Here is a 42144-nt window from a genome sequence, read left to right on the forward strand (position 1 = left end):
CGGCCACGCGGGGTGGTGATCGCGATGAACTCTTCGGATAGGCTGTTCAAGGAAAGCGGCGTGACGGACGGCAATATTGCCATGTTCCGCCAGATTGCCGGGAAGTTGGAAGGGGCGCCAGAATGAGACCGGAACCGGACAAGCCGATCAATGTGCTGGGCGGTGAGCTGATCGAATGCGGCCGCGACCCGGTAACTGGCTATTTCCGCGATGGCCACTGCAACACCTGCGACGCGGACATGGGCAACCACACGGTCTGCGCGATCATGACGGATGAGTTCCTGGCGTTTTCGAAATATGTCGGCAACGACCTGACCACACCGCGCCCCGAGTTTGGCTTCGAGGGGCTGATGGCCGGGGATCACTGGTGCCTCTGTGCCGCACGCTTTCTGCAGGCTCATGACGAGGGCTGCGCGCCGCGCGTGGTGCTGCAGGCGACCCACGGCCGCGCGTTGGAAGTTGTCCCCCTGAAGGTGCTCAGGCTCTACGCGGCCTGAGCGGGGCGGGACCGGTTTCCGCACCCAACGCGGATGACCCGCCCGGTGCGCCGCTCCCGGCAAAATCCACCTTCCGCGCGGGGCTGGCGGAGTGGCCTTCCACCCCGCAGCCCCCGGGCGGGGGCGATCAGCCGATCGACACGACCTCGAAGTCGAAGATCAGGGTCTTGCCGGCCAGAAAGTGGTTGGCGTCCATGGTCACGGTCTCGTCAGTTACTTTTGCAACGGTGACGGGCATGGCGCGGCCATCGGGGCTGCGCATCTGCAGCTGAGTGCCGATTTCCAGCGGGATTTCGGCGGGGATCTCACCGCGCGGGACTTCCAGCAGGCCCTGGGGGTCATGGTCGCCGTAGGCGTCGGCGGCGGGGATCGAGACGTTCTTCTTCTCGCCCACGCTCATGCCGGGCAGCTCGCGGTCCAGCCCGACGATGACCATGCCGGACCCCACGGTGAATTCCAGCGGATCGCGCCCCTCGGAGCTGTCGAAGACCGATCCGTCCTCCAGGCTGCCGGTATAGTGGATGCGCACCTTGTCGCCCGATTTCACTTCGGTCATGGGATACCTCGTCTGTCTTGGGAATGGATGAACGAGGCCGATGTCACGGGTACTCGTATGGACCCGGGCAGGATAGGGGGCAGGGCAGCGATGTAAACCTGTTATTCGGGAGCCTACCTCCCGGGAGGGAAACCGCTCAGAACCACTGCCCGGGTTCCATCAACCCCAGATCCAGGAGCTGTTGCGAGGACCAGTCGAACTCGGTCGAGTTGTGCCATCTGAACGTGTGGATGTCGAAAGTCGACCCGGCGTTCGACTTCAGCGCCTTGGCGGTGCGGAAACTGACGATGGCGGTGGTGATATTGTGATGCCAGGGACAGGAATAGGTGTTGTATTCCTCGTCATTGAACGTGTGGTCGGGACGCAGGCGTAGCCCCTTTTTTGCGCGGAACAGCGAGATGCGGTCGATCTTGCGGCGATGTTTGGGGATGTGTTCCTCGAACCGCCAGCGCAGCCCGCCGAAGAAGTCGAGCTGGCGTTCCTTCGGGTGGCCTTTCTCGTCCGGTCGACCCAGCGCGTAATAACCGGATTTGTCGAGCCAGGCGTTCTCCAGCGAGACCGCATCGGGAAAGCGGCCCAGGTCGTCGGCATAGAGGTCCACCACGTAGGTCAGCACCGAATTGCGCCGTTCCTCGGCGTGGAAAGCCAGCATTTCGCGGACATTTCGGGTCTCGCAAAACGGGTGGAACAGATATTCGGCATTGTAGCAGTAGTAGAGCCAGATCCCCTCGGCGGCCTCGATCACCGCATTCACGGCCTCGGTCAAGGCGTTGCCGTCCGACAGGTCATAGCGGATACGGTGAACGGTATCCGAGAGATCCTCGGGCAGGGTCAGCTCGTCGGGGGCAAACAGCAGCACCTGGGCGAACCCTGCCATTTGGTGGTGGCGAACGGTCGTATCGACCTCGACCAGATCCTCGGCAAAGATCATCGCCACCGGCCCCTTGGCCAACGCCGATTTGCCGTCGCGCAGGAACGCTTTCAGACCGGTATGATACATGCGTACTCTCCCATCTCTGCCTATGGCAGATGCCTGGTTAAAATTCCATGAAATCCAAAGGGTTTGCAAGGGTGGGGGCGTGGGCCGGAGCCGTGAGCGCCGGGGAATGGAATGACCCGCGCCGCGGTGATATTGCACGCAAACCGGATTTCCCGTAGAACCGCCGCCTGATCCAAGCCGGGAATCCGTCACATGTCCGATCCGAAAAAGCTCTTCATCCGCACCTATGGCTGCCAGATGAACGTCTATGACAGTGAACGCATGGCCGAAGCGCTGGGCGCGGATGGCTATGAGCAGACGGACAGTCCCGATGACGCGGACATGATCCTGCTCAATACCTGCCACATCCGCGAAAAGGCCGCCGAGAAGGTCTATTCGGAACTGGGGCGCTACAAGGGGCTGAAGGCCGACAAGCCGGACCTGAAGATCGGCGTCGCCGGCTGCGTGGCCCAGGCCGAGGGCGAAGAAATCATGCGCCGTCAGCCGATGGTCGACCTGGTGGTCGGCCCGCAGACCTATCACCGCCTGCCTTCGATGATGGAACAGGTGAATCAGGGCGAAAAGGCGCTGGATACGGACTTCCCCGAAGAGGACAAGTTCGAACACCTCCCCAAACGCCCCCTGCCGCAGCGCAACCCGACCGCCTTTTTGACCGTTCAGGAGGGCTGCGACAAGTTCTGCGCCTTCTGCGTGGTGCCCTATACACGGGGTGTCGAGGTCAGCCGCCCGGTCGAGCGCATCCTGCGCGAGGCGAATGAACTGGTCGAACGCGGTGTGCGCGAGATCACCCTGCTGGGCCAGAACGTGAACGGCTACCATGGAGAGGGCCCTGATGGGGATTGGTCGCTGGCCAAACTGATCTGGGCGCTGAATGACGTCGACGGGCTGGAGCGTATCCGTTTCACCACCTCGCACCCGAACGACATGGACGACGCGCTGATCGAAGCCCATGGCGAATGCGAAAAGCTGATGCCCTACCTGCATCTGCCGGTTCAGTCGGGCTCGGATTTCATCCTGAAACGCATGAACCGCTCGCATACCGCAGACAGCTACCTGCGGCTGATCGAGCGCATCCGCGCGGCGCGGCCGGACATCCTGATTTCGGGCGATTTCATCGTCGGCTTCCCGGAAGAAAGCGATGCGGATTTCCAGGCCACGATGGATCTGATCCGCGAAGTCAAATACGGTCAGGCGTTCAGCTTCAAATATTCGACCCGCCCGGGCACCCCGGCGGCGGAACGCGCGCAGGTCGAGGACGCGGTGGCCAGCCAGCGTCTTTACCAGTTGCAGGCGCTGATCACCGAACAGCAGCGCGCGGTGCAGGATGCGATGGTCGGCCAGGAGGTCGGCGTGCTGTTCGAAAAGCCCGGCCGCCTCGACGGCCAGATGGTCGGCAAGTCGGACCACCTGCACGCGGTTTATGTGCAGGCGCCGGACGTTCAGAAGGGCGATCTGCGCCGGGTGCGCATCACCGAAAGCGGGCCGAATTCTTTGGGTGGTCAGTTGATCGACTGACCCGCAGGTCACGGCGACACCGCCAAGTTCAAGCCCGGCCGGGTCGCGCGAGCGCCCCGCTGTATCCGCTTGGTGCGATTTCCGGGGAACTGTTCCTGCTCAGGCAGGCAATGGCCGTTCGGGTCTGCTTTCGTTCATCAATCTGATACAATATATGGTAAAACATTCTTCCAAAGCCCACGAAACTTGCTAGACTTGTCTATACATCGTGACAAAACCTGCCCGAGGCATACGGCCCCGGGCACAGGATCAGATGGGGGATAGTGGTGAAGAGAATTGGCAAAGTAATGTCTGGCGTGATGGCCGTCGCGGCCCTGTCGCTGGGAGGGGTTGCTCCGGTCTTGGCGCAAAGCACGCCGCCGCCGGTCGCGGGCACTGTGGACTGGGGCCTCTGGGTGGACAATGACGGCTGCATGCACTGGTGGGCGGATGGCGGTCTGGAAGGCTATATGCTGGACCGCGTGGATCCGGAGACCGGACGCCCGGTCTGTCTGGAAAAGAATATTTGCCTGACAGAGAACACGGATACGCTGTTTCCGACCGACAGCGCGCGGCTGACCGCCTCGGGCAAGGCGCGGCTTGAGGAGTTCTTCCGCAATGCCGGTGCCTTCGGCTATGCCATCTACGGCCATACCGACAGCCGCGCCTCGGATGAATACAACATGCGCCTGTCGCAGCGCCGCGCGCGTTCGGTTGCCAAGGTGGCCCGCTCGGTCGGCGCCGTGGTCGAACGCGAGATCGGCTATGGAGAACGCCGCCCGGTCGCGCCGAATGACAGCGCCGCCAACATGCAGAAGAACCGCCGTGTCGAGGTGGTGTGCTACACGTGGGACGACAAATGATGACGCGTAACTTCTCTTTCGCCCTGATCGGGTCCGCGCTGATCCTGTCGGCATGTGCCGAGGGCCGTGGCCTGGAGCCCTATACCGGAAATCCGAATGCGGTGATCGCAACCAACGAGGATCGGGGCGACGACAATGTGAGTATCGCCGATGGCGAGGCCGCGATCGTCTATGACCCGGACGGCTGCCAGGGCTGGATGATCGACGACGGTCTCGAAGGCTATGCCGGCCGGCGGTTCGATCCGAAATCCGGGTTGCCGGTCTGCGACGACAATTACCCGCCGGGCACGGTGGTCGGCGACTACCAGTCGGGCAGCCCCGGTATCCGCGACTACGTCCCGGACAACGGCAACTGAGTGGGCCTGCACTCACATATCACCAGCTTGCGCGGCCGCCGGGTTCTCCGGCGGCCGTTCTTGTCTCATTCCCGTGAAGTTTCGTTTTGCGGGCTTGCGTCCCCTCGATGGGCTTGGCACCATCGAGGGGAAACCACACTCTTGAACGGAGAAAGATTTGGGCATTGACGCTCTGACCCCGCCGGCACCTGAACAAGTCCACGAAACCCTGATGGAGTTTCCCGACAACCGGCTTCTGATCGACCTCTGCGGCGAGTTTGACCGCAACCTTGCCCAGATCGAACACCAGCTCTCGGTCCAGATCATCCGCCGCGGCAACCAATTGGCGTTGATCGGCGAGGGCGGGGCCCGCGGTCAGGCGGCGGCGGTTCTGCAGGCGCTCTATCAGCGGCTTGAGACCGGGCGCGCGATCGAGGCGGGTGACATTGACGGCGAGATCCGCATGGGCGGCTCGGAAGCCGATACCGGCGCGCGCGAAGGCGACCAGATGGAGCTGTTCAAGGGCGGGCGGGTCGAGATCAAGACCCGCAAGAAGCTGATCGAACCGCGCACCGAGGCGCAGAAGGCCTATGTGCAGAGCCTGTTCGGGAACGAGCTTGCCTTCGGCATCGGGCCGGCGGGCACCGGCAAGACCTACCTGGCCGTGGCGGTGGGCGTGAACATGTTCATCGGCGGTCACGTGGACCGGATCATCCTGTCGCGCCCGGCCGTCGAGGCGGGCGAGAAGCTGGGCTATCTGCCCGGCGACATGAAGGACAAGGTCGATCCCTACATGCAGCCGCTTTATGATGCGCTGAACGACTTCCTGCCCGGCAAGCAGGTGGCGAAGCTGATTGAAGAAAAGCGCATCGAGATTGCGCCTCTGGCATTCATGCGCGGCCGCACCCTGTCCAACGCTTTCGTGGTGCTGGACGAAGCGCAGAATGCGACCACGATGCAGATGAAGATGTTCCTGACCCGCCTGGGCGAGGGCTCGCGCATGGTGATCACCGGCGACCGCAGTCAGGTTGATCTGCCGCGCGGGGTGCAATCGGGGTTGCGCGATGCGGAGGGGCTGCTGAAGGGCATCGACCAGATCGCCTTCAACTATTTCACCGCCAAGGACGTGGTGCGCCATGCGCTTGTGGCCAGGATCATCGAGGCCTATGACGCGGCGGATATCGCCAAGCAGGCGTGATCCGGCGGTGTGGCTGCGCCACGCTCGATTGGTTGAATGGGGGGCTGGCCCCCCAAGCCCCCCAGGATATTTCCGGAAAGATGAAAGCATGAGTGTCGATCTGGTTCAGGAAGATGCGCGCTGGGACGGGCTGGAGGCTCTGGCCGCGCGGGCCTGTGGCGCGGTGATGGCGCAACTGGGGTACGATGCGGGGTGGGGCGTGTCTCTGCTGGCGTGTGACGATGCGCGCATTGCCGGGTTGAACGGAGAGTTTCGCGACAAGGCGCGGGCAACGAATGTATTGTCCTGGCCGTCGACGGAGCGCGGGGCGGAGGCACCGGGGGAGGCACCGGAGCGGGCCGAGCCTGATTCCCCTGGGGAGCCTCTGGAGCTGGGGGATATCGCCATTGCCTATGAGACCTGTCAGCGGGAGGCCGCCGAACAGGGCAAGGAATTCGACGCCCATGTGACCCATCTGCTGGTCCATGGCACCCTGCATCTGTTGGGTTATGACCACATTAACGACAAAGATGCAGGTCTTATGGAAGGTTTGGAGGTGGAAATCCTTGGCAATCTGGGGATTTCGAACCCATATGAAAGCTGAAAGGCGCAATTCCGCGCCGTTGGAAAGGAAAGATGGGCGAAAGTAGCGAGGGATCATCTGCGGCGGCGCGGAGCGCGCCGGTCGAGGATGACGACAGTCAGGGCGGTTTTTTCAGCCGGATCATCGGGGCGCTCAGCCCCCTGGACGCGGGCGAGGAGGTGCCGGAGGCGCCGGAGCCCGCCCATGTGACGCCCGTACCGGGCATGGTGAACCTGCGCCGCATGCGGGTCGAGGATGTCGCGGTGCCCAAGGCCGAGATCGTCTCGGCCCCGGTGGATATCGAAAAGGACGAGCTGGTCGAGTTGTTTCGCGACAGCGGCCTGACCCGGCTGCCCGTGTTCGAGGGCACCCTGGACAGCCCCTGCGGATTTGTGCATCTGAAGGATTTCGCGCTGGGGCATGGGTTCAACGGCTCGGGGGCCGAATACGAGCTGCGCGGGCTGTTGCGCCCCCTGCAATACGTGCCTCCGTCGATGCCCATCGGCGTGCTTTTGCAGAAGATGCAGGCGGAGCGCATTCACATGGCCCTGGTGATCGATGAATATGGTGGTGTGGACGGGCTGGTCACGATCGAGGACCTGATCGAACAGGTCATTGGCGAAATCGAAGATGAACATGACCTTGAGGAGGGCGCGCTGTGGGTGGCCGAGAAACCGGGGTGTTACCTGGTCGAGGCCAGGGCCCCGCTGGAGGAGTTCGAGGCCGAGATCGGCATGCGCCTGCACGGGCTGGCAGAGGATGACGAGGAGGTCGAAACGCTTGGTGGCCTGGTCTTTCTTCTGTCCGGACACGTGCCCGCGCGGGGCGAGATGATTCCCCATCCCGAGGGCGTGGAATTCGAGGTGGTCGATGCCGACCCCCGGCGGATCAAACGGTTGCGCGTGAGGTTGCACGGTGGCTCGGTGGCCTAAGCCTGAGCGCGGCGCGCTCTGGTCCGGTCTGGCCGGGGCCGGGGCTGCGCTTGGGCAGGCCCCCTTCGGTCTCTGGCCGGCGACCGTGTTGGGGCTGGCGCTGGGGGCCTGGCTGGTACGCCGGGCCGGAACCTGGCCCGTGGCGGCCGGGCGCGGCTGGGCGCTGGGCGCGGGCTTTTTCGCCGTGACCCTGATCTGGATTGTGCAACCCTTCCTGGTTGACCCCTGGCGTCATGGCTGGATGGCGCCCTTTGCCATCCTGTTGATGGCAGGGGGGTTGGCCCTGTTCTGGGGCGCTGCCTCCGGCCTCGCGTGGCGGGTCGACCGTCAGGCATTGCCCCTGGCCTGGCCGATCTTCATGGGCCTGGCCGAGCTCCTGCGCGGCAGGCTTTTCACCGGCTTTCCCTGGGGGGAGCCGGGAGGGATCTGGATCGATACGCCGCTGGCGCAGGGGGCGGCTTACGTGGGTGCGGCCGGATTGACCTTCCTGACTTTTGTCCTGGTGGCGGCCCTGACGACCGGGCGCCTTGCCGCCGGACTGGCGCTGTCGGGGCTTGCTCTGGCCTGGTTGGCCGGTGGGATGCGCGCGGGACCGGTGGGGGAGACGGATGTGCGCCTTCGTCTGGTCCAGCCCAACGCGGCGCAGCACCTGAAATGGGATCCGGAATACGCGCCGCGTTTCGTCGCGCGGCAGTTAGAGCTTTCCGCCGCGCCAGCCGACCGCCCCCCCGACCTTGTGATCTGGCCGGAAACCGCGCTGCCCTATCTTCTGCGCAACGCGGAACCGGTTTTGCGTCAGGCCGCAGCGGCGGCACAGGCGCCCGTCGTGCTGGGCATCCAGCGGGCCGAGGCCGGGCGATACTACAACTCCATGGCGGTGATCGACGCGGGGGGCAATCTGAAAGATGTCTACGACAAGGCGCATCTGGTGCCCTTCGGCGAATATATTCCCGGTGGCAACCTGCTTGCGCAGATCGGCATCACCGCCTTTGCCTCGCAGCGCGGCTATGGCTATTCGCCGGGTCCGGGTGCCCGGGTGCTGGATCTGGGCGCGGCAGGCAAGGCTCTGCCGCTGATCTGTTACGAGGCAATCTTTGCGCGCGACCTGCGCGCCGCGCCCGAACGGGCGGGCTGGGTGTTGCAGATTACCAATGATGCCTGGTTCGGCACCTTCTCAGGGCCGCAGCAGCACCTGGCCCAGGCCCGGATGCGCGCGATCGAGATGGGGCTGCCGGTGGTCCGGGCCGCCAATACGGGAATATCCGCGGTGATCGACCCGCTGGGCCGCGTCACTTCGTCGCTGGGTCTGGGGCAGCAGGGATATCTTGATGCCACCCTGCCCAGGGCCTTGCCGGAAACGGTATTCGCCCGGTTTGGCAACCTTGCATTGGTCGTGATGCTTGCCGGCGGCGGCCTCGGGCTCCTTGCCCGGCGCAGGCGAATTGCCGTTGACGCAGGCTCGCGGCGGATGTAACGCGGATAGACACACCCGTCACAACGGCTTCCTGGCGTGGCGGGACATGGTTAATGGAGCACTTCACATGACACGACAGAACTATGTTTTCACTTCCGAGAGCGTCTCGGAAGGGCACCCGGACAAAGTCTGCGACCGCATTTCCGATGCGGTCCTGGACGCATTCCTGTCCGAGGAGCCGCTCGCGCGGGTTGCCTGCGAGACCTTCGCCACCAGCGGTATGGTGGTCATCGGTGGCGAGGTCGGTCTGTCGGACCGGGAGCGCCTGAAGGCAATGATGGGCTCGATCAGCCAGATCGCCCGCGACTGCATCAAGGACATCGGGTATGAGCAGGAGCAGTTCCACTGGAACACCTGCCGGGTGCTGAACTTCCTGCACGAGCAATCCGCCCATATCGCGCAGGGTGTGGACCGCGACGGGGCCGGAGATCAGGGGATCATGTTCGGCTATGCCGTGAATGAAACCCCCGAGCTGATGCCCGCGCCGATCCAGTATTCGCACGCGATCCTGCGCCGGCTTGCCGAGGTGCGCAAGTCCGGCGCGGAACCGAAGCTGGGCCCGGATGCCAAGAGCCAGCTGAGCCTGCGCTACGAGGACGGCAAACCGGTCGAAGTGACCTCGATCGTGCTGTCGACCCAGCACCTGGACGAGGACATGAGCAGCGACGACGTGCGCGCGATCGTCGAGCCCTATATCCGCGAATGCATGCCGGCCGAATGGATCAACGGCGGGACCGAATGGCACGTCAACCCGACCGGCAAATTCGTCATCGGCGGCCCGGACGGGGATGCGGGCCTGACAGGCCGCAAGATCATCGTCGACACCTATGGCGGCGCGGCGCCGCACGGCGGCGGGGCGTTCTCCGGCAAGGATCCGACCAAGGTGGACCGCTCGGCCGCCTATGCCGCGCGCTACCTGGCCAAGAACATCGTTGCCGCCGGCATGGCCGAACGCTGCACCCTGCAGCTGTCCTACGCCATCGGTGTGGCCAAGCCGCTGTCGATCTATGCCGACACGCACGGCACCGGCCAGGTGCATGAGGCCGAAATCGAGAAGGCTGTCGCGAGTGTCATGGACCTGACCCCGCGCGGCATTCGCGAGCACCTTGGCCTGAACCGGCCGATCTTCCAGCGCACCGCGGCCTATGGCCACTTCGGCCGCGCCCCCGAAGCCGATGGCGGCTTCTCCTGGGAGCGCACCGATCTGGTGGAGGCGCTGAAGAAAGCGGTCTGATCCGGTCGGGTGCCGTTGAAATGAGAGGGGCGGCCCATCGGCCGCCCCTTGTCTGTTGTCTCGCCCCCGTCTGTGCAGGGGGTCGGTTCAGGCCGTTGCCGTGATGCCCTGCCGCCGGTTGTCCAGGGCGAAGGCGCCGCTGCCCAGTGACACCAGCATCAGCATGCCACCCGCGATGCTGACGTTCTTCATGAAGCTGATCATCTCGCCCTGGGCCTGCATCGCTTCCATGCCAAAAGAGGGGACGAGGTGAAAGACAATGCCCGAGAGCAGGCTGAAACCGGCCAGTGCAAGGGCCACAAGGCGGGTCTGCCAGCCAAGCGCCAGCACAATGCCGCCGCCCAGTTCGGTCAGGATGACCAGCGGCAGGAGCGCGCCGGGCACGCCCATCATTTCCATATAGCCCTGGGTGCCGGCGTAGCCGGTGATTTTCTGTGCGCCGGCGACAATATAGATGATTGCCAGCAGGAGGCGCCCGGTCGGGGCGGCGAAGTTTTGCAGTCTGTCCATGTCTGTGTTCCTGAGATGTGGTGTTTCCGGCACCCTCGCATGAGGGGGTCGAGCGCAAGATAGTTATGTGTGCTGAGTTGATAATCCGGAATATTTGGACAGTGACAGTGCGTAAATGCACAATAAGCCCGGCGGCCTGCGCCGAGGGCCGGCCGGCTATTGACCCGCGCGCGCCCGCGTTGCATAGGCGCGGGCATGACTGACGAACACCCCAAGACCCATCCCTCCGGCGCGCCCTGGCGCAATTTCTATGGTCGCTTCAAGGCCAAGGGGCTGCGTGACAGCCAGCAGGCCTATCTGGACGAGGACCTGGCGGCGCTCTCTCCCGGCAAGGTAAGCTGGGAAGACAACCCGGAGCGCACCCCGATCGACCTGCCCGGCCTGTTCGGTGACAGGCCCGTATGGCTTGAGGTCGGCTTCGGCGGCGGCGAGCATATGGTGCATCAGGCGGCGGCGAACCCGGAGGTGGGCATCATCGGCTGCGAACCCTTCATCAACGGGGTCGCAATGTTGCTGGGCAAGTTGCGCAAGGCCGAGGCGAACAATGTCGCGGTGCATCCGGGCGATGTGCGCGACATGTTCGACGTGTTGCCGGATGAGAGCATTTCGAAGGCTTTCCTGCTCTACCCCGATCCCTGGCCGAAGAAGCGTCATCACCGGCGCCGTTTCGTTACCCCTGAACACTTGGAGCCGCTGCACCGTGTATTGAAACCGGGCGCGGAATTTCGCGTGGCCACCGACATTCCCGACTATGTGCGCCAGACCCTGGAAGAGGTGCCGAAGGCCGGGTTTGAATGGATGGCCGAGGGGCCACAGGACTGGCGCAAGCCCTGGGGCGACTGGATTTCGACCCGCTATGAGCAGAAGGCATTGCGCGAAGGGCGCAGGCCCCATTATCTGACCTTCCGCCGGGTGTGAGCGGGGGAGCCGCTGCGCGGCACGTTTTGCCCTCTCGCACATTCTGCGAATGTGCTGCCGGGCCGACGCGCTCGCATGCGAGCGCTTGGCCTCCGGCGGGGATATTTTTGGAAAGATGAAAGCGCAGGGCTGGCTTGGCGCGAATGCGTGCGCTATCAGCCGTGTAACTACAGGAGGAACCCCATGTCCGGACACGGCCCCGCCATTCCCATGACCTCGCGCCCTTGCGGCCCCCTGAAAGGCGAGGCCCATGTGCCCGGCGACAAGTCGATTTCCCACCGCAGTCTGATCCTGGGCGCGCTGTCCGTGGGCGAGACGCGGATCGAGGGGCTCCTGGAAGGCGAGGACGTGCTGGCCACCGCCGAGGCCATGCGCGCCTTTGGCGCCAGGGTTGAACACCTCGGTCCGGGCGAGTGGCGTGTGAGCGGCGTGGGCGTGGGCGGCTTTGCCGAGCCCGGGGACGTGATCGACTGCGGCAATGCGGGAACCGGCGTGCGCCTGATCATGGGGACCATGGCGACCACCGGCATTAGCGCGACTTTTACCGGCGACGCCTCTCTGCGCTCGCGCCCGATGGGCCGGGTGACTGACCCAATGGCGCTGTTCGGCGCGCAATCCGTCGGTCGCGAAGGCGGGCGCCTGCCGATGACTATCGTGGGGGCCGCCGATCCGGTGCCGGTGCGTTATGTCGTGCCGATGCCGTCTGCGCAGGTCAAATCCGCCGTGCTGCTGGCCGGGCTGAATGCCCCCGGCCAGACCGTGGTGATCGAGAAGGAAGCGACCCGCGACCATACCGAACGGATGCTGGCGGGCTTCGGTGCCGAAATCACCGTCGAGGACACGGACGAGGGCCGCGTCATTACCCTGACCGGACAGCCCGAGTTGACGCCGCAAAACATCGTTGTTCCCCGCGACCCGTCCTCGGCCGCCTTCCCGGTCTGCGCGGCGCTGATCGTGCCCGGCTCGGACGTTCTGGTGCCGAATATCGGGCTAAACCCGACCCGCGCCGGCCTGTTCGACACGCTGCGCGAGATGGGAGCGGATCTGACATATGAGAACATGCGCGAGGAGGGCGGTGAACCGGTCGCCGACCTGCGCGCCAAATACAGCCCCGACATGAAGGGCATCGAGGTGCCGCCGGAGCGCGCCGCCAGCATGATCGACGAATACCCGGTGCTGTCGGTGGTGGCGGCCAATGCCTCTGGTCAGACCGTGATGCGCGGCGTGAAGGAGTTGCGGGTGAAGGAAAGCGACCGGATCGAGGCGATGGCCTCGGGCCTGCGCGCCAATGGTGTGACCGTCGAAGATGGTGCGGATTGGTGGATCGTTACCGGGCTGGGTGCAGGCAACGTGCCCGGCGGCGGGACCGCCGCGAGCCATCTGGACCACCGCATCGCCATGAGCTTCATGTGCCTTGGCATGGCGTCGCAGAAGCCGGTCAGTGTGGATGACGGCGGGCCGATCGCCACCTCCTTCCCGATTTTCGAGCCGCTGATGCAGGGGCTTGGCGCGCAGCTGGTACGGTCGACCGCATGAGCCTGAAACGCGCCTTTTGGGTGGTCTTTGCCCTGACGGTGGCGAACTACCTGGCCATGCTGTTCTGGTCCCTGCCGCGCCTGGCGGTGAATGGCATGTTCCCTTTCGACCTGCGCTCGGCGGGCTATTCGGGTGATGAGGCACGCGCCTACCTGTCGGCCCTGGGAACAGATCAACGTGCCTTCTATTCCGGGGTGCAGCACAAGCTTGACACGCTCTATCCCGGTCTCATGGCGGCCAGCCTGGTGCTGGCCTATCACCTGCTCTTCCCGCGTCGGGCTGCCTGGGGTCTCGGCCTGGTGGCCGTGGCGGCTGCGACATTCGACTGGCTTGAAAACGCGTCGGTTTCCGCGATGCTGCGGGTCGAGCCGCAGGCGCTGACCGATGCGATGATTGCGACCGCCAGCGGCTGGACGGTTTGGAAATCCTCGACCGTGCCGGTGGCGCTGGGGATCCTGATCGTGGGGCTGGTGCGGCGCTGGTGGCTGAAACGGAGGGCAGCATGACATTTCAGGCGGGCTTTACGGTGGCCATCGACGGGCCGGCCGCGGCGGGCAAGGGCACGGTTTCAAAGGCGGTAGCGGCGCATTTCGGGTTTGCTCATCTGGATACGGGGCTGCTCTATCGCGCGGTCGGGGCCAGGGTGCTGCGCGGCGCCGACCCGGTCGAGGCCGCGCGCGGGCTGACCCCTGACGATCTGGGTGGCAAGCTGCGCACCCCCGAAGTTGCCCAGGCCGCCAGCCGGGTGGCCGTCATCCCCGAGGTGCGCGCGGCGCTGGTGGATTTCCAACGCAGTTTCGCCGCCCGCGATGGCGGCGCGGTGCTGGACGGGCGCGACATCGGCACGGTGATTTGCCCGAATGCGCAGGTCAAGCTCTTCGTCACCGCCTCTGCCGAGGTGCGCGCGGAACGGCGCTTTCTGGAGCTGACCGGCCAGGGGCACGACACCACGCGCGCGCAGGTTCTGGAAGATGTGGTGGCGCGCGACCGGCGTGATCGGGAACGCGAAGAGGCCCCGCTGAAACCCGCCGAAGACGCGGTGACAATCGACACCTCCGGGATGTCGATCGACGAGGCCGTCGCGGCGGCGGTGGCCGCGGTCGAGGCGCGGCGGGGCTAACCCGCCACCGCGCCCGCGTTCATCTCGCGCAGCTTGCGGCCCAGATCACGGCTCAGCGCCGCTTCGACCGGGGCCCAGAGCTCCGGCTCCTCGCGTTTCAGGTCGCGCAGCTTGATCGCCGGGACCATCCAGTAGCGCGCTTCGCCGGTCAGGGTAACTGTTGCCGTGGCCGGGCCAGCTTCGAGAAGCGACAGTTCCCCGATGAAATTGCCGCTGTCCAGGAGGCCGACCTGCTGGCCGTCAAGGACCACGTCGGCCCCGCCACTGGCCAGCCAATAGAGGTAGAGCACCGGTTTGCCCTGTTCGGTCAGCGTGGCACCCGCTGTGCCGGTTGCCCAATTACCCAAGGCCAGCAACCGCCGCATATTCTGCGGCGGCAGGTCCGGCAGGGCGTTCTGGCGAAAGGCGTGTTCCTCCGGGGAGAAACCGCCTTCGCGCCGGGCACGCAGCGTGCGCGAGATCATGTAGAGCGACACCACCAACAGGGCCACCTGCCACAACAGGTCGGTCGGATCCTGGACCCAGATCAGCGCGTGCAGTATCGCAAGGGCCGCCGAAGCCGCCACCATGCCGCGGACCCGCCACACCGACCGCTGCAGCATTGCCAGAACCAGAAAAAGGTAGGACAGGTTGCCAACAATGCTGGCGAGGCTCAAATCTACGCCCATGGGTTCCCCTTTGCTTTGCCTCGCCGACTATAGGCGGCACCGGCGCGAGGGGGAAGCGGGGCCTTGCCGTCCCGTGTGCCGGAAGCCGAATCCCCTTGTCTTGTTGGGCAAAACCGTCTACACGCCCCCTGTCGACAAGGCGAAAATGCCGCGATGCAGGGAAAATCGAGCAGGGTCGGAACCATCCGGCCCTCTTTGTTTTGCGTCTGGCTTGTCGGCCAAATGAAACCTGAAAGACCTGCGGAGACAACCGCATGGCCCGAAAAGCGACTATGAAGGATACTGAACTGTATGTGCGCTAAAGCAACCATGGAGGAATTCGAAGCCCTCCTGAACGAAAGCTTCGAAATGGACACCCCGACCGAAGGGTCGGTTGTCAAAGGCAAGATCATCGCCATCGAGGCCGGTCAAGCCATCATCGACGTCGGCTACAAGATGGAAGGCCGCGTTGATATCAAAGAATTCGCGAACCCCGGTGAAGCGCCCGAGATCGCCGTTGGCGACGAGGTCGAAGTCTACCTGCGCGCCGCCGAGAACGCTCGTGGCGAAGCCGTCATCTCGCGTGAGATGGCCCGCCGCGAAGAAGCCTGGGATCGCCTGGAAAAAGCCTATGCAGACGAAGAGCGCGTCGAAGGCGCCATCTTCGGCCGCGTCAAGGGCGGCTTCACCGTCGACCTGGGCGGTGCCGTGGCCTTCCTGCCCGGTTCGCAGGTTGACGTGCGCCCCGTGCGTGACGCCGGCCCGCTGATGGGTCTGAAGCAGCCGTTCCAGATCCTGAAAATGGACCGCCGTCGTGGCAACATCGTTGTCTCGCGCCGCGCCATCCTGGAAGAATCGCGTGCCGAACAGCGCGCCGAGGTTATCGGCAAACTGGCCGAAGGCCAGGCCGTGGACGGTGTCGTCAAGAACATCACCGAATACGGGGCCTTCGTGGACCTGGGCGGTGTCGACGGCCTGCTGCACGTCACCGACATGGCATGGCGCCGTGTGAACCACCCGTCGGAAATCCTGTCGATCGGTGAGACCATCAAGGTTCAGGTCATCAAGATCAACAAGGAAACCCACCGCATCAGCCTTGGCATGAAACAGCTGCAGGACGATCCGTGGGATCTGGTTGCTGCCAAGTACCCGCTCGAAACGACCCACACCGGTCGCGTCACGAACATCACCGACTACGGTGCGTTCGTCGAGCTGGAGCCGGGTGTCGAGGGTCTGGTCCACGTGTCCGAAATGTCCTGGACCAAGAAGAACGTGCACCCCGGCAAGATCGTGTCGACCTCGCAGGAAGTCGAAGTCATGGTGCTGGAAATCGACAGCGCCAAGCGCCGCGTTTCGCTGGGTCTCAAGCAGACCATGCGCAACCCGTGGGAAGTCTTTGCCGAAACCCACCCCGAGGGCACGGAGGTCGAAGGCGAGGTCAAGAACATCACCGAATTCGGTCTGTTCATCGGCCTCGACGGCGAGATCGACGGCATGGTTCACCTGTCCGACATCTCCTGGGACCAGCGTGGCGAGGAAGCCATCCAGGAATACAAGAAGGGCGACGTGGTTCAGGCCGTGGTCTCCGAAGTGGACACCGACAAGGAGCGTATCTCGCTGTCGATCAAAGCCCTGGGCGGTGACAAGTTCGCCGAAGCCGTGGGCGGCGTGAAGCGTGGTTCGATCATCACCGTCGAAGTGACCGCGATCGAAGATGGCGGCATCGAGGTGGAATACGAAGGCATGAAGTCCTTCATCCGCCGTTCGGACTTGTCGCGCGACCGTGCCGAACAGCGCCCCGAGCGCTTCGGCGTGGGCGACAAGGTCGATGTGCGCGTGACCAACGTGGACTCGAAGTCGCGTCGTCTGGGCCTGTCGATCAAGGCCCGCGAGATCGCCGAAGAGAAAGAGGCCGTGGAACAGTACGGCTCCTCGGACTCGGGCGCTTCGCTCGGCGACATTCTGGGTGCGGCTCTGAAGGGCGACAACTAAAACGGTTCGGGGGCCTGCTCGCAGGCCTGCCGAAGCGCCCTGACACGTGTGACGGGCGCAACGTTTTCAGTCCCCAGCGCCGCTCAGGTGACATGATGAACGGCCCCGTGCGTCGCGCGGGGCCGTTTTTACGTGCCGAATCAATGGGTGTTCCGGTCCGGCATCGCCTGCCTGCAGAGGCGGTCAAAAGGTCGACCCCCGGCAGCATCCCGCCCATTTGCGCAGAAAAAACAGCACTTTGGGCGAAAAAAAACGGAACTTTCCCATCCGCCACAGTTTCACGGTCGAAATTATGCCCCTATAGTTGAGCGGAACGGCGTGTTGTCCAGAAGGCGCCGAAACAGGTCGAATGGGGGGAATGGGATGATCCGGTCGGAACTGATTCAGAAGATCGCGGACGAGAACCCGCATCTCTACCAGCGGGACGTCGAGCGTATCGTGAATACGATTTTCGACGAAGTCATCGAAGCGATGGCCCGCGGTGATCGGGTCGAGCTGCGCGGATTTGGCGCCTTTTCAGTCAAGAAGCGCGATGCTCGTATCGGGCGCAACCCGCGCACCGGCGAGTCGGTCCAGGTCGAAGAGAAACACGTGCCCTTCTTCAAGACCGGCAAGCTTCTGCGGGATCGTCTGAACGGCAAGTCGTAAGAGGCATTCCATGCGTTACATCCGTTATGCTTTCCTGGCCGCCCTGGCGGTCTGTCTGATTACGGTCGCTCTGGCCAATCGCGGGGCGGTGACGCTTCAGCTGCTGCCCGAGGGGCTGACAGGGTTCCTGGGCTTTTCCTGGACGATCACCCTGCCGCTGTTCATCATCATCTTCGGCGCGATCATTGCCGGCGTGCTGATCGGCTTTGTCTGGGAATGGCTGCGCGAACACAAGCACCGCGCGGAAGGCGCGCGGGCCAAGCGGTCCGCCGCGCAGCTGGAGCGCGAGGTCAAGGCAATCAAGACGCCCGAGAGCAAGACCGGTGACGATGTTCTGGCGCTTCTCGAGGAAGCGCGGTAAACCCCGCTCATGGCGGATGTTTCAGTCAAGATCTGCGGGTTGACCCGCCCGGACCATGTCGCGGCCGCGGCCGGGGCCGGTGCGCGCTATGTCGGTTTCGTGTTCTTTGCGAAAAGCCCGCGCCATGTGACGGTGGAACAGGCGGCGGCCCTTGCGCTCGACGTGCCGATGGGCGTGGCCAAGGTCGCGCTGACCGTCGACGCGGATGACGCCACGTTGGACGAGATCACCGCGAAGGTGCCCTTCGACATGTTGCAGCTGCACGGGCGCGAGAGCCCGGAACGCGTGGCCGAGGTCAAGGCGCGCTACGGCCTGCCGGTAATGAAGGCGGTGGGCGTTGCGGAACCTGCGGACGTGGCCGCGATCGACACCTACGCGGCGGTTGCCGACCAGGTGCTGGTCGACGCCAAGGCGCCGAAGGGCGCGGTACTGCCCGGCGGCAACGGGCTGGCCTTCGACTGGACCCTCGTGGCGCGCAAATACTGGCCCTGTCCCTGGATGCTGGCCGGCGGGCTCACCCCCGACAACGTGGCCGAGGCGATCCGGCGCACCGGCGCGCGGCAGGTCGATGTGAGTTCAGGCGTGGAAAGCGCGCCGGGTGAAAAGGACGCCGATCTGATCGCGCGGTTCGTGGCGGCGGCACAGGCTGCGCGATGACACCGCCACGCCGAGCCCGCGCCGCCCCGGCGATGCCCCTATCCGATCCGGGGTTCCCATGATGCGATTCATGCTGGTTGTCCTGGCCCTGACGCTGGCCGGCGCCTTTGTCACCAAACCTTCAGGGGCGGATGTCGACCGTATGTTGCGCGAACGAATCGCGGCCGAGATCGACCGCGGTGCGGGGCTTGATCCCAATGACCCGGCAGCGCAGATCGCGCTGGGTCTGTGTCGGGTGAACCAGGCCGCCTGTGTCGACCTCCTGCGCCAGGTCCTGCGCGTGGACTATGAGGACGAGCTGTTCTACGCCCGGATCGAGGCCGATCTGCCGGGCAGGGGCAAGCGGACCTGTATCGGCGCCTTTACCCGGGTGGTCTGCCCGGGCTTCCTGAACGACTGACCCCGAACAGTCCCGCGCGGGGCCTTTACAGGCTGGCGGAAACGGGGCAGAACCGTCCGGCCCACAGGCCCCAATGGCCCCTTGGCTGCGAGGACAAGCGATGAACGACCTTTTCAACTCCTTCATGAACGGCCCCGACGAAAAAGGCCGGTTCGGCGATTTCGGCGGGCGGTTTGTATCCGAAACCCTGATGCCGCTGATCCTGGATCTCGAGGCGGAATACGAAAAGGCCAAGACCGACGACAGTTTCTGGGCCGAGATGGATGACCTCTGGACCCATTACGTGGGCCGTCCCTCGCCGCTCTATTTCGCCGAGGGGCTGACCAGGCAACTGGGTGGGGCGAAGATATACCTCAAGCGCGACGAGCTGAACCACACCGGCGCGCACAAGATCAACAATGTGCTGGGCCAGATCCTTCTGGCGCGTCGCATGGGCAAGACCCGCATCATCGCCGAGACCGGCGCGGGCCAGCATGGCGTGGCCACCGCAACGGTCTGTGCCAAGTTCGGTTTGAAATGCATCGTCTACATGGGCGCCCATGACGGGGAACGTCAGGCGCCGAACGTGTTCCGCAAGAAGCTGCTGGGGGCCGAGGTCATTCCCGTAACCAGCGGTCGCGGCACGCTGAAGGACGCGATGAACGACGCGCTGCGCGACTGGGTAACGAACGTGCGCGACACGTTCTACTGCATCGGTACGGTTGCGGGCCCGCACCCGTACCCGGCCATTGTGCGCGATTGCCAGGAGATAATGGGCCAGGAACCGTAGGCGCAGATGCTGTCCGCCGAGGACCGGCTGCCCGACACGGTGATCGCCGCGATCGGCGGCGGGTCGAACGCCATGGGTCTGTTCTTTCCGTTCCTGGACGATGAAAGCGTGCGCATCATCGGGGTAGAGGCCGGCGGCAAGGGCGTCAACATGAAGATGGAGCACTGCGCCTCGCTGACCGGCGGTCGCCCCGGCGTGCTGCACGGCAACCGCACCTACCTGTTGCAGGACGAAGACGGGCAGATCCTCGAAGGCCACTCGATTTCAGCCGGTCTGGACTATCCCGGCATCGGGCCGGAGCATTCCTGGCTGCATGAGATCGGCCGCGCCGAATATGTCGCGATCACCGATACGGAGGCGCTTGAGGCGTTCCAGCTCTGCTGCACCACCGAGGGCATCATCCCGGCGCTCGAACCCTCCCACGCGCTGGCCCATGTCATGAAGATCGCGCCGGAACTGCCCGCCGATCACATCATCTGCATGAACATGTGCGGGCGCGGCGACAAGGACATCTTTACTGTCGCCAAACACCTCGGCGTCGACATGATCGAAAGCGACTGATCGAATGGGGCCGGGGAACCGGCCCTTTTCATTTCGGCCCGACCCGACACATGAACATCACCGCGCTCAAACACCGCGATTTCCGGCTCTATTTCCTGGGCAATGCCTTTGCCCTCAATGGGCTGTGGATGCAGCGGCTGACGGTGGGCTGGCTGGCCTGGGAGATGACCGGCGCGCCCAGTTTCGTGGGGCTGGTGGCCTTCCTCAGCTTTGCGCCTTCGATGATCACCGGACCCTTCTTCGGCGTGCTGGTGGACCGGGTGCGCGTCAAGCTGGCCGCGCTTGCCACGCAGGGTTCGATGCTTCTGCTGTCCAGCCTGCTGCTTTTGTCCTGGGTTTTCGGAGTGATCTCGCCGCCTCTGCTGGCCGTGATCTCCTTTGCCCATGGCGTCGTTGCCTCCGCCCACAACCCGGTGCGCATGTCGCTTGCGCCGCGCCTGGTCCCGCCGCCTGCGGTGCCGTCGGTGGTGGCGCTGGTGGCGATCAATTTCAACATGGCGCGGCTGACCGGCCCGGCGCTGGCGGGGTGGATTATCGCGACCTGGGGGATCGGCACGGTGATGATCCTGCAGGTGCTGTGCTACCTGCCGTTTCTAGGGGCGCTGAGCGCATTGCGACCGCGTGAAAAGACCCGCCGGGGACAGAAACCACCCTTCCTCCGGTCGCTTGCGGACGGCATCCGCCACGCCGCCCGGGAGCCACATATTCGCGACGCGATCCTGGCCACCGGCATTTTCGCCTTCGTCATTCGTGGCGCGCTGGAAATCCTGCCGGTGGTGGCCGATGGCATCTTCTCGAAAGGCCCCGCCGGGCTGGGCGTTCTGACCGCCTGTGCCGGGGCAGGAGCGCTGGCAGCGGGCTTCATCAAGGCGCTGACCCCGGCCCAGACCGAGGGGCAACTGCCGCGTTGGGCCCTGACGCTCACGCTCATTGGCATGGGCGCGGTCATGCTGATGGGGCAGTCCGGCAGCTGGGCGCTGACCCTGGCCATCGTCACCGGGCTTGGGTTCGCCAGTTCGGTGTCGGGCATTTCGATGCAGACCACGGTGCAGATGGGGCTGGACGACGACCTGCGCGGCCGGGTGATGAGCCTCTGGGCCATGGTCGGCATCGGCGCGGCCGCGGCCGGGGCAGGGGCCCTTGGTGTGCTGGTCGAACTGATCGGTTTCCCGGCCACCCTGGGTCTGGCCGGTGGCGCAGGTGTCATGGCCTTGGGCAGCCTGATGCTGCGCCTGCGTTGACGCCCGGCTATTTCAAGGCGTCGAGCAGCGCCAGGGTCGGCACCCCGGTTTCGCGCAGGCCCCGGCTCGCCTCATAGGCGCGGATCGCCGCGCGGCCCTTCTCGCCGATCACCCCGTCCGGATTGCCCGCGTTGAAACCGGCCGCGTTCAGGTGGCGTTGCAGCTCCATGCGCTGGTCGGTGGTCATGCCCCAGGGCCTGTCGGGAAAGCCGGACCGGATCGGCCCGCCCCCGGCAATGCGGTCCGACAGGTGCCCGGCCCCGATCACGTAGCTGTCGGCATAGTTGTATCCCTTCAGAACCTGGAAATTCTCCCAGATCAGGAAGGCCGGTCCGCGTGGTCCGGCGGGCAGGATGACCCCGCCCTTGCCGTGATCCGGCAGCGCCCCGCCACCGGCCAGGCGCAGGCCCAACCCGGTCCAGTCCTTCCGGCTGCGTTTCAGAACCCGGCCCGTGAGCCCCGGGTCGAACCCGTCCGGCAGGGACACTTCGACACCCCAGGGCTGGCCCTTCTGCCACCCCAGCGCCTTCAGGTAGGCCGCCGTCGAGGCCAGGGCGTCGCGCGGATCCTCGCCCCAGATGTCGCGCGACCCGTCGCCCGTGCCATCCACCGCATGGGCCAGGTAGGTCGAGGGCATGAACTGGGTATGCCCCATCGCGCCCGCATGGCTGCCGATCATCTGGCTGGCCGTGGCCTGACCCTGCTGGATGATTTTCAGGGCCGCGATCAGCTCGTCCTCGAACCGTCCCGCGCGGCGCCCGTCGAAGGCCAGCGTGGCCAGGACCGAAATGACGGGCTGCGCGCCGCGAAACCCGCCGAAACTGCTCTCCATGCCCCAGATCGCCACCACGAGCGCACCGGGCACGCCGGTGCGGTTTTCAATCCGTCTCAGCGTCTGCGCGTGGTTGCGCAGTGCGCGCTGCCCGCCCCTGATCCGCGCCGCCGACGCCGCCGAGGCCAGGTAGTCCTGCATCGGTTTGGCCACCTCTGCCTGACGCCGGTCCAGGTCGATCACCTTGGGAAGGTAGCGCGCGTCGGCCAGGGCTCTGTCCAGCGTGGCCCGGCGCAGCCCAGCCTTGCGCGCGCGGCTGCGAAAGCCGACAAGCCAGGCGTCGAACCCCGCCTGTGCCCAGAGCGGATCGGCCAGGGCCAACCCGGCCCCCGCCAGGCTGCCCACGATCAACTGCCGCCTGTCTACCCACATGGCTCGGCCTCCTTCATTGCGCGCAGCTTAGGCAAGATCGCGTTTCGGGGACAGGGGGCGAAGCCGGCCCGCCCGCCGTGAGCAGGGAATTGCGTGATCCAAACGCCCGTTTTTTCCCGCATCCACGCACACGGGACGAAGCGCGCTGCAAAAAATTTCGCCTTCCTTGCCCGAAAAATTCTTTGTGAACGATTTTTTTGACCGGTGTTCGCCCCCCCTTTCGCGCCCCGTCCGGCAGTCCGAAAACCTGCGGAAATCCAGCCCTGCCTGAGGCGCACACAGACTGTGCACAGAGGCACAACCCCCTGTCCGAAAAGCCGTTTTTCAAGTGCACAATCCTGTGCAAAATCGCGAACTGCCTGTGAGTTTGAAACCGAAATCGGCGTGCCTAGTTTGTCTGGTGTCGGGCAGACAGCCCAACGCAAACCACACTCCCACGGGTCATGTGACCCACACAAAAAGGAACTCTGAAATGAAACGCATCATCGCCACCTCCGCCCTTGCCGTCGTCACCCTGGCGGGCGCCGCCCAGGCTGCTTCGGTCTCCTCGGCCGACCTGAACGCGATCAGCAACTACGTGCCCAACGGCGTTGCCGTCGAGACCTTGTCGGAAATCCAGGTACGCACAATTCTGAACGCCATCCACTCAGGCGACAGCGAAGGTGAGAAACGCCAGGCCGTGGGCGCCTTGCTGAAGTGACCGCCAGTTACCTCCCACCACGCGCCTTTCTCCCGGGCGCGTGGTGAACCCGGCGGGGCCGCCCGGTCAAGAGGGGCGGTCTGTCGCCTTGCTGGGGGCTGGCCCCTTGCAGTTTTGACCGGAGAAATTGCCACGCCCAACGCGGGACACGCATCGTTGGTGCAATGGCCCCGGGGCGGGAGCCCACGATCGGCGAAAACTCAGCCCCCGGCGGGCGCCATCGCCATCAGCGACCGCAGGATCGCCTTGGCGCTGTCCGAGTTCCAATCCGCATCGCCGACCATTCGCGCGACTTCCTCCCCTTCGCGGTTCAGCAGCACCGTGGCGGGCAGGCCCAGAACCCCCATGTCACGCGCCAGCTTCTGACGCGGATCCAGCAGGATCGGCAGGGCCGAGACCCCGGCCTCGTCAAAGAAGGCGCGGATCGCGGGCAGCTTGTTGCGCCCGGTGGCGATGGTCACGACCTGGAAATCCTCGCCGCCCAGTTCCCGTTGCAGCGCGTCCAGCGCGGGCATTTCCTTGCGGCAGGGGGCACACCAGGTGGCCCAGAAGTTCACCACCACGACCTGGCCCCGATACTCGGCCAGCCTGTGTTCGCCGCCCTCGGGATCGGTAAACACGGCTGTGCTTGCCGGTTTCGGCGTCGAATGAAAGCGCAGTTTCTGCATCGAACCCTCGCGCAGGGCTTGCAGGGTGTCGCTCTCGGCCACCGCAGCATTTGCACCCAGCACCAGCGCCGTATAAAGCAGAACGGAACGAATGAACGACATGTGACCTCCGAAAGAAACGCCATGACTGACACCAAACAAGCCGCAAACGCCCCGTCCAACGCGATGTGGGGCGGCCGTTTCGCCGCCGGACCCGATGCGATCATGGAAGCGATCAACGCCTCGATCGGGTTCGACAAGCGCATGGCCAGACAGGACATCGAAGGCTCGCGCGCCCATGCGGCCATGCTGGCCGCCCAGGGCATTATCACTGATACCGATGCGGAAGCGATCCGTGAAGGGCTTCTCACGGTCTTGTCAGAGATCGATAGCGGCAACTTCGCCTTTTCCACCGCTCTGGAAGACATCCACATGAATGTGGAGGCGCGCCTGAAGGAGGTGATCGGAGAGCCCGCAGGCCGTTTGCACACAGGACGTTCGCGCAATGATCAGGTGGCCACCGACTTCAAATTGTGGGTCCGCGATCAGCTCGATGCGGCCATTTCCGGGCTCGAGGCGCTGATCCGCGCCCTGTTGTCGCAGGCCGAGGCCGGGGCCGACTGGGTCATGCCCGGCTTTACCCATCTGCAGACCGCCCAGCCCGTGACCTGGGGCCATCACATGATGGCCTATGTCGAGATGTTCGGCCGTGACATGTCGCGTTTCCAGGACGCCCGCAAGCGCATGAACGAAAGCCCCCTGGGCGCCGCCGCGCTGGCCGGGACGGGGTTCCCTATCGACCGCCACATGACCGCAAGCGCACTGGGCTTCGACCGCCCCGCCGCCAACAGTCTCGACGCCGTATCGGATCGCGATTTCGCGCTGGAATTCCTGGGCGCCGCCTCGATCTGCGCCATGCACCTGTCGCGTTTCGCCGAAGAGCTGGTGGTCTGGTCCTCGGCCCAGTTCCGGTTCGTCGCCCTGTCGGACCGTTTCTCGACCGGGTCGTCGATCATGCCGCAGAAAAAGAACCCCGACGCCGCCGAGCTGATCCGCGCCAAGGTCGGCCGGATCATGGGCGCCAACGTGGGCCTGATGACCGTGATGAAGGGCCTGCCGCTGGCCTATTCCAAGGACATGCAGGAGGACAAGGAACAGGTCTTCGACGCCGCCGATTCGCTGATGCTGGCGCTCGCCGCCATGACCGGCATGGTGTCCGACATGCAGGCCAATACCGAAAGCCTGGAGGCCGCGGCCTCGTCCGGGTTCTCGACCGCCACGGACCTTGCCGACTGGCTGGTGCGCGCGCTGAACATGCCGTTCCGCGACGCCCATCACGTGACCGGATCCCTGGTCGCCATGGCGGAAGCGAAGGGCTGCGACCTGCCCGACCTGAGCCTCGCCGACATGCAGTCGGTGCACGCCGCCATCACCGATGAGGTCTTCGGCGTGCTCGGCGTTCACAACTCGGTCGCCTCGCGCACCAGCTACGGCGGCACCGCGCCGTCCGAAGTGCGCAAGCAGGTGGCCCGCTGGCAGGAGGCGCTGAAATGATCCGTGCCGTCCTGATCCTGTCCTTCCTGGCGCTGGCGGCCTGCGGCGCGGATGGTGAACCGATCCCGCCCACCGCTGAAGCAGGCCAGTAACATGTCGCCGCTGAGGGTTGCCTATCTGGTCCTGGCCCTCGCGGGCGCGGTGCTGCCCGGCCTGTACCTGGTCGAGCATTTCACCACCCAGGGCTGGAGCGTTCCGGGTCTGATCGAGGCCTGGCGGGTCAACCCGGCGGGCAAGGCAGCGGCCTGGGATCTGCTGATTGCCGGGGTGACGCTCACGCTCTGGATCGGGGCGGAAACCTGGGTGCGCAGGAACTGGTCCGCGCTCTGGGCCATCCCCGCGACCCTGTTCATCGGGGTGAGCTTCGGGCTGCCGCTGTATCTGTTTCTCAGGACGCGACCTGTTTAATTCCCATCAAGCGTCAGCGAAGATGACTGTTGGGCACGGCCGCAGGCCGGGCCACGCCCGACCCTCCCCACGGGAGGGCGTCTTGCATCGTTTCAACGAACACTGGCGTTGGAGCCTCTTGCGTCGACCTGCATCACGAAACCGTCCCGAAACGCCCACCCAGGGCCGGGCGTGGCCCTTATCGTTTATTGAAATCCTTCGGCGCTCTGCTATAGCGCGTTGAACCACAAGACGACAAAGGCCCGCCCCCCATGGACCATTTCCTCTACCGCGACGGCATCCTGCATGCCGAGGATGTTTCGCTGACCGATATCGCTGCCCAGGTCGGCACGCCCTTCTATGTCTATTCGACCGCCACGCTGGAACGCCATTTCGGCCTGTTCACCGAGGCGCTGTCGGGCATGGAGCATCTGGTCTGTTTCGCGGTGAAGTCGAATTCCAACCTCGCCGTGCTGAAACTGCTGGGCGAGATGGGCGCGGGCATGGATGTGGTATCCGGGGGCGAATACCGCCGCGCCATTGCCGCCGGTGTGCCCGGCGACCGCATCGTCTTTTCCGGGGTCGGCAAGACCCGTGAGGAAATGCGCCTGGTGCTGAGCCAGGGCATTCGCCAGTTCAATCTGGAAAGCGAGCCCGAGATGCGCGCCCTGTCCGAAGTCGCGACAGAGATGGGCGTCACCGCCCCCGTCACCGTGCGCGTGAACCCGGATGTGGACGCCAGGACCCATGCCAAGATCGCCACCGGCAAGAGCGAGAACAAATTCGGCATCCCGATCTCCCGCGCCCGCGAGGTCTATGCCGAGATCGCCGCTCTGCCGGGGCTGGATGCGGTGGGTATCGACGTGCATATCGGCAGTCAGCTGACCGATCTGGAGCCCTTCCGTCAGGCCTATACCAAGGTGGCCGAGCTGACCCGCGAGCTGCGGGCCGACGGACATGACATCCGCCGCCTCGACCTTGGTGGCGGGCTTGGCATTCCCTATGAACGCTCCAATGATGCGCCGCCGCTGCCGATCGAATACGGTCAGGTGATCCGCGAGACCGTGGGCGACCTGGGCTGCGAGATCGAGATCGAACCGGGCCGGCTCATTTCCGGCAATGCCGGCATCATGGTCACTGGTGTGATCTATGTGAAGGAAGGCGAGGGGCGCGATTTCCTCATTGTCGACAGTGCGATGAACGATCTGGTCCGCCCGGCCATGTATGAGGCGCATCATGACATCGTGCCGGTGGTGGAACCCGAACCGGGCGTCGATCAGGCGCGTTATGACATTGTTGGCCCGATCTGCGAGACCGGCGATACTTTCGCCAAGGCGCGCGACATGGCCCCTCTGAAGGCGGGCGATCTGGTCGCCTTCCGTTCGGCGGGCGCCTACGGCGCGGTAATGGCGTCCGAGTACAACTCGCGCCCGCTGATCCCCGAAGTGCTGGTGATGGGGGATCAATTCGCTGTCATTCGCGAACGTCCCACCTATGAAGAAATGCTGGAACGCGATACCATCCCCGCATGGTTGTAATACCGTGATGGAGGCACATGTCGCGTCCCACCCTGCCAGCTGACGCCGCCCGGCGGCTCGCATGGCCCCTGCGTCTGACGGCGACAGGGATGGCGGTGGAGCGCCTGTGGCGCGCCTTCTGGCCGTTGGCCACGGTGCTTCTGGGTGCGCTGGCGCTGCTGGGTTCCGGGGCACTGAATGCGCTGATCCCCCCGTTCTGGGTCGCCATGGCCGCAGGAGCGGTCGCCCTTGCTGCCTTTGCCCGCGGAGTGCGCCGCTTTGCCTGGCCCACGCGGCCCGAGGTTCTGGCGCGGATCGACGCGGCCCTGCCGGGACAGCCCATCGCCGCCCTTCTGGATCAGCAGGCCATCGGCCGCGCGGATGCGGGCTCGCAGGCGATCTGGGCCGCCCATCAGGCCCGGATGGAAGCCCGCCTGTCCGGTGCGCGCGCGGTCGAACCGGACCTGCGTGTCGCGCGGGCCGATCCCTATGCCCTGCGCTTCGTCGTGCTCATTGCCGCGATCATGGTGGCCGGGTTCGGCTCGCTCTCGCGCGTCGTGGACGTCACCCTGCCCACCGGCCCCGCCGCCCAGGCCGCTCTCACGGCCAGTTGGGAGGGCTGGATCGAGCCGCCCGCCTATACCGGCAAGCCGAGCCTCTACCTGAACGATCAACCCGCCGGCCCGCTCGCGGTGCCAACAGGCAGCCGCGTCACCCTGCGGCTCTATGGCCAGCAAGGTGTTCTGGGCCTGACGCAGGACGTGGCCGAGGCCCCGATCGAGGCGGGGCTCCCCTTCGAAATCACCCGGAACGGCCAGATCGAAGTCACTGGCCCCGGCGGCCGCCGCTGGCGCATAACCGCGATTGGCGATGTTCCCCCGGCGGTGCGCCCCGGCGGCCCGATGGAACGCGCGCTGGACGGCACCATGAGCCAGGCCTTTGTCGCCACTGACGATTACGGCGTGGTGGCGGGGCGGGCCGAGTTTACCCTGGACGCGGGCGCGCTTGACCGCCGCCACGGCCTTGCCGCCGACCCTGAACCCCGCGATCCCATCGTGGTCGATCTGCCGATGCCATTCCGCGGCGACCGCGCCCTGATCGAAGAGGTGCTGCACGAGAATTTCATGCAACACCCCTGGGCCGAGATGCCGGTCACAATGCAGCTCATTGTCGAGGATGCCGCCGGGCAGGTGGCGCAGTCGCAGGTGCATGAGATCCTTCTGCCCGGCCGCCGCTTCCTGACCCCGCTGGCGCAGGTGCTGATCGAACAGCGCCGCGACCTGCTCTGGACCCGTGCCAACGGGCCCCGCGTGGCCCAGGTGCTGCGTGCCGTCGCCCATAACGCGGATGAGGACCTGTTTCCCGGCGCAGGCCCCTACCTGAAGCTGGGCCTGGCGATCCGTGAGCTTGAATCGGCGCTGGCGCCTGAACTGACCGGCGAGGCCCGCGACCGCATGGCCCGGGTGCTCTGGGACATGGCCGTGGCGATCGAGGAGGGCAGCCTGGGCGACGCGCTGGCCCGCCTTCAGCGCGCGCAGGAGCGACTGGCCGAGGCCATGCGACAGGGCGCGTCGCCCGAGGAGCTGGCCGAGCTGATGGACGAGCTGCGCGAAGCGATGCGCGACTATATGAACCAATTGGCCCAGCAGGCGCCCCAGGGCGAACAGCCGCCGATGGGCGACAACATGATGACGATGACGCCGCAGGATCTGGCCGACATGATGGCCGAGATCGAGGAACTGATGCGCCAGGGCCGCATGGACGAGGCAATGGCCGCGCTGGAGATGCTGCGCCAGCTGATGGAGAACATGCAGGCCACACAGGGCCAGCCCGGCCAGGGGCAAAGCCCCGGCGAACAGGCGATGCAGGGGTTGCAGGAAACGCTACGCGACCAGCAGGGCCTGTCGGACGAGGCCTTCCGCGACCTGCAGGAACAGGGTGGCGCGTCCTCTTCGGCCGGGGAAAGCAGCGACAACGAGGGCCGCGATGGGGGCCAGGGCCGCGGCCAGGCTCACAGCGGTGAAGGCGGCGAGGGCGAAGGCTCGGATGGCGAGGATGGCCAGCAGGGCGATCTGGCGGGACGGCAGGGTCAGCTGCGCGATCAACTGGAGGCGCAAAGACGCGGCCTGCCCGGCGCGGGCACCGAGGAAGGCCAGGCGGCGCGCGACGCTCTGGGCCGTGCCGGGGACGCCATGGACGGCGCCGAAGAGGCGCTGCGCGAGGGGGAATTCAACGAGGCGCTGGACCGCCAGGCCGAGGCAATGGAGGCGATGCGTGAAGGCATGCGCAACCTTGAAGATGCCATGCGCCGGGAGCAGGCGGCCCGCCAGGGTCAGCAGGGCACGGCGGCCGGCGAACCGGGCGCACGGCGCAATGACCCTCTGGGCCGCGAGGCCGGCGCGGGCGGCATGACCGCCGACCAGGGTCCGCTTGCTGACGGCGAAGACGTTTACCGCCGTGCCCAGGAGCTGATGGAAGACATCCGCCGCCGCAGTGGCGAAGGGGACCGCCCGGAGCTCGAACTGGACTACCTGAAACGCCTGCTGGATCAGTTCTGACCGTGGTCGGACAGGGCGGATTCTCCCACCAAAGGCGATGCAGAATTCTTGAAAAAACCCGCGCGGCGGCAGCCGGGCGGGTCAATTCGCCTGGTCGTACCGGGGCTTAGCTCTCACCCGGGCCCTGCATCTTGTCGATCGCGCCCTGCAGCAACGTGTCCAGCGCCGCGCGCGCCTGGTCGATCAGGGCGACATAGGCTTCAAGGTAGGGGCCGGATCCCGGCACCGTCTCGGCCAGTTTCGGCGCGTAGACATAGAGCAGCGCAATGATGGCGGCCAGCAGCAGCATCATCAAAAAGCCGCGTCGGAACCCACCCCGTCTGGCCGGGGCAACGGTGGCGTCCGGCGGCAGGTTGCCCGGATCGACATCGTCGCCATCCAGGCTCGAGCTGATTTCTTCGATATCCGGCAGAAGATCGCGCCGCGCGCCGCTGTCCTCATCCGCCTCGTCAGGCATCTCGTCAAGCCCGCGCAGGCGGGCCATGCGTTCCTGCACGGTGCGGCGGCGGGCCTCTTCCGGGTCGATCTCGTCCAGCCCCAGCTCCGGCTGGCTTTCCAGCTGCCCATGATCGTGGGCGCGCTGTTCCATCTCGAATTCGGCTTCCTGTCGCAGGATGTCGCGCACCCCGTCGTCCAGCCCTTGCGGGGACGGGGCGGGGCGCAGCTCCGGCTCCGTTTCAGGTTCCGGTTCTGACACCGGTTCGAAGTCCGGTTCCGGCACGGGGTCAGGAGCGCTGTCCGGGTCCGGTTCCGGGGTCTGCTCGGCGACCGTTTGAGCCTCGGGCTCGGCCTCAGGCAGCGGCGTCCCCAGCTCCTCAGCCAGTTCCGCGTCCTGATCGGGATGCCTCTGGAACCAGCCAAAGCCGCAGTTCGAACATTGCACATCGCGCCCGGTTTCGGGAATAACCCGGTCGTCAACTTCGTACTGTGCCCCGCAATTCGGGCAAACAAGTCGCATCTCTGCCCCCGTTTCGTTGCCTGTGTGGCTTGCCTCACCAATATTTTGTCCCGAGTATGAGGTCAAACAGGTGGAAAATCAAACCTTTGCAATGGGTGCATTGAAACAGGAGGTAAGGTGAGGCAAAACGGTCCCAAGACCGTCCGAAAACTCCGCGACCGAGGCCCAATTTGATCGAGCTTGACGATGTTTCCTACGGCTATGGCAGCGGCACGCTTCTGACCGGGCTGTCGCTGACCCTGGCGCCGGGGTCGTTCCATTTCCTGACCGGACCGAGCGGTGCGGGCAAGACCACGCTGATGAAACTCTGCTATGGCGAACTGATTGCCACCCACGGTGCGGTGCGCCTGTTCGGCCAGGATGCGGGCGCCATGACACGCGACGATGTGGCGATGATCCGCCGGCGGGTGGGGGTGGTGCATCAGGATTGTCAGTTTCTCGACCACATGAGCCTGGCCGAAAACGTGGCGCTGCCGCTCACCGTATCCGGACGGGCCGTGGACACGGGAGAGCTGTCGGAACTTCTGAAATGGGTCGGGCTCGACGCGCAGGCAGGCGCCCATCCGCCCGAGCTGTCCGGCGGCGAACGTCAGCGCGCGGCCCTTGCCCGCGCCGTCATCATGTCGCCCGAGGTGATCCTGGCCGACGAACCCACCGGCAATGTGGACTGGGAGATGTCGCTGCGCCTTCTGACCCTGCTGGTCGAGCTGAACCGGATGGGCAAGACGGTGCTGATCGCCACCCATGACATGCATCTGATCCGCTCGGCCAAGGCGCAGGTGCAGGCACGTGTGCTGCGCATTTCCAATCAACGGCTGCATTCGGCGGGGGCGGATCTGTGAAGACAATGCTGTCGAAAACCCTGCATTTCCTCGGCGGTGACGCCCAGGCTGACCGTGTGGTGCCACCCACGGGTTTCACCGCCCGCCTGACCGTCTTTGCGGCCGCGGCCATGGCCTTCCTGACCGTCTTTGCGCTTGCCCTGTCGCTCGCCACCGGGCGTCTGGCCGATCGCTGGGGGGCGGAGCTGGGCAAGAGCTCGACCATTCGCGTGTCGGCCCCCGAAGAGCAGCTCGACGCACAGGTCCTCGCGGTGATGGAGGTGCTGGTCACGACTCCCGGCGTGAAGGACGCCCGCCCGCTGTCGGACGAGGAACAGGCCGCCTTGCTCGAACCCTGGTTCGGCCCGGACCTGCCGTTCGACACCCTGCCGATCCCGCGCCTGATCGAGGTGATCGAAGACGCCGAGGGCTACGATGCCGACGGCCTGCGCGCACGTCTTGCAGGCGAGGCGCCGGGCGCGGTGCTGGATGACCACGCACGCTGGCGCGAACCGCTGGTGAACGCGGCCAGACGCCTGCGCGCCCTGGGCCTGCTGTCGATCCTGCTGATTGCCGCGACCACCGGCGTGATGATCACCCTTGCCGCCTCCGCCGCGCTCAACGCCAATGCCCAGGTCATCCGCGTGCTGCGCCTTGTCGGCGCCCGCGACGCCTATATCGCCCGCGCCTTCGTGCGTCGCTATACGCTGCGGGCCCTGGCCGGTGCCGGCGTCGGCACGCTTCTGGGCATGGGCGCGGTGGCCGCTCTCCCCGCGGCGGATGCGGCGGGCGGCTTCCTGACCGGGCTTGGCTTCCGGGGGCTGCACTGGCTCTGGCCGCTGACCATCCCGCCACTCGCCGCCGTGGTCGCCTTTGCCGCCACCCGCAATGCCGCCATCACCACCTTGAAGGAGCGCAGCTGATGCGAACCACCGTGCAATGGGTCCGGTCCCTGGCCTTCAATTTCCAGATGTATCTGGCCATGGCACTGATGGCCCTGGCCTTCGCCCCCCTCACTTTCATAAGCCGCCGCTGGGTTTTCAGGGCCGTGCACAGCTACTGTAACTGGGTGCGCTGGACCGCGGGCTGGATGGTCGGGCTCAAGTCGGAAATTCGTGGCGAGGTGCCCGATTTCGAAGCCATCGTCGCCTCGAAACACCAGAGCTTCTTTGACATCATCATTATCGTCAGCGCCGTGCCCGAGCCGAAATTCATCATGAAGAAGGAAATCCTCTGGACCCCCTTCGTCGGCTTCTATGGCAAACGGCTGGGCTGCATCCCGGTGGATCGCGGCAAGCGTGGCCAGGCGATCAAGAAGATGGTCGCGGATGTGAAATCCGGGGCCTCCGCCTTTGGCCAGCTGATCATCTTTCCCCAGGGCACCCGGGTCGCGGCCGGGGCGCAGAAGAAGTACAAGATCGGCGCCGGTGTGCTCTACACCGAAACCGACCGCCCCTGCGTGCCCGCCGCCACCAATGTGGGCGTGTTCTGGAAGCGCCACGGCGTCATGCGCCACCCCGGCCTTGCGGTTGTTGAGTTCCTGCCCGCCATCGAACCCGGACTTGGGCTCGACGCCTTCATGGCCGAAATGGAAGAGGCGGTAGAAACGAATTCCAACCGTCTGATGCAGGAGGCCGGCCTTGAACTACCTGAAAACACCTGACGCGCTCGAAGCGCTCTACGGCTCCCCGGGCGAGGCGAGCCTGGCCAAGGTGGTCGGGCGCCTGACACCCTGCACCCGTCGCTGGATCATGGCCAGCCGCTTCTGCATCCTCTCGACGGTGGGGCCCGAGGGCACCGACGCCAGCCCGCGCGGCGACGATGGCCCGGTGGTGCTGGAGCTCGACGACAAACACCTTGCGCTGCCCGACTGGCGCGGCAACAATCGCATCGACAGCCTGCGCAATATTCTCCGCGACCCGCGTGTCTCGCTCATGTTCATGGTGCCGGGATCGAACAACGTGATGCGCCTGAACGGGCAAGCCCGGCTGACCGACGACGCAGACCTGCGCGCCCGCTTCGCGCGCAACGGAAACCAGCCCCGTACCGTGATCGTGATCCGGATCGACGAAATTTACAGCCAATGCGCCCGCGCGGTCATGCGTGCCGACCTCTGGTCCCGCGACGATGCGGACGGCCTGCCCAGCGTCGGAGACATGCTGCACGAGGCCACTTCGGGGGAATTCGACGGCAAGGCCTACGATGCGGACTGGCCCGCCCGCGCGGCCAAATCCATGTGGTAGACCGCACAAGCGTCAGGTCCACCCTCTTTATCTTGCTGAAAATATCCTGGGGAGTCCCGGGGAACCCGGGACGGGGCAACGCCCCACTCCGAGGCGCAGCCGAGGCAACAGGCGCGGCGCAGCCGCACCTTCTGGTTACGCGGCCAGACCTTTGGAGCCCATCTTCAGAAACTTCTCGCGCCGCGCCTTCAGCAGGGCGTCGCCCTTGGCCTGTTTCATCAGCGCCTTCAGCTCGACCTCCAGCGCGCGGCCCACGGCGGCGATGGTCTCGTCCCGGCCCCGTTGCGCGCCGCCTACGGGTTCGGTGATGATCCGGTCGATCACGCCCAGCTCCTTCAGGTCCTGCGCGGTCAGGCGCAGCGCCTCGGCGGCTTCACGCATCTTTTCCGCGTCCTTCCACAGAATCGAGGCGCACCCCTCCGGGCTGATTACCGAATAAATCGAATGCTCCAGCATCATCACCGTGTTTGCGGTCGCCAGCGCCACGGCGCCGCCCGAGCCACCCTCGCCGATGATCACCGAGACCACCGGGCTCTTCACGTTCAGGCTGCGTTCGGTCGCCCGCGCAATCGCCTCGGACTGGCCACGTTCCTCGGCGCCCTTGCCGGGATAGGCGCCGGGCGTGTCGACCAGCGCCACGATCGGCAGGCCGAAACGGTCGGCCAGGTCCATCAGGCGAATGGCTTTACGATAGCCTTCCGGGCGTGCCATGCCGAAATTGCGTTCGATGCGCGACTTGGTGTCATGGCCCTTCTCCTGGCCCATCACCACCACAGGTATGTCACCGATCCGGGCCAGGCCGCCCATCACCGCATGGTCATCGGCAAAGTTCCTGTCACCCGCCAGCGGGGTGTATTCGTCGAACAGTGCCTCGATATAATCGCGGCAATGCGGCCGGTCCGGGTGGCGCGCGACCTGGCATTTGCGCCAGGCGGTCATGTCCGTGTAGAGCTCGGACAGCAGCGTCTCGGCCTTCTTGTCCAGCGCCGAGGCCTCCGCCTCCACGTCCATTTCCTCGTTCGCCCGGGCAAGGGCGCGCAGCTCCTCCGCCTTGCCTTCGATCTCGGCCAGGGGTTTTTCGAACTCGAGGTAGTTGGTCATGGGGCACTCCGGCATTTGTCCTGCGCCGATATATGGACCTGACTGCGGGTCAATGCAACTCGTTGCCTGCGATGGCCGGATGTGACGGCAGGATGCGACGGAATGTCGAGGCGCAGGCGTATCACCCCTGTCGCCACCGCACAGGAGCCCGCCATGTCCACCCGTCCCGATCCCCGCCCGCCACGTGCACTGAGCATCGCCGCGCTGCTGGTGCTCTTCGCGCTTTGCCTCGGCATCGTCGCCACGTCACAGTCGATGTGGTCCGGTCCGGCCCTGGCGGCGAAGTCGGGGCTCTGACCCCGGCCTGCCCCTGACCCCAATCCCCCGCGCAAATCTTCTGAACCGACCCGGCAGAAGTTCCGTTTTGACAGCCGGTCCCCCAGCCCCCAAGAAAGGGGCCGGAGGTGCCGCGAATGGACAAGATGCAGGACAACCTGAAGGGCGCGGCCTGGATGGTAGCGGCCATGGCGGGTTTCGCGGTCGAGGACATGCTGATCAAACTGGCGGCGCAGAACATGCCGGTGGGGCAGGTCGTGCTGATCTTCGGTCTCGGGGGCATGGTGGTTTTTGCCGCTCTTGCCGTGCGGGCGGGGCAGGGGCTCTGGCACCCGGCGATGCGCTCGCCTGCCATGGTGGCGCGCTCGGTCTCCGAGGTGGTGGGACGGCTGTTCTTTGCGCTGGCAATCACCCTCACCCCGCTCAGTTCGGCCTCGGCGATCCTGCAGGCCACGCCATTGGTGGTGGCGCTGGGCGCGGTGCTGTTCTTCGGCGAACGGGTTGGCTGGCGGCGCTGGTCGGCCATCGTGGTGGGTTTCGTCGGGGTGCTGATGATCCTGCGTCCGGGGCTGGACGGGTTCGAGGCCCTGTCGGTTCTGGCGGTGATCGCCACGCTGGGCTTTGCCGGGCGCGACCTGGGCTCGCGCGCCGCGCCACCGGGGATGTCGAACCTGCAACTGGGGGTGCTGGGCTTTGCCATGCTGGCCATTTCGGGCGCGGTGATCCTTGCGGTCTCGGGCGGGGTGGTGATGCCGACCGGACGCGACGGGGCGGTTCTGGCCGCAATCATGGCCGTCGGTGTCTTTGCCTATAACGCGTTGACCAAGGCCATGCGGACCGGAGAGATCAGCGTCGTTGCGCCCTTCCGTTATTCGCGCCTGATCATCGCGATGGGGCTGGCGGTGGCGGTGTTTGGCGAACGCCCCGACCTCTGGACGCTGGCGGGCAGCCTGGTGATCGTCGCGTCGGGGCTGGTCCTGATCAAGCGCAGCTGAGCGGTGTCGCATTCGCGGCGCTTGATGCGCACCGCCCGTTGGGGCGGTGCCGTAATGTGAGCGGAGGTGCCCGCGCTCAGCTGTTCGCGATCAGCTCGGCCTGGGCGACGATCACTTCGGCCTGTTTGATCGAGGCAATATCCACCAGACGGCCCTTGTAGACGGTGGCCCCTTCGCCGTTCGCCTTGGCCTGTTCCATCGCGGCGAGGATTTCGCGGGCTTCGGTGACGGCTTCGTCCGACGGGGTAAAGACCTCGTTGGCCAGCGCGATCTGTTTCGGGTGGATCGCCCATTTGCCGACCATGCCCAGGGTGGCGGAGCGTTTCGCCTGCGCGATATAGCCCTCGTCATCCGAGAAATCGCCGAACGGACCGTCCACCGGCAGCACGCCATGGGTGCGGCAGGCGGCGACGATGGCGGCCTGGGCCCAGTGCCAGGGGTCGGACCAGTGTTTCTCGCCGTCACGCAGCATGTAGTAGTTTTCCTGCGTACCGCCGATACCGGTGGTCTGCATGCCCATCGAGGCGGCAAAGTCGGCGGCGCCCAGCGACATGGCGGCCATGCGCGGGCTGGCGGCGGCGATCTCTTCCACATGGGCGATCCCGGCGGCCGATTCGATGATAACCTCGAAGCTGATCGGCTTGCTGCGGCCCTTGGCGCGTTCAATCGCAGTAACCAGGGCGTCGACCGCATAGATGTCCTCGGCGCAGCCCACTTTCGGGATCATGATCTGGTCCAGCCGGTCGCCGGCCTGCTCCATCAGGTCCACCACGTCACGGTACCAGTAAGGCGTGTCCAGCCCGTTGATCCGCACCGACAGGGTCTTCTTGCCCCAGTCCACGGTATTGATCGCCTCGATCGCATTGGCCCGCGCCATGTCCTTGTCGGACGGCGCCACCGAGTCCTCGAGGTCGATGTTGATCACATCCGCGGCCGAGGCGGCCATCTTGGCAAAGAGTTTCGTGTTCGAGGCCGGGCCGAACAGTTGGCAGCGGTTCGGGTGGGCCGGGGCGGTGGGTTGGATGCGGAAGGACATGGGCTCTCCTGGCAAGAAAATTCCGTTTGCGTTGCGCCCTGCGATATTAAATTGCGCGCTCGGTCGCAAGGAGATTCTGCGCCCGCGAAAGGAAAACGCCGCGTCGCAGAAGGCTTTCGCATGGTCCGGAAGCGACCTCCTGGTCGGAAACGGAAGCGCGCTGGGCCGTTTCCCGCCGTAGCCGGGAAACATGAAAGGCGCATTTCTGGACAATTGGGCCCTGTTTCTGGGCATGACCTTGCTGATGGTGGCCAATGGGCTGCTGGTCACGCTTCTGACCGTGCGGGGCGCGGGGTTGGGTTTTTCGGACCTCACCATTTCGCTCATGCAGGCCTGTTACCCGGCGGGCGCGCTTCTGGGCACGGCGATGGCACCACGGCTGGTTGAAAGGGTTGGGCATATCCGGGCTTTCTCGGCGCTGGCCTCCCTGGTCTCGATTGCGGCGATCCTGCACCTGCTGACCTCGGACGCCTGGATCTGGGGAGGGATGCGGCTCCTGTCCGGTTTCTGTTATCCGGGCATGTATGTGATCACCGAAAGCTGGTTGAATGCCAAATCCTCGAACCGCATCCGCGCGCAGGTGCTGTCGATCTATTTCATCATCTGGCAGGCGGGGCCGGCGCTGGGCACGGCATTGGTGGCGCTGCCTGATCCCACCGGAAACATGCTGTTCGGCCTGGTGTCGATCCTGATCTCCCTGTCGATCGTGCCGCTGCTGTTGTCGAACAACAAGGCACCCGACTATGAGGTGCCCGACCGAATGCCGGTGCGCCGGCTCTATCGTACCTCGCCCATGGCGGTGATCGGTATCCTGATCAGCTCCGTCGGGGTGGTGGCCTGGTTCATCACCCTGCCGCTTTACGGCCTGTCTCTCGGCCTGAGCGAGGCGCAGGCCTCGGGGATGCTGGTGGCGGCGATGCTGGCGGGTGCGGCGGTGCAATATCCGGTTGGCTGGCTGTCTGACCGGACCGACCGGCGAAACGTGATTCTGGGGCTGAGCGTGCTGTCGGCGCTTGCGAGTCTGTGGATGCTGGTCGACACCTCGCCCGCCCGGGTCACTCTGGGCTTTGCGGTGATCGCGGCGACCGGGCTGCCGATCTATTCGCTCTGCGCGGCCCATGCCAATGACCAGCTGAAACCGGGGCAGGTGGTGGCGGCGGCAGGTGCGATGCTGTTTCTTCTGAACCTGGGTCAGGTGGCCGGCACGCTCATCGGCCCCAACGTGGTGGCCCTGGGCGGGGGGCGCGGCCTGCCGGCGCTTCTGCTGGTCTGCTCGGTCGGCGTCGCCCTGGTCGCCTTCGCCCGCCGGGTGCGCGAAGAGGCGCCCGAAGACACCGGCACGCTGCAGGCCTGGGGCGGGGGCGTCGCGCCACAACCCGGCGTCATACAGGCCGAAGCGTGGGTATCTGACGAAGAATCTCGCGAGGAGTGAAGAATCTTGCGTCCTGTTGGCAATATGACGAAGAAATTCCCATTCGCCTGACGGATTGACGCAGCATTTCGTCGGATCGTGGAGCGGCCGGGCCCTATCAATGGGTCAACTCTTCTTACAGACCAAATCACCCACTCGACCCGCCTGGAGGCCGCCATGATCAAGACCCCCTACCTGCTGTTTCTGGGCGACGCGCCCGACCAACTCGCCGCGAAAGTGGCCCAGGGCATCAAGGACTGGCGCCCGGAAAATGCCGTTGGCCAGTTCCGCATGGAGGGCTGCAAGGCCGACCTGGGCCTGACCGACATGAGCCTGCAGGAGGCCAAGGCCGCAGGTGCCAAGACGCTGGTCATCGGCGTGGCCAACCGCGGGGGGATGATCTCGCAAGCGTGGAAGAAGGTACTGGTCATGGCGCTGGAGGAAGGGTTCGATCTGGCCTCCGGGCTGCACAACCTTCTGCGGGATGAACCCGATCTGGTCGCGGTGGCCGAGGCCACCGGCCAGGAGCTGCATGACGTGCGCATTCCCGAGGTCGATTATCCGATCGCGAACGGCAAGAAACGCAGCGGCAAACGCTGCCTGGCCGTGGGGACCGACTGTTCGGTCGGCAAGATGTACACGGCGCTGGCGATGGACAAGGAAATGCGCGCGCGGGGCATGAAGTCGACCTTCCGCGCCACCGGCCAGACCGGCATCCTGATCACCGGCGACGGTGTGCCGCTGGACGCGGTGATCGCCGATTTCATGGCCGGGTCGGTGGAGTATATCTCCCCGGACAATGACGACGATCACTGGGATCTGATCGAGGGGCAGGGCAGCCTGTTCCACGTCTCCTATTCCGGCGTGACCATGGCGCTGATCCACGGCGGTCAGCCCGACGCGCTGATCCTGTCGCACGAACCTACCCGCGAGCACATGCGCGGCCTGCCCGAATACCAGCAGCCCACGCTGGAAGAGCTGCGCGACATGGCGCTGATGCTTGCCAGGGTCGCGAACCCGGCCTGCCAGGTGGTCGGTGTCTCGGTCAACACCCAGCACATGTCCGAAGAGGATGCCGCAGCCTATCTGGCCAAGGTCGAGGCTGACATGGGCATTCCCGCCACCGACCCGTTCCGCTTTGGCGCGGGCAAGCTGGTGGACGCGCTGGCGGCGGTGTGATCTGAAAGGGCGGATTGGGGGCTCTGCCCCCAAACCCCCGGGATATTTCCGGCAAGATAAAGAGGAGAGCGCCGTGCGTATTACGGTAACACCCGACACGTTCAAACTGGCGCAGGTCTTTACAATTTCGCGCGGGTCGCGGACCGAGGCGAAGGTGCTGACCGTGCGCATTTCGGATGGCGCCCACGAGGGCTGGGGCGAATGCGTGCCCTATGCCCGATATAACGAAACGCTGGATTCTGTGACAGAGGAGATCCTGTCGCTGCCCGGCGACGTGACCCGTCAGGCGCTGTTTGACCTTCTGCCCGCGGGCGCCGCGCGCAACGCGGTGGACTGTGCGCTGTGGGATCTGGAGGCCAAACGCACGGGCAAGCGGGTCTGGGAGCTGGCCGGGCTGAAGGCGCCGGGGCCGGAGATCACCGCCTATACGCTGTCGCTGGCCGAGCCCGCCGAGATGCAGGCACAGGCAGCGAAACACGCCCATCGCCCCCTGTTGAAGATCAAGCTGGGCACGCCCGATGACATGCCGCGTCTGGAGGCCGTGCGGGCAGGCGCGCCGAAGTCGCGCATCATCATCGACGCGAACGAGGGCTGGTCGGCCGGGGTCTATGCCGACCTGGCCCCGCATCTGGTGCGGCTGGGGGTGGGGCTGGTGGAACAGCCCTTGCCGGCCGGTGAGGATGAGGCGCTGATCGGCATGGAGCGCCCGGTGCCCGTTTGCGCCGACGAAAGCGCGCATGATCGCGCCAGCCTGCCCGGGCTGCGCGGCAAGTATGACGTGGTCAATATCAAGCTCGACAAGACCGGCGGTCTGACCGAGGCGCTGGCGCTGAAGGCCGCCGCCCTGGCCGAGGGCTATGAGGTCATGGTCGGCTGCATGGTCGGCTCGTCGCTTGCCATGGCGCCGGCCACGCTGGTCGCGCAGGGCGCGGTGGTGACGGATCTGGACGGGCCGCTTCTGCTGGCCGAGGATCGTGACCGGCCGCTTCTGTTCGACGAGGCCGGGGTGCATCCGCCGACGGCGGCGCTCTGGGGATGAGGTCGGCGGGTCAAGCCCGTCCGGCGACCTGGGTCAGGAACACGCCGGCCGCCATCACCCCGATGCCACCCGCGCGTGCCAATGTCAGCGGATGCTGGGACGCACCGAACAGCCCGTAATGGTCGATGATCGCGGCCGAGATCAACTGGCCGATCAGCACGAAGAACACCGCGTTGCCGACGCCGAACGTGGGCGCCACCCAGGTGATCGTCAGCACGTAGAAGGCCACCAGCGTGCCCGCCAGGAACAGGTGCGGGGGCGCCGACAGGGCGCCCTTCAGGGACGCGCCGGAGAAAAGGAACACAACGCCGGTCGTGGCCAGCGCGACCAAAAACAGGACCACCCCCGCCCCCACCGGCGAGCCCAACCGCTGCCCCAGCGCCGCGTTCAGGGCGGCCAGGACCGGAATGCCGATGCCCGCGGCCAGCATGATCAGGGCGGAATTGGTGGATGTCATTGGGCGCTCCTTTGTCACTGCGGCCAGCAAGCCGCAAAGCCCCGCGCGGGTCAACGCAGAAGGTTGGTGCCTTCGCTTAACTTTTACTGCCGGTGGCCTCGTGGTTGATTGGCGCCCGAAACCCGACTATGCCCGAGCCCGGGCGTCACACAGGAAAGGAACCGACATGAGCCGCATCGTTTACGTAAACGGAGAATACCTGCCGGAAGAGGACGCGAAGGTCTCGATCTTCGACCGCGGCTTCCTGTTTGCCGATGGTGTCTACGAAGTGACCTCGGTGCTGGACGGCAAGCTGATCGACTTCGACGGCCATGCGGTGCGGCTGGAACGCTCGTTGAACGAGCTGGACATGCCGAACCCGATTTCCAAGGACGATCTGCTGGAGGTGCACCACAAGCTGGTCGCCGACAATGACATCACCGAGGGGCTGGTCTATCTGCAGATCACCCATGGCGCGCCCGCCGACCGTGATTTCGTCTTCCCGAACCCGGAACAGACCAGGCCGACCGTGGTGCTGTTTACCCAGAACAAGCCGGGCCTGGCCGCGAGTGTGAAC

Annotated in this window: 44 protein-coding genes, 1 pseudogene and 1 riboswitch; of the genes and pseudogenes, 35 read left to right on the forward strand and 10 right to left on the reverse strand. The window is 65.5% G+C overall.

Annotated elements, in window-relative coordinates; genetic code table 11:
* The first annotated feature begins 122 nt into the window (after positions 1 to 122).
* Positions 123 to 497 carry a DUF2237 domain-containing protein gene (locus Q1V43_RS09150; RefSeq protein WP_300516826.1) on the forward strand — a complete coding sequence of 125 codons (375 nt, stop codon included), beginning with the start codon at positions 123 to 125 and terminating at the stop codon, positions 495 to 497.
* Positions 498 to 624: 127 nt separating this feature from the next.
* Here Q1V43_RS09150 and Q1V43_RS09155 read toward each other — a convergent pair whose 3' ends face one another.
* Both Q1V43_RS09155 and Q1V43_RS09160 read right to left on the reverse strand, forming a co-directional pair.
* Positions 625 to 1053, reverse strand: a complete 429-nt coding sequence (locus Q1V43_RS09155) for a peptidylprolyl isomerase (protein ID WP_300516828.1) — start codon at positions 1051 to 1053, stop codon at positions 625 to 627.
* A gap of 136 nt (positions 1054 to 1189) precedes the next feature.
* Complete coding sequence (locus Q1V43_RS09160) at positions 1190 to 2053, reverse strand: hypothetical protein (RefSeq protein WP_300516830.1); 864 nt, start codon at positions 2051 to 2053, stop codon at positions 1190 to 1192.
* 192 nt (positions 2054 to 2245) lie between these two features.
* Here Q1V43_RS09160 and miaB point away from each other — a divergent pair, with 192 nt between their 5' ends.
* The 8 genes from miaB to metK all read left to right on the forward strand — a co-directional run bounded on the left by miaB (position 2246) and on the right by metK (position 10145).
* Complete coding sequence (gene miaB / locus Q1V43_RS09165) at positions 2246 to 3568, forward strand: tRNA (N6-isopentenyl adenosine(37)-C2)-methylthiotransferase MiaB (protein WP_300516831.1); 1323 nt, start codon at positions 2246 to 2248, stop codon at positions 3566 to 3568.
* A 266-nt stretch (positions 3569 to 3834) separates the two neighbouring features.
* Positions 3835 to 4410, forward strand: coding sequence for an OmpA family protein (locus Q1V43_RS09170; RefSeq protein ID WP_366146214.1), 576 nt, complete (start codon positions 3835 to 3837; stop codon positions 4408 to 4410).
* The gene (locus Q1V43_RS09175) at positions 4407 to 4766 is read left to right on the forward strand and encodes a hypothetical protein (RefSeq protein WP_300516833.1); all 360 of its coding nucleotides are present in this window, start codon (positions 4407 to 4409) and stop codon (positions 4764 to 4766) included. The genes Q1V43_RS09170 and Q1V43_RS09175 overlap by 4 nt, the downstream gene beginning before the upstream one ends.
* 211 nt (positions 4767 to 4977) lie before the next feature.
* Positions 4978 to 5943, forward strand: coding sequence for a PhoH family protein (locus tag Q1V43_RS09180; RefSeq protein WP_300516835.1), 966 nt, complete (start codon positions 4978 to 4980; stop codon positions 5941 to 5943).
* An 88-nt stretch (positions 5944 to 6031) separates the two neighbouring features.
* Positions 6032 to 6526 carry an rRNA maturation RNase YbeY gene (gene ybeY, locus Q1V43_RS09185; protein ID WP_300516836.1) on the forward strand — a complete coding sequence of 165 codons (495 nt, stop codon included), beginning with the start codon at positions 6032 to 6034 and terminating at the stop codon, positions 6524 to 6526.
* A gap of 32 nt (positions 6527 to 6558) precedes the next feature.
* A complete protein-coding gene (locus Q1V43_RS09190) occupies positions 6559 to 7437 on the forward strand; it encodes a hemolysin family protein (protein ID WP_300516837.1) in 879 nt (292 codons plus the stop codon).
* The gene (lnt, locus tag Q1V43_RS09195) at positions 7421 to 8911 is read left to right on the forward strand and encodes an apolipoprotein N-acyltransferase (RefSeq protein WP_300516838.1); all 1491 of its coding nucleotides are present in this window, start codon (positions 7421 to 7423) and stop codon (positions 8909 to 8911) included. The genes Q1V43_RS09190 and lnt overlap by 17 nt, the downstream gene beginning before the upstream one ends.
* Positions 8912 to 8923: 12 nt before the next feature.
* A riboswitch (SAM-SAH riboswitch) is annotated at positions 8924 to 8972 on the forward strand.
* Between the two features lie 6 nt (positions 8973 to 8978).
* Entirely contained in the window at positions 8979 to 10145 is a 1167-nt protein-coding gene (metK, locus tag Q1V43_RS09200; RefSeq protein WP_300516839.1) for a methionine adenosyltransferase, read from the forward strand.
* An 87-nt stretch (positions 10146 to 10232) separates the two neighbouring features.
* On the opposite strand, the gene Q1V43_RS09205 is transcribed toward metK, so the two are convergent.
* Positions 10233 to 10655 (reverse strand): DoxX family protein, encoded by a 423-nt coding sequence (locus Q1V43_RS09205; RefSeq protein ID WP_300516840.1) that lies wholly within the window; start codon positions 10653 to 10655, stop codon positions 10233 to 10235.
* Positions 10656 to 10850: 195 nt separating this feature from the next.
* Here Q1V43_RS09205 and Q1V43_RS09210 point away from each other — a divergent pair, with 195 nt between their 5' ends.
* From Q1V43_RS09210 to cmk, 4 genes are all read left to right on the forward strand, one after another.
* A complete protein-coding gene (locus Q1V43_RS09210) occupies positions 10851 to 11573 on the forward strand; it encodes a tRNA (guanine(46)-N(7))-methyltransferase TrmB (RefSeq protein ID WP_300516841.1) in 723 nt (240 codons plus the stop codon).
* A gap of 183 nt (positions 11574 to 11756) precedes the next feature.
* Entirely contained in the window at positions 11757 to 13109 is a 1353-nt protein-coding gene (aroA, locus tag Q1V43_RS09215; protein WP_300516842.1) for a 3-phosphoshikimate 1-carboxyvinyltransferase, read from the forward strand.
* Positions 13106 to 13615 (forward strand): hypothetical protein, encoded by a 510-nt coding sequence (locus tag Q1V43_RS09220; RefSeq protein WP_300516843.1) that lies wholly within the window; start codon positions 13106 to 13108, stop codon positions 13613 to 13615. The genes aroA and Q1V43_RS09220 overlap by 4 nt, the downstream gene beginning before the upstream one ends.
* Complete coding sequence (gene cmk, locus Q1V43_RS09225) at positions 13612 to 14229, forward strand: (d)CMP kinase (protein ID WP_300516845.1); 618 nt, start codon at positions 13612 to 13614, stop codon at positions 14227 to 14229. Before Q1V43_RS09220 ends, cmk begins: the two co-directional genes overlap by 4 nt.
* Here cmk and Q1V43_RS09230 read toward each other — a convergent pair.
* Positions 14226 to 14897 carry a cyclic nucleotide-binding domain-containing protein gene (locus Q1V43_RS09230; RefSeq protein ID WP_300516847.1) on the reverse strand — a complete coding sequence of 224 codons (672 nt, stop codon included), beginning with the start codon at positions 14895 to 14897 and terminating at the stop codon, positions 14226 to 14228. The two genes, cmk and Q1V43_RS09230, sit on opposite strands and share 4 nt — an antisense overlap.
* Before the next feature lie 291 nt (positions 14898 to 15188).
* Here Q1V43_RS09230 and rpsA point away from each other — a divergent pair, with 291 nt between their 5' ends.
* From rpsA to Q1V43_RS09265, 7 genes and pseudogenes are all read left to right on the forward strand, one after another.
* Entirely contained in the window at positions 15189 to 16868 is a 1680-nt protein-coding gene (rpsA, locus tag Q1V43_RS09235; protein ID WP_300516849.1) for a 30S ribosomal protein S1, read from the forward strand.
* Between the two features lie 363 nt (positions 16869 to 17231).
* Entirely contained in the window at positions 17232 to 17516 is a 285-nt protein-coding gene (ihfB, locus tag Q1V43_RS09240) for an integration host factor subunit beta (RefSeq protein ID WP_300516851.1), read from the forward strand.
* A 10-nt stretch (positions 17517 to 17526) separates the two neighbouring features.
* Positions 17527 to 17877: a lipopolysaccharide assembly protein LapA domain-containing protein gene (locus Q1V43_RS09245; protein ID WP_300516853.1), complete on the forward strand. Its 351-nt coding sequence runs from the start codon at positions 17527 to 17529 to the stop codon at positions 17875 to 17877.
* 9 nt (positions 17878 to 17886) lie between these two features.
* Positions 17887 to 18534, forward strand: a complete 648-nt coding sequence (locus tag Q1V43_RS09250) for a phosphoribosylanthranilate isomerase (protein WP_300516855.1) — start codon at positions 17887 to 17889, stop codon at positions 18532 to 18534.
* 58 nt (positions 18535 to 18592) lie between these two features.
* The gene (locus tag Q1V43_RS09255) at positions 18593 to 18934 is read left to right on the forward strand and encodes a hypothetical protein (RefSeq protein WP_300516857.1); all 342 of its coding nucleotides are present in this window, start codon (positions 18593 to 18595) and stop codon (positions 18932 to 18934) included.
* Between the two features lie 100 nt (positions 18935 to 19034).
* Positions 19035 to 20264, forward strand: a pseudogene (gene trpB / locus Q1V43_RS09260) (tryptophan synthase subunit beta).
* A gap of 50 nt (positions 20265 to 20314) precedes the next feature.
* Entirely contained in the window at positions 20315 to 21505 is a 1191-nt protein-coding gene (locus tag Q1V43_RS09265; RefSeq protein ID WP_300516859.1) for an MFS transporter, read from the forward strand.
* A 7-nt stretch (positions 21506 to 21512) separates the two neighbouring features.
* Here the strand turns inward: Q1V43_RS09265 and Q1V43_RS09270 are convergent, their stop codons facing one another.
* Positions 21513 to 22709, reverse strand: a complete 1197-nt coding sequence (locus tag Q1V43_RS09270) for a lytic murein transglycosylase (protein ID WP_300516861.1) — start codon at positions 22707 to 22709, stop codon at positions 21513 to 21515.
* A 472-nt stretch (positions 22710 to 23181) separates the two neighbouring features.
* Between Q1V43_RS09270 and Q1V43_RS09275 the strand changes: the two genes are divergently transcribed.
* A complete protein-coding gene (locus tag Q1V43_RS09275) occupies positions 23182 to 23409 on the forward strand; it encodes a hypothetical protein (protein WP_300516862.1) in 228 nt (75 codons plus the stop codon).
* Positions 23410 to 23609: 200 nt separating this feature from the next.
* Here the strand turns inward: Q1V43_RS09275 and Q1V43_RS09280 are convergent, their stop codons facing one another.
* The gene (locus tag Q1V43_RS09280; protein WP_300516864.1) at positions 23610 to 24179 is read right to left on the reverse strand and encodes a TlpA disulfide reductase family protein; all 570 of its coding nucleotides are present in this window, start codon (positions 24177 to 24179) and stop codon (positions 23610 to 23612) included.
* Between the two features lie 21 nt (positions 24180 to 24200).
* Between Q1V43_RS09280 and argH the strand changes: the two genes are divergently transcribed.
* The 4 genes from argH (at position 24201) to Q1V43_RS09300 (ending at position 30072) form a co-directional block, all read left to right on the forward strand.
* The gene (argH, locus tag Q1V43_RS09285; protein WP_300516866.1) at positions 24201 to 25610 is read left to right on the forward strand and encodes an argininosuccinate lyase; all 1410 of its coding nucleotides are present in this window, start codon (positions 24201 to 24203) and stop codon (positions 25608 to 25610) included.
* 93 nt (positions 25611 to 25703) lie between these two features.
* The gene (locus tag Q1V43_RS09290; protein ID WP_300516868.1) at positions 25704 to 26018 is read left to right on the forward strand and encodes a DUF2834 domain-containing protein; all 315 of its coding nucleotides are present in this window, start codon (positions 25704 to 25706) and stop codon (positions 26016 to 26018) included.
* Positions 26019 to 26269: 251 nt separating this feature from the next.
* On the forward strand, positions 26270 to 27535 hold the full coding sequence (gene lysA / locus Q1V43_RS09295; protein ID WP_300516870.1) for a diaminopimelate decarboxylase: 1266 nt from the start codon (positions 26270 to 26272) through the stop codon (positions 27533 to 27535).
* A gap of 17 nt (positions 27536 to 27552) precedes the next feature.
* Positions 27553 to 30072, forward strand: a complete 2520-nt coding sequence (locus Q1V43_RS09300; protein WP_300516873.1) for a DUF4175 domain-containing protein — start codon at positions 27553 to 27555, stop codon at positions 30070 to 30072.
* Positions 30073 to 30178: 106 nt separating this feature from the next.
* Here the strand turns inward: Q1V43_RS09300 and Q1V43_RS09305 are convergent, their stop codons facing one another.
* Positions 30179 to 31030 (reverse strand): zinc-ribbon domain-containing protein, encoded by an 852-nt coding sequence (locus Q1V43_RS09305; RefSeq protein ID WP_300516876.1) that lies wholly within the window; start codon positions 31028 to 31030, stop codon positions 30179 to 30181.
* A 170-nt stretch (positions 31031 to 31200) separates the two neighbouring features.
* On the opposite strand from Q1V43_RS09305, the gene Q1V43_RS09310 reads away from it, so the two are divergent.
* The 4 genes from Q1V43_RS09310 to Q1V43_RS09325 are packed head-to-tail and all read left to right on the forward strand — an operon-like array spanning position 31201 to position 34094.
* Positions 31201 to 31872 carry an ATP-binding cassette domain-containing protein gene (locus tag Q1V43_RS09310; RefSeq protein ID WP_300516878.1) on the forward strand — a complete coding sequence of 224 codons (672 nt, stop codon included), beginning with the start codon at positions 31201 to 31203 and terminating at the stop codon, positions 31870 to 31872.
* A gap of 5 nt (positions 31873 to 31877) precedes the next feature.
* Entirely contained in the window at positions 31878 to 32774 is an 897-nt protein-coding gene (locus tag Q1V43_RS09315) for an FtsX-like permease family protein (protein WP_300516911.1), read from the forward strand.
* On the forward strand, positions 32774 to 33514 hold the full coding sequence (locus Q1V43_RS09320) for a lysophospholipid acyltransferase family protein (RefSeq protein ID WP_300516881.1): 741 nt from the start codon (positions 32774 to 32776) through the stop codon (positions 33512 to 33514). Before Q1V43_RS09315 ends, Q1V43_RS09320 begins: the two co-directional genes overlap by 1 nt.
* Complete coding sequence (locus Q1V43_RS09325; RefSeq protein WP_300516884.1) at positions 33492 to 34094, forward strand: pyridoxamine 5'-phosphate oxidase family protein; 603 nt, start codon at positions 33492 to 33494, stop codon at positions 34092 to 34094. Before Q1V43_RS09320 ends, Q1V43_RS09325 begins: the two co-directional genes overlap by 23 nt.
* Before the next feature lie 135 nt (positions 34095 to 34229).
* Here Q1V43_RS09325 and Q1V43_RS09330 read toward each other — a convergent pair whose 3' ends face one another.
* Positions 34230 to 35195 (reverse strand): acetyl-CoA carboxylase carboxyltransferase subunit alpha, encoded by a 966-nt coding sequence (locus Q1V43_RS09330; RefSeq protein WP_300516887.1) that lies wholly within the window; start codon positions 35193 to 35195, stop codon positions 34230 to 34232.
* Between the two features lie 102 nt (positions 35196 to 35297).
* Here Q1V43_RS09330 and Q1V43_RS09335 point away from each other — a divergent pair, with 102 nt between their 5' ends.
* Together Q1V43_RS09335 and Q1V43_RS09340 are read left to right on the forward strand one after the other, a co-directional pair.
* Complete coding sequence (locus Q1V43_RS09335; protein WP_300516890.1) at positions 35298 to 35492, forward strand: hypothetical protein; 195 nt, start codon at positions 35298 to 35300, stop codon at positions 35490 to 35492.
* 116 nt (positions 35493 to 35608) lie between these two features.
* A complete protein-coding gene (locus Q1V43_RS09340; protein WP_300516892.1) occupies positions 35609 to 36466 on the forward strand; it encodes a DMT family transporter in 858 nt (285 codons plus the stop codon).
* A gap of 76 nt (positions 36467 to 36542) precedes the next feature.
* Here the strand turns inward: Q1V43_RS09340 and Q1V43_RS09345 are convergent, their stop codons facing one another.
* The gene (locus Q1V43_RS09345; protein WP_300516895.1) at positions 36543 to 37502 is read right to left on the reverse strand and encodes an L-malyl-CoA/beta-methylmalyl-CoA lyase; all 960 of its coding nucleotides are present in this window, start codon (positions 37500 to 37502) and stop codon (positions 36543 to 36545) included.
* Positions 37503 to 37692: 190 nt separating this feature from the next.
* Between Q1V43_RS09345 and Q1V43_RS09350 the strand changes: the two genes are divergently transcribed.
* From Q1V43_RS09350 to dgcA, 3 genes are all read left to right on the forward strand, one after another.
* Positions 37693 to 38934, forward strand: a complete 1242-nt coding sequence (locus Q1V43_RS09350; RefSeq protein WP_300516898.1) for an MFS transporter — start codon at positions 37693 to 37695, stop codon at positions 38932 to 38934.
* 156 nt (positions 38935 to 39090) lie between these two features.
* On the forward strand, positions 39091 to 40092 hold the full coding sequence (dgcN, locus tag Q1V43_RS09355) for an N-acetyltransferase DgcN (protein ID WP_300516901.1): 1002 nt from the start codon (positions 39091 to 39093) through the stop codon (positions 40090 to 40092).
* Positions 40093 to 40165: 73 nt separating this feature from the next.
* A complete protein-coding gene (dgcA, locus tag Q1V43_RS09360) occupies positions 40166 to 41131 on the forward strand; it encodes an N-acetyl-D-Glu racemase DgcA (protein ID WP_300516904.1) in 966 nt (321 codons plus the stop codon).
* Positions 41132 to 41141: 10 nt separating this feature from the next.
* Here dgcA and Q1V43_RS09365 read toward each other — a convergent pair whose 3' ends face one another.
* A complete protein-coding gene (locus Q1V43_RS09365; protein WP_300516907.1) occupies positions 41142 to 41588 on the reverse strand; it encodes a DMT family transporter in 447 nt (148 codons plus the stop codon).
* Between the two features lie 166 nt (positions 41589 to 41754).
* Here Q1V43_RS09365 and Q1V43_RS09370 point away from each other — a divergent pair.
* Positions 41755 to 42144 (forward strand): aminotransferase class IV (locus Q1V43_RS09370; RefSeq protein WP_300516909.1); only part of this gene is annotated, 390 nt, incomplete at its 3' end.

The organism is Aliiroseovarius sp. (assembly GCF_030148435.1).
Classification (GTDB): domain Bacteria; phylum Pseudomonadota; class Alphaproteobacteria; order Rhodobacterales; family Rhodobacteraceae; genus JASBTN01.

Excerpts from the sequence above, each read along its gene's own strand:
- Q1V43_RS09250 (WP_300516855.1), top strand. The coding sequence starts at position 17,887 with ATGGCGGATGTTTCAGTCAAGATCTGCGGGTTGACCCGCCCGGACCAT.
- Q1V43_RS09330 (WP_300516887.1), bottom strand. The coding sequence starts at position 35,195 with ATGACCAACTACCTCGAGTTCGAAAAACCCCTGGCCGAGATCGAAGGC.
- dgcN (WP_300516901.1), top strand. The coding sequence starts at position 39,091 with ATGATCAAGACCCCCTACCTGCTGTTTCTGGGCGACGCGCCCGACCAA.
- Q1V43_RS09230 (WP_300516847.1), bottom strand. The coding sequence starts at position 14,897 with ATGGGCGTAGATTTGAGCCTCGCCAGCATTGTTGGCAACCTGTCCTAC.
- Q1V43_RS09300 (WP_300516873.1), top strand. The coding sequence starts at position 27,553 with ATGTCGCGTCCCACCCTGCCAGCTGACGCCGCCCGGCGGCTCGCATGG.
- metK (WP_300516839.1), top strand. The coding sequence starts at position 8,979 with ATGACACGACAGAACTATGTTTTCACTTCCGAGAGCGTCTCGGAAGGG.
- Q1V43_RS09155 (WP_300516828.1), bottom strand. The coding sequence starts at position 1,053 with ATGACCGAAGTGAAATCGGGCGACAAGGTGCGCATCCACTATACCGGC.
- lysA (WP_300516870.1), top strand. The coding sequence starts at position 26,270 with ATGGACCATTTCCTCTACCGCGACGGCATCCTGCATGCCGAGGATGTT.
- Q1V43_RS09320 (WP_300516881.1), top strand. The coding sequence starts at position 32,774 with ATGCGAACCACCGTGCAATGGGTCCGGTCCCTGGCCTTCAATTTCCAG.
- Q1V43_RS09270 (WP_300516861.1), bottom strand. The coding sequence starts at position 22,709 with ATGTGGGTAGACAGGCGGCAGTTGATCGTGGGCAGCCTGGCGGGGGCC.
- Q1V43_RS09150 (WP_300516826.1), top strand. The coding sequence starts at position 123 with ATGAGACCGGAACCGGACAAGCCGATCAATGTGCTGGGCGGTGAGCTG.
- Q1V43_RS09210 (WP_300516841.1), top strand. The coding sequence starts at position 10,851 with ATGACTGACGAACACCCCAAGACCCATCCCTCCGGCGCGCCCTGGCGC.
- Q1V43_RS09245 (WP_300516853.1), top strand. The coding sequence starts at position 17,527 with ATGCGTTACATCCGTTATGCTTTCCTGGCCGCCCTGGCGGTCTGTCTG.
- Q1V43_RS09190 (WP_300516837.1), top strand. The coding sequence starts at position 6,559 with ATGGGCGAAAGTAGCGAGGGATCATCTGCGGCGGCGCGGAGCGCGCCG.
- Q1V43_RS09315 (WP_300516911.1), top strand. The coding sequence starts at position 31,878 with ATGCTGTCGAAAACCCTGCATTTCCTCGGCGGTGACGCCCAGGCTGAC.
- Q1V43_RS09340 (WP_300516892.1), top strand. The coding sequence starts at position 35,609 with ATGGACAAGATGCAGGACAACCTGAAGGGCGCGGCCTGGATGGTAGCG.
- cmk (WP_300516845.1), top strand. The coding sequence starts at position 13,612 with ATGACATTTCAGGCGGGCTTTACGGTGGCCATCGACGGGCCGGCCGCG.
- Q1V43_RS09255 (WP_300516857.1), top strand. The coding sequence starts at position 18,593 with ATGATGCGATTCATGCTGGTTGTCCTGGCCCTGACGCTGGCCGGCGCC.
- aroA (WP_300516842.1), top strand. The coding sequence starts at position 11,757 with ATGTCCGGACACGGCCCCGCCATTCCCATGACCTCGCGCCCTTGCGGC.
- Q1V43_RS09205 (WP_300516840.1), bottom strand. The coding sequence starts at position 10,655 with ATGGACAGACTGCAAAACTTCGCCGCCCCGACCGGGCGCCTCCTGCTG.
- Q1V43_RS09160 (WP_300516830.1), bottom strand. The coding sequence starts at position 2,053 with ATGTATCATACCGGTCTGAAAGCGTTCCTGCGCGACGGCAAATCGGCG.
- ybeY (WP_300516836.1), top strand. The coding sequence starts at position 6,032 with ATGAGTGTCGATCTGGTTCAGGAAGATGCGCGCTGGGACGGGCTGGAG.
- Q1V43_RS09265 (WP_300516859.1), top strand. The coding sequence starts at position 20,315 with ATGAACATCACCGCGCTCAAACACCGCGATTTCCGGCTCTATTTCCTG.
- Q1V43_RS09305 (WP_300516876.1), bottom strand. The coding sequence starts at position 31,030 with ATGCGACTTGTTTGCCCGAATTGCGGGGCACAGTACGAAGTTGACGAC.
- Q1V43_RS09175 (WP_300516833.1), top strand. The coding sequence starts at position 4,407 with ATGATGACGCGTAACTTCTCTTTCGCCCTGATCGGGTCCGCGCTGATC.
- ihfB (WP_300516851.1), top strand. The coding sequence starts at position 17,232 with ATGATCCGGTCGGAACTGATTCAGAAGATCGCGGACGAGAACCCGCAT.
- rpsA (WP_300516849.1), top strand. The coding sequence starts at position 15,189 with ATGTGCGCTAAAGCAACCATGGAGGAATTCGAAGCCCTCCTGAACGAA.
- argH (WP_300516866.1), top strand. The coding sequence starts at position 24,201 with ATGACTGACACCAAACAAGCCGCAAACGCCCCGTCCAACGCGATGTGG.
- Q1V43_RS09280 (WP_300516864.1), bottom strand. The coding sequence starts at position 24,179 with ATGTCGTTCATTCGTTCCGTTCTGCTTTATACGGCGCTGGTGCTGGGT.
- Q1V43_RS09220 (WP_300516843.1), top strand. The coding sequence starts at position 13,106 with ATGAGCCTGAAACGCGCCTTTTGGGTGGTCTTTGCCCTGACGGTGGCG.
- Q1V43_RS09275 (WP_300516862.1), top strand. The coding sequence starts at position 23,182 with ATGAAACGCATCATCGCCACCTCCGCCCTTGCCGTCGTCACCCTGGCG.
- Q1V43_RS09365 (WP_300516907.1), bottom strand. The coding sequence starts at position 41,588 with ATGACATCCACCAATTCCGCCCTGATCATGCTGGCCGCGGGCATCGGC.
- Q1V43_RS09345 (WP_300516895.1), bottom strand. The coding sequence starts at position 37,502 with ATGTCCTTCCGCATCCAACCCACCGCCCCGGCCCACCCGAACCGCTGC.
- Q1V43_RS09180 (WP_300516835.1), top strand. The coding sequence starts at position 4,978 with ATGGAGTTTCCCGACAACCGGCTTCTGATCGACCTCTGCGGCGAGTTT.
- Q1V43_RS09335 (WP_300516890.1), top strand. The coding sequence starts at position 35,298 with ATGTCGAGGCGCAGGCGTATCACCCCTGTCGCCACCGCACAGGAGCCC.
- Q1V43_RS09350 (WP_300516898.1), top strand. The coding sequence starts at position 37,693 with ATGAAAGGCGCATTTCTGGACAATTGGGCCCTGTTTCTGGGCATGACC.
- Q1V43_RS09290 (WP_300516868.1), top strand. The coding sequence starts at position 25,704 with ATGTCGCCGCTGAGGGTTGCCTATCTGGTCCTGGCCCTCGCGGGCGCG.
- miaB (WP_300516831.1), top strand. The coding sequence starts at position 2,246 with ATGTCCGATCCGAAAAAGCTCTTCATCCGCACCTATGGCTGCCAGATG.